The sequence below is a fragment of the Streptomyces sp. H27-C3 genome, assembly GCF_030063415.1.
Classification (GTDB): domain Bacteria; phylum Actinomycetota; class Actinomycetes; order Streptomycetales; family Streptomycetaceae; genus Streptomyces.
Map to the genome: position 1 here is coordinate 1 of NZ_JASITA010000007.1, position 57,671 is coordinate 57,671.

Genomic DNA, 57,671 nt, shown 5'->3' on the forward strand with positions numbered 1-57,671 from the left:
CCCCCGCCCGCACCCGCCCAACTCCGCCGCCCTGCACAAAATTCACCCTCCTTCCGCGCGCGGCAGTACCGCTTTCGGGTCCGGCTCGTTGAGCACTCCGGACGCCCCGGCTCCGGCCCGCACACGCAGGCGCGCCGGCCCCGCACGCACCCGAAGGACCCCGCATGAGTACGCCGCCGCCCCCCGGCACCGCCATCCCGCCCCTCGCAGGCGGCGTGGACGGGCCCACCGCCCTGCGGCCGCTGCTCGCCACCGTCCTCGACGCACTCCACGAAGGCGCCGTCGCCCGCGGCGGACCACTGCCCGCGGGCGGCCCCGACGCCGTCGCGAAACGACTGCGCGACGCCGTCGGGCCCGTCATCCCCGCCCACGGCAGCGGCGCGGAAGAGGCCCTGCACACCCTCGTCCGCGCCCTCGCGGAAGGCGCCGCCGACCCGGCCGACCCGCGGTGCGCAGCCCACCTGCACTGCCCGCCGCTCGCCGTCGCCACGGCCGCCGACCTCGCCGCGTCCGCGCTCAACCAGTCGATGGACTCCTGGGATCAGGCTCCCGCCGCCTCCGCGCTGGAGGCCGCCGTCACCCAGGCCGTTGCCGCCGAGGTCTACCCGGGGACAGCAGCCGCAACAGGCACCGCATCAGCCCCCACAACGGATTTCAACACCACCCTCACCGCACCCGCCACCCCCGACGCCCTCGTCACCACCGGCGGTACCGAGTCCAACCAGCTCGCCCTCCTCCTCGCCAGAGAGCGCCACGGCGCCGTACAGCTCATCTGCGGCGCCAACGCCCACCACTCCCTGCGCCGCGCCGCCTGGCTCCTCGGCCTCCCCGAACCCGTCACCGTCCCCGCCCCCTCCGGTGTGATCGACCTCGTCGCCCTCGATGAAGCCCTCACCGATCTGCACCACCCTCGGCTCGTGGCCGCTACCGCGGGCACCACCGACACGGGCCGCATCGACCCGATCCCCGAGATCGCCGACCTCTGCGCACGACACAACGCCGAGCTGCACATCGACGCCGCGTACGGCGGCCCTCTGCTCTTCAGCGACAGGCATCGCGGCGCCCTCGACGGTTTGGACCGCGCCCACTCAGTCACCCTGGACCTGCATAAACTCGGCTGGCAGCCGGTCGCCGCCGGGCTCCTCGTCGTACCCGACAGGCGCCTCATCGACGTACTGCGACACCAGGCCGACTATCTCAACGCCGAGGACGACACCGAAGCCGGCCTGCCCGACCTCCTCGGCCGGTCACTGCGCACGACCCGTCGCCCCGACATCCTCAAAGTCGCGGCGACCCTCAGAGCCCTGGGCCGCAGCGGTCTCGGCGACCTGGTCGACCGCACCCTCGCCGCCGCCCGGGAACTCGCCGACCTGGTCGAGAAGAGCCCGCACCTGGAACTCTACGAACGCCCCGCGCTCTCCACGGTGCTGTTCCGCCCGGCCCCCGATGCGGCCACGGCATCCCACACCGCCACCGCCGCTGCCGCCGCCGGCTCCGACGAGACCGTCGCCGACATCCGCCGCACCCTCCTCACCGAAGGCCGGGCCGTCCTCGGGCGGGCCCGCATCGACGGCCGCCTCTGGCTCAAAGCCACCCTGCTCAATCCCCACACCACAACCAGCGACCTCGAAGCACTCCTGAACCTCCTGGAAGGCCGTACTCACCGATGACCGTCCCCCAGTCCCCAGAGCCCGAACACCCCCACGACCTGGTGGGCATCGGCATCGGCCCGTTCAACCTCTCCCTCGCCGCGCTCGCGGACGGCATCCACGGCGGTATCACCTCCGCCTTCTACGAGCAGCGCCCCGCCTTCCACTGGCACCCCGGCCTGCTCATCGAAGGCGCCACCCTCCAAGTCCCCTTCCTGGCAGACCTGGTGACGCTCGCCGACCCCGCGAGTCCCTGGTCGTTCCTCAACTACCTGCGCACCCGCGAACGGCTCTTCCCCTTCTACTTCGCCGAGCGCTTCCACATCCAGCGCGCCGAATACGACGCGTACTGCCGCTGGGTCAGCACCAACCTGCCCGGACTCCACTTCGGCCATCAGGTCGACGCGGTCCGCTGGAACCCCGAACGTGCCGCCTTCGAAGTCGACTTCACCCAACTCGACGCCGACGGGGAAGCCGAAGCCCTCGGCCGCGCGTACGCCCGCAACATCGCCGTCGGCGTGGGCACCGAGCCGTACATCCCCGAACCGCTCAGGCCTCTCGCCGAGGCCCCGACCGTCCCGGTCATCCACTCCGGCGCATACCTGGACCACCGCGAACGCCTCCTCGGCGCCGAGCACATCACCGTCATCGGCTCCGGCCAGTCCGGCGCGGAGGTCTTCCTCGACCTGCTGCGCGCCCGCCCCGCAGGCCGCGAAAAGATCACCTGGCTCGCCCGCAGCGAGGCCTTCGCCCCCATGGAGTACTCCAAGCTCGGTTTGGAACACTTCACGCCCGACTACAGCCGCTACTTCCACGCGCTGCCCGAGCCCGTACGCGACGAGCTCGTGCCCCGTCAGTGGCAGCTGCACAAGGGCATCGACGCCGACACCATCACCGCCATCCACGACGAGCTCTACCGGCGCACGATCCACGGCGGCTGGCCCGACGCCGTCATGACCCCCGGCGTCTCCGTCCGTACGGCGGGCCGCGTCGCCACCACCAAGGTCGAACTCCACCTGGAACACATCCAGCAGGGCACCCGCTCCCGGCTCACCACCGACGCGGTCGTTCTCGCCACCGGCTACCGCGAGCGCCCCCTCGGGCAACTCCTCGCGGGCCTCGACCCGTACATCCGGCGCGACGCCCGGGAACGCCCTCGCGTCGACGAGCGCTTCCGGCTGATGCTCGACGCCTCCGTCACCGGGTCGGTGTACGTGCAGAACGCCGAGCAGTACACCCACGGCGTCGGCGCCCCCGACCTGGGACTGGCCGCCTGGCGCAGCGCGATCATCCTCAACTCGCTCACCGGCACGGAGGCCTACCCCATGCCGTGCCGGACGGCGTTCACCAGCTTCGGCCTGGAATCCCGGGAGGCGCCCAGGGTCCCGTCCCAGCAGCCGGAGCTGACACCGCTGGCGCAGGGGAACTGAGCGGGAGTGCGGGTGCGGATGCCTGCGGCGGGCTTGTTCCCCTCCCCGCCCCTTCCCGGCTGTGACCCTTCGCGGCTGTCGCCGCGTGGGGGCTCCGCCCCAGACCCCGGTCCTCAAACGCCGGACGGGCTGAGAGTTTCCGGATGCCGCGCACATTCGGCCCGTCCGGCGATCGAGGACACGCCCGAAGGACGTCCGGGGTCCGGGGCCTGCCCCGGCTTCGGGAAGGAGCGGGTCCGATCGCGTTCATGGACTGCGCCATCGGATGCACCGGACCGTGCTTCGCGGTGATCGGTTCGACCTTGGCGTAGTAGTACGACAGCTGGGTGCCCTGGATGGTGTCGCCCGCGTCGATCAGCAGAGTGTTGCGCCGGCCCTTGTCCTTGCGGACCTGCTCGACGAGCGTGGAGATCTTCGCGAGGCCCACATTGTTGTGGTCCTTGTCGTCGAACTCCTTGTCCGTGAAGTAGTCCCAGTTGAAGACATTGCCGTGCAGGTCGGTGGTGCCCATGACAGTGAAGGAGTACCGCTTCGGGGGACGCCCGTGCCCGTGCCCGTGCCCGTGGGCCTTGGCGGGGGCGACGGCGCTTCCCGCGACGGCCACACCGGCCCCGGCGGCGGCCGAGCGGCCCAGGAACGTCCTACGGTTCAGCGGCATGCTGCTGTCTCCTCGGTTCACTGAGAGACGTCCCATGAGACGTCGTTGCGCAACGCGCGTAGATTCTGACCCGGGAGCCACACAGGACAACACCCCCTAGGGGTTTCGATCTGATGACTGCCACTTGTCCGACCCGGGTGCGACAGTGGCTGAGTGACCGACGAACCGAACACCGCAGCCCCCTACGGCACCCCCGACGCACCCCGCCTCGCGGTGCAGGGCGAGGCGCGCCTCGAATTCGACCCGGAAATCGCCACTATCGGCATCACCGTCAGCGCTCGCGGTACAGACCGGCGCACCGCGCTCGAAGACCTGACCCGACGCAACACCCTGGTGCTCGACCTCATCAAAACCTACGGCGAAGTCGTGGAAAAGCTGGAGACCGGCTCCTTCTCCATCGGCCCCGAGCTGACCAAACACGGCCGCGGCGAGCGCGTCCGCGCCTACCACGGCCATGTCTACGTCACCGCGGTCCTCACCGACTTCACCGCGCTCGGCGAGCTCACCACCCGCGTCGCCGACCTCGAACTCACCCGGATCGACGGACCCTGGTGGAGCCTGCGCCTCGAATCGCCCGCATACGGCGAAGTCCGCCGCCAAGCAGTGAAGGAAGCCGTCAAACGTGCTCGCGAATATGCGGACGCGCTCGGCACTGATCTCGCCGCCCTGGTCGAACTGGCGGACCCGGGGGCGGAAGAAGCGCACCCCGTCCACGCCGACTTCAAGATGGGCTTCGCGGGCCGTTCACGCTCTGCGGCCGGCCCGGAAATGGCGGAGGACGCCCCCTCACTGGACCTCGAACCCCAACGTCAGGCCGTCCACGCCCTGGTGAACGCACGGTTCATCATGAACCGGCCCCAGCTCTGACCCGATGCCTCGCCACTCCAGCGGGGAACTCACGCGACGGCGCTCTGAATTGCTCATCAGAGCGCCCCCGCGCACAATTCAACACTTGTCAATAACCTTTCACTCAGAGGTTGTTGAGTAGTCATGCTCGGCCAATTCTCTACTCGTCGGTAAGGTTTAGGCTCGACTCATGCGCCGAGCAAAGATCGTCTGTACCCTGGGGCCCGCCACCGACACATACGACCAGATCAAGGCACTGGTCGAAGCCGGAATGGACGTCGCCCGGTTCAACCTCAGCCACGGCACCTACGCCGAGCACGAGGAGCGCTACGAGCACGTACGCCAAGCTTCCGAGGAGACCGGCCGCAGCGTCGGCGTGCTCGCCGACCTTCAAGGCCCGAAGATCCGCCTCGGACGCTTCCGCGAAGGCCCTGTACTGCTTGAACGGGGCGACGAGTTCACCATCACCGTCGAACCCATTGAAGGCGACCGCAACGCCTGCGGCACCACCTACGAGGGCCTCGCCGACGACGTCACCACCGGCGAACTCATCCTCATCGACGACGGCAAGGTCGCCCTCGAAGTCACCGCAGTGGAAGGCCCCCACGTCCGTACCACCGTGGTCGAGGGCGGCATGGTCTCCGACCACAAAGGACTCAACCTCCCCGGCGTCGCCGTCTCCGTTCCCGCCCTTTCCGGGAAGGACATCGACGACCTTCGCTGGGCCCTGCGGATCGGCGCGGACATCATCGCCCTCTCCTTCGTGCGCAGTGGACGCGACATCGAGGACGTCCACCGCATCATGAAGGAGGAGGGCCGCCGCCTCCCCGTCATCGCGAAGATCGAAAAGCCGCAGGCCGTCGAGAACATCGACGACATCGTCGCGGCCTTCGACGGCATCATGGTCGCCCGCGGCGACCTCGGCGTGGAAATGCCGCTGGAGCAGGTCCCGATCGTCCAGAAGCGCGCCATCAAACTCGCCAAGCGCAACGCCAAGCCGGTCATCGTCGCCACCCAGATGCTCGACTCGATGATCGAGAACTCCCGCCCCACCCGCGCCGAAGCCTCCGACGTCGCCAACGCCGTCATCGACGGCACCGACGCGGTGATGCTCTCCGGCGAGACCAGCGTCGGCAAGTACCCCGTAGAAACGGTCAGGACGATGGGCCGCATCGTCGAAGCCGCCGAGGAGGACATCCTCGCCAAGGGCCTCCCGCCCCTCACCGAACGCAGCAAGCCCCGCACCCAGGGCGGAGCCGTGGCCCGCGCCGCAGCGGAGATGGGCGACTTCCTGGGGGCCAAGTTCCTCGTCGCCTTCACCCAGTCCGGCGACACGGTCAAGCGCCTCTCCCGCTACCGCTCACCCATCCCGCTGCTCGCCTTCACCCCCGACCCGGCGACCCGCTCGCAGCTCAACCTCACCTGGGGAGTCGAGACCTTCCTCGGCCCGCACGTCGAATCCACCGACGCGATGGTCGCCCAGGTCGACGAACTGCTCCTGAAGATCGGCCGCTGCCAGAAGGGCGACGTCGTGGTCATCACCGCCGGTTCCCCGCCCGGGGTGGCCGGCTCGACCAACCTGGTCCGCATCCACCACATCGGCGAGGACGACGTTCCGAAGTAGGAGTCGCGTCAGTACTTCGGCCCGACGTGAGCGTCCATCAACGCGACGGACGCCCGTCGGGGCGACGGAGATGTTGTAGAGCTTCCCGTGCCGGGTGCAGTGCTTCCACTCGACGCCGAGCTTGTCGAGGGGGTCCGTGTAGAGCTGCCGGATGTCATCCGAGACATTGGTGAACCAGTACCGCGGGTACTCGTACCGCTTCCGCTCGCCGTCCACGACGCGGGTCGTCCAGTTCATGTTCCGACATCCGTCGGAGTGGATGAGCCCCCGGACGAACTCCCATGGGTGCGCGTCCACGATCTTCTGCTGCCAGGGTTCGAGCGCGATCTCCCGGTCGTGCTTCTTGCCGGGCCCGACCGGGGCATTCCCCACGCCTGGAACGGTCCATGTGTAACCAGTACGAGACGGTGCCAGCCGGTACGTTCAACTGCCGTGCGACGTCCGCGTTCTTTGAACCGGATCGGAGGAGAGCGAGCGCCTTGTGGCGTACCTCTATGGCATGGAAGTACATGCTGCAACTCTGCGTGACGCTTGCTTGCAGTGCGTGAAAAAAAGCGGATGTTCACGAGAACGTGAACATCCGCTTCTGCGATAAAAGTGCCCGGTGTGGGATTCGAACCCACATGCCCTAAGGGCACGGCATTTTGAGTGCCGCGAGTCTGACCAGTTCCTCCAACCGGGCAAGGTAGGGAGCTGTCGAGCAGTGTACCGGGTCACCACCTGCGGTTGCAGCTAGGTAGGCTCAGGGTGCAGCACCTGCCCTGTAACGAGGAGTCCCCGTGACCACCCCCGAGTCGCCCCAGCCCGTCGCCGACGACGACAAGTCGCACGTACCGCCGCTGACGACCCGTGTCGTCATCGCCGAGGACGAGGCCCTCATCCGCCTCGACCTCAAAGAGATGCTGGAGGAAGAGGGCTACTCGGTCGTCGGCGAGGCCGGAGACGGGCAGCGGGCCGTCGAGCTCGCTCGTGAGCACCGGCCCGACCTGGTCATCCTCGATGTGAAGATGCCCGTCCTGGACGGCATCTCCGCGGCCGAGCAGATCACCGCGGAGTCCATCGCTCCGGTGCTGATGCTGACCGCGTTCTCGCAGCGTGATCTTGTCGAGCGGGCGCGGGACGCGGGCGCGATGGCGTATCTGGTGAAGCCGTTCAGCAAGAGTGACGTCGTACCGGCCATCGAGATGGCGGTGTCGCGGTTCACGGAGCTGAAGGCGCTGGAGACCGAGGTCGCGGACCTGACGCTGCGGCTGGAGACGCGGAAGCTGGTGGACCGGGCCAAGTCGGTGCTGCAGACGCAGTACGGGCTGACCGAGCCGGCCGCGTTCCGGTGGATCCAGAAGACGTCGATGGACCGCAGGCTGTCGATGCAGCAGGTCGCGGAGGCGGTCATCGAGGACGCCGAGGAGAAGAAGGCCGCGAAGGGCTGACGGCCCTGGCCGGTACGAGACGTACGTACGGAGAGTGTCAGTCCTCGCCGAGGTACGCCTTGCGGACGGACTCGTCGTGCAGGAGGTGCCGGCCCGTGCCGGAGAGCACGATCTTGCCGATCTCCATGACATGGCCTTCATCGGCGAGCGACAGCGCGGCCTGGGCGTTCTGCTCGACGAGCAGGATCGTCGTGCCTTCGGCCTTGAGGCTGACGATGGTCTCCATGATCTTCTGCATCATGATCGGGGAGAGGCCCATGGAGGGCTCGTCGAGCATGAGCAGTTTCGGCCGGGACATCAGGGCGCGGCCCATGGCGAGCATTTGCTGTTCGCCGCCGGAGAGGGTGCCCGAAGCTTGCTTACGGCGCTCTCCCAGGATCGGGAAGAGGTCGTAGGCCCGCTGGATGTCCTTCTCGATGCCCGCCTTGTCGGTGCGGAGGAACGCGCCCAGTTGGAGGTTCTCCGCGATGGTGAGGCGGGGGAAGATGTGGCGTCCCTCGGGGGAGTGCGCGAGCCCGAGTGCCACGATCTTGTGGGCGGGCACGCCGTTGAGGGGCTTGCCCTCGAAGGTGATTTTCCCGCTGAGGGGCTTGAGGAGCCCCGAGAGGGTGCGCAGGGTGGTCGTCTTGCCGGCGCCGTTGGTGCCGATGAGCGTGACGACCTGGCCGGCTTCGACGCTGAAGGAGATTCCCTTGACGGCTTCGATCTTGCCGTAGGCGACCTTGAGGTCTTCGACCTCGAGAAGTGCGGTCACTTGGTCTCGTCTCCTTCCGTGCTGGTGGGGCTGGTAGTGCTGGTGGTGCTGTGCGCCTCGGCCGCTTCGACCTCGGCGATTTCGTCGGCACCGGGGGCGCCTTCGAAGGGGGTGCCGAGGTAGGCGGCGATGACGCGATCGTCGCCCTGCACGACTGCAGCGGTGCCTTCGACGAGCTTTTCGCCCTGCACGAGACAGGCGACGCGGTCGGAGAGGTTGAAGATGAAGCGCATGTCGTGCTCGATGACGAGTACGGCGATGCCCTGGTCCCGGATGGCGAAGACGAGTTCTTCGGTGGCGCGGGTTTCCTGGGGATTCATGCCGGCCGTGGGCTCGTCGAGGAGCAGGAGGCCGGGCTCGCTGGCGAGTGCGCGGGCGATTTCCAGCTTGCGCTGGTCACCGTAGGGCAGGTTGCGGGCGAGGTGGTCGGCCTTGTCCTGGAGGCCGATGAACTCCAGGAGTTCCATGGCGCGTGCGTGCGAAGTGGCTTCGGCCTTCTTGAAGCCGGGGCCGCGCAGCAGGGCCGACCAGAGGCCTTCCTTGGTCCTGGTGTGGCGTCCGACGAGGACGTTTTCCAGGACGGTCATGTTGGAGAAGAGCCGGATGTTCTGGAAGGTCCTGGCGATGCCTGCCTGGGTGACGAGGTGGGGCTTGGGCGGCAGGACAGTGCCCTTGTAGGTGACCTTGCCCTCGGTGGGCACGTAGAGCCCGGTGAGGCAGTTGAAGAACGTCGTCTTGCCGGCGCCGTTGGGCCCGATGAGGCCGACGATCTCGCCCGCGTTGACGGTCAGGTTGACGTTGCGTACGGCGGTGAGGCCGCCGAAGCGCATGGTCACGCCGCTGGCGTCGAGGACCGTGGTGGTCTCGGTGGTGGTCGTCATGTCGTTCACGCCCCCGCCTTCGTGACGCCGACGCCGGAGCCGGTCAAGCCCTTGTCCGGTACGTCGAGTTGGTCGGTCTCGTGGTACTCGAGCTGGGCGCGCCGGTTGGCGATGAGGCCTTCGGGGCGGAAGCGCATGAGCAGGATGAGCGCGATGCCGAAGCCGAGCAGCTGGTAGTCCTGAAGGAACTGCAGCTTGGCGGGGATCATGTAGAGGAGCGTCGCGCCGATGAGGGGTCCGCTGATGGTTCCCATGCCGCCGAGGATGACGGCGGCGAGGAGGAAGGCGGAGTTGGGCGGTACGGGGCCCGCGAAGACGTACATCTCGGGGACCACGGTGCTCTGCACGTGTGCCTGGACCGTGCCGGCCAGGCCGGCCAGGGTCGCACCGAGGGCGAAGGCGATGAGTTTGACGCGGAAGCCGTTGATGCCCATGGCGGTGGCGGCGGTCTCGTCCTCGCGGATGGCGACCCAGGCGCGTCCGATGCGGGAGCTGCCCGCGCGGCTGAAGACGAGGATCACGAGGATCATCGCGAGCAGCATGAGCAGGTAGTAGTTGGCGTACGAACCGAGTTCGAAGCCGCCGATGGTGTGGGATTCGCCGAAGTCGTATCCGAAGAAGACGAGGTCGGGGATGTTCGGCACGCCGTTGGGGCCGTTGGTGATCTGCGGGCCGGATACGCCGTCGAGGTTGCCGACGGTGATGCGGAAGATCTCACCGAAGCCGAGGGTGACGATGGCGAGATAGTCGCCGCGGAGCCGCAGGGTCGGGGCTCCGATGACGACGCCGAAGATCAGCGAGACGAGTCCGCCGGTGAGGACGGATGCCCAGAACGGGAACTGGACGTCGAAGGCGGATGCGGTGGTGCCTGAGACGAGGGCGGCGGTGTAGGCGCCGACGCCGAGGAAGGCGACGTATCCGAGGTCGAGGAGTCCGGCGAGGCCGACGACGATGTTCAGTCCGAGCGCGACGGTCGCGAAGATGAGGATGTTGACCGCGATGAGCGTGAACTGGTCGGTGTTCTGGGTGAAGGGGAAGGCCGCAGCGGCGACAAAGGCGGCCGTCACGGCGATGGGGCGGTACTTGGTGGTGAGCCCCGAGAGCCGTGCCATGAGGCCGGCCTTGAACAGAGCGGCGACGGCGAAGCCCGCGGTGATCATGTAGCCGGTGAAGAGTTCGGCGTACTCGGTGTCGATGCCGTACGTGATGACGAACAGGCCGATACCGAAGGCCACGACGATGATCAGGATCTCGGCCCAGGAGGGCAGTGCCTTGGGGCGTCGGGCCTTGCGTGTGTCGTCGGGGAGCTGGAATGCCGCGACGAGCGGGATGACGGAGGCCACCGCTGCGACGAAGCCGCCCGGTTCGAGGTTGACCACGCCGCCGAGTTCGACGGTGATGGCGACGACCGTGAACCAGGTGGTGCCGAAGGCGCCGAGGGCGAACAGCTGGAGGGCTTTGGTGGTGCCGGTGGGAGCCAGCCAGCGCAGCCCCTTGATGTCCAGCGAGGCCAGGGCGAACAGGGTGGTGAGGAGGCCCGCGACCAGGGTGAGGACCTGGAGGCCGCCGGGGTACCCGTAGACGGTGAGGTCGCCGGGGAACTCGTCGGTGTAGGTCCAGGACAGGAAGGTGCTGGCGATCGTGGCGAGTCCGCCGACGGCGGTGAGCCGACGGAAGAGCACCGTGCGGGGGTTGTTGCCGGCCGGTGCGGTCTCGGCTGTCTGCGTGGTGTCGGTTGTCATGGCTCTCACGCCCGATCCGCGACGCGCTCACCGAGCAGGCCTTGTGGCCTGACGAGGAGCACGACGATGAGAAGTACGAATGCCCAGACGTTGGCCCAAGCGCCGCCGCCGAGCTGCTGCATCCCGGGAATCTCTTCGATGTAGGCGATCGACAGAGATTCCGCGAGGCCCAGGACGACTCCGCCGACCATGGCTCCGTAGATGTTGCCGATGCCGCCGAGGACGGCGGCCGTGAAGGCCTTGAGTCCGAGGATGAAGCCCATCTCGAAGTTGATCTGGCCCTTGTCGAGGCCGTACGCGACGGCGGCGACGGCGGCGAACGCGGCACCGATGGCGAACGCCATCACGATGATGCGGTCCGTGTTGATGCCCATCAGCTTCGCGGTGTCGCGGTCCTGCGCGGTGGCCTGCATGGCGCGGCCGCTGCGGCTCTTGGCCACGAAGATGCCCAGGGCGAGCATGCACAGGGGGGCGAGGACAAGAACGAAGGCGTCGGCGCGCTGGAGGTACAGGTTGTCGAACAGCTTGAAGGACTCGCCCTGGAACTCGGGGAAGCTGCGTGGCTTCTTGGCGTCCGGGTAGAAGCCCCAGACAAGCTGCTGGAGAACGATCGAGAGGCCGATCGCGGTGATGAGCGGTGCCAGCCTGGGGGCGCCGCGCAGCGGCCGGTACGCGAAGCGTTCGGCGGCGGTGGCGACGGCGACGGAGGCGATGGCGCCGCCGACGATCATGAGCGGAATGGCCACGAGAAGTGACGTTCCGCTGGGGAGCGCGATGTAGGCGGTGAGGGCGCCGAAGCCCCCGATCATGAAGATCTCGCCATGGGCGAAGTTGATGAGCTGGACGATGCCGTACACCATGGTGTACCCGATGGCGATGAGGCCATAGAGCGCGCCGAGTGCGAGGCCGTTGGCCAGCTGTTGCGGCAGTTCGTGCACCGCAGGGCCTCCGATGAGCTTGTCGGATATGACTCCGCGCGAGGGCGCTGTTGCGCCCTCGCGCGGTGGGGATCAGGTCGTGAAGTGGAGCGGGGTGGTGCGGTGGATCAGTCCTTGAAGGTGGCGGACTTGACGTCCTTCCAGACCTTGCCCTCGACCTTGTAGACGGTGAGCTGCTTGTTCGTGGTGTCGCCGTACTTGTCGAAGGCGACCTTGCCGGTCACACCGTCGAAGGAGACCTTGGCCATGGCCTCGACGACCTTGGCGCGGGCGTCGTCGGGGAGCTTGCCGTCGTTGGCGGCGACCACGCTCTTGACGGCCTGGACGATGGCCCAGCCGGCGTCGTACGAGTAACCGCCGTATGCGGCGTACGGGTCCTTGTAGCCGGCTGCCGAGTAGTCGGCGATGAACTTCTTCGCCGTCGGGAGCTTCTCGACCGGGTAACCGATCGAGGTGGCGAAGTCACCGTCGTTGGCGACGCCGGAGGCGCTGATGAAGGCCGGGTCGTAGATGCCGTCTCCACCCATGGTGGGGATCTTGGCGCCGGTCTTCTTGATCTGGTCGGAGAGCAGGCCGCCCTCGGGGTACTGACCACCGAAGTAGACGGAGTCGGCGCCGGAGGACTTGACCTTGTCGGCGGTGCTGGAGAAGTCGGTCTCCTTCACCGTGACGTGGTCGGTGCCGGCGATGCTGCCGCCGAGGCGCTTGAATTCGGCGGAGAAGATGGCGGCGAGGCCGGCGCCGTAGGTCTGCTTGTCGTCGACGACGTAGACCTTCTTCTTCTTCGCGTCGTTGTACAGGTACTGCGCGGCGAACTTGCCCTGGACGACGTCCGTGGCGGCGGTCCTGAAGTACGTCTTGAACGGGCGGTCCAGCTTGCCCTTGCCCCAGTCGTCGCCCTGGCTCAGCGCCGGGTTGGTGTTGGCGGGGGAGACCTGGACGACGCCGGCCCTGTCGAAGTCACCCTGCATGGACTGGGCGACGCCGGAGTTCAGGGGGCCGACGGCTCCGATGACGTCCTTGTTGCCGACGAGCTTGGCGGCGTTGGCCTTGCCGGAGGCGGGCACAGCCTGGTCGTCGAGGGCTTCGATCTTGAACTCGACGCCGGGGACCTCGTTGTTCTTGTTCGCGGTCTTGGCCGCGAGGTCGACGGAGTTCTTGATGCCCTGGCCGAGTGCGGACAGCGATCCGGTCAGCGGTGCGTCGACGCCGATGACGATGGTGGTTTTCTTGCTGCTGTCGCTCTTCTTGTCGCCGTCGTCGCGCGACCCGCAGGCGGTGAGCGTGAGCGCTCCCGTGGTGACCACTGCGGTGAGAATGAACAAGGAACGGTGTCGCACGGTAAGTCCTTTCCCTGGCGCGGCCTCCTCTGCTGAGGTGCCGTTTCGTTCGCCGGGCCGTACTGGGGCGGAAGGGGCGGGCTGCAGACGCGCCCGGCGGCGCGGTGACTGGCCGTGACTCTAAGCGCAGGTGACGGGGTCGGGGAGCGGGCAGGGCAGGATGTGACTGTCTTGTTATGCCGGGGCCAATGCTCGGGGGGAACTTTGCCACCAAAGGGGACTTGTCGCCGCGTTGGTGAACTGCTCACATGCTGAGAAAGCCCAGTTCCGCTAAGGGGCTTGAGGCGATCTTGGTACTGACCCTGGGCAGAGTGTGCGAAGTGTGGAGGCGGCGTCGGCGCTGTGGCGGCCTTCGAGAGTGAAGCCTGGTTTCCTCGGGCGTTCTTATTACGGAGCGTTACGCCGAGGAGGATCGGCCGGACTCCGCGCGCTGTGCGGCGGCAGCCGCTGATGGTCACGCGGGGCGCTGCCGAAGAGGTGGAGGGCCGGGGGTGCGGACGTGTGCGGCTGCCGGCCCTTTCCGCTGAGGCCGTTGCCCCCTGGTGGCGGGGGTGGTGATCGGGAAGGCGCAGCCGTGGGGAGGCTGTCGGTCGGGCCGCTGCGTCAGCTGCGGGAACTGCGGGGGGCCAGGCCACGAGCAGGTCCGGTGGTCGGCCCGGCGCGGGCTTCGGGGGCACCGCGGCAGCGGAGGAGGGGATGCGGAGGCTGCCGCGATCGTCGCCGGGAACCAACAGGGCGCTCCAGTAGGGTGGTTGGCGTCGAAAGCCTGCGGGGTTCGGCGAGTGGGCTGTTGTCGGCGGTCCCGGTCGGGCCGGTATCGCTCGGGGCGGTTCACCTCGGCGGACGCCAGTTCTCCGAGCTGCCGGTGGCGCCCTTCGCGGCCTCGCAACGCGCCTGGCTTTCACGGCCGATCAGTGCCTCGGCGGCGGCGGCGCCGCGTTTCCGCTGCTCAGCGCGTGCTGCGGCCAGGATCTGCTCGTGGAGTTCGTACTGATCGTTCGAGAAGCCCTTCTGCTCCCAGTCGATCCCGGCCCATTTCCCGCCTCTGAGCGCCTCCTTGGCCCAGTACGAGACGAGCGAGGCGCACACTTCCGCCGGGGTGGTTCGCCGGGGCGCCGGGCTGTCACTCGGGGTGATCTCGGAAGTGCCGGTTCCGCCGCATCCGGTCAAGGCGACGAGCAGTGCGAGCGTGCACCCGATGCCCGCTCGGCGCGTCGATCTACCGACTGAACCCATCTTCGCAGCTTAGGGGTTGGCGGTTCAGTTGTCTTCGGCCGGTTGTGCGGCCGCTCGGTGTTCGCGGACACCGAGCGGCAGGTCGCTGTCCGCTGCGCCACCCGGCCGGGACGCGGTGGGGCGTTCGGGCCGGGTGAGCGGCGTGCCGCTGGCGCTCAGCCCGCGGCGGGCGGGGCCGCGGAGCTGTCGGCGTCGCGCAGCAGGCAGGTGAGGCGGGCCGTGCAGACCCGCTTGTCCTGGTCGTCGGTGATCACGATCTCGTAGGTGGCCGTGGAGCGTCCGCGGTGCACGGGGGTGGCGACGCCGGTGACCAGACCGCTGCGGGCCCCCCGGTGGTGGGTGCAGTTGAGGTCGACACCTACGGCGAGCTTGGAGATGCCGCCGTGCAGCATGGCCCCGATGGAGCCGAGCGTCTCGGCGAGCACCGCGGAGGCGCCACCGTGCAGCAGCCCGTACGGCTGAGTGTTGCCCTCCACCGGCATGGTCGCGACGACGCGCTCCGCGGAGGCCTCGATGATCTGCACGCCCATCCGGGTGCCGAGGTGGCCTGCGGAGAAGAGCGCGGGCAGGTCCACGCCCAGGGCGGCGTACTCGTCGATGACCTCTTGCGGGAACTTCACAGCTGTCTGCTCGCCCATGGGGCCCGGCTCCGATCCTTGTGCGGGTCGTCGTGCGGCGTCCTGCCGCCCACGTGCTTAAGCGAACGCTTAGGCGGGTGGTGATTGTTCCAGACGGACAATCACGGACTTGCTGGCGGGTGTGTTGCTGGTGTCGGCGGTCGAATCGAGGGGGACCAGCACATTGGTCTCCGGGTAGTACGCGGCGGCGCAGCCCCGCGCGGTTGGGTAGTGCACCACCCGGAAGCCCGGTGCGCGCCGCTCCACACCGTCGTTCCACTCGCTGACCAGGTCGGTGTACGAGCCGTCGGCCAGTCCCAGGTCGCGGGCGTCGTCGGGGTTGACGAGGACCACGCGACGGCCGCCCTTGATGCCGCGGTAGCGGTCGTCCAGGCCGTAGATCGTGGTGTTGTACTGGTCGTGGGAGCGCAAGGTCTGGAGCAGTAGCCGGCCTGCGGGCAGCGCCGGGTATTCGACCGGCGCCGCGGTGAAGTTGGCCTTGCCGGTGGCGGTGGGGAAGCGCCGCTCGTCGCGTGGGGCGTGCGGGAGGCTGAAGCCGCCGGGGTGGGCCACGCGCGCGTTGAAGTCCTCGAAGCCGGCGACGACGCGGGAGATCCGGTCGCGGATCGTCGCGTAGTCCTTCTCGAAGTCCTCCCAGGGTGTGAGGGACGCGGGGCCCAGGGCCGCGCGGGCGAGGCGGGCGACGATGGCCGGCTCGGACAGCAGGTGCGGTCCGGCGGGGGTGAGGTTGCCGCGGGAGGCATGCACCATGCCCATGGAGTCCTCGACGGTCACGAACTGCTTGCCCGCAGCCTGCACGTCCTTGTCGGTGCGGCCCAGGGTGGGCAGGATCAGGGCGCGGGTCCCGGTCACGACGTGCGAGCGGTTGAGCTTGGTCGAGACGTGGACGGTGAGATCGGCGCGGCGCATCGCGGCCTCGGTGACGTCGGTGTCGGGGGAGGCGGCGACGAAGTTGCCGCCCATCGCGAAGAAGACCTTCGCCCGGCCGTCGCGCAGCGCCTGGATGGCCCGCACGACGTCGAAGCCGTGATGGCGCGGCGAGGTGATCCCGAATTCCTTGTCGAGGGCGTCCAGGAAGGCGGGGGCGGGGCGCTCGAAGATGCCCATGGTGCGGTCGCCCTGCACATTGGAGTGCCCGCGCACGGGGCACACACCGGCGCCGGGGCGGCCGATGTTGCCGCGCAGCAGCAGGAAGTTGACGACTTCGCGGATCGTCGGCACCGCGTGCTTGTGCTGGGTGAGGCCCATCGCCCAGCACACGATGGTGCGCTGCGAGGCGAGGACCATGCGTAGGGCCTCCTCGATCTTCGCACGGTCCAGGCCGGTCGCGATGAGGGTCTCGTCCCAGTCGGCCCCGGCGGCCTTGGCCGCGAACTCTTCGTACCCATGGGTGTGTTCGCGCACGAACGCCTCGTCGACCGCGCCGTCGGTCCGCACGATCAGCTTGTTCAAGAGGCGGAAGAGAGCCTGGTCGCCGCCGAGGCGGATCTGCAGGAACAGGTCGGTGAGCGCGGCGCCCTTGATCATGCCCTGCGGTGTCTGCGGGTTCTTGAAGCGCTCCAGGCCCGCCTCGGGCAGCGGATTGACCGAGATGATCTTCGCCCCGGCGGCCTTGGCCTTCTCCAGCGCGGTGAGCATCCGCGGGTGGTTGGTGCCCGGGTTCTGCCCGGCGACGATGATCAGGTCGGCCTGGTGCAGGTCCTCCAGGGAGACGCTGCCCTTGCCGATGCCGATGGTCTCGTTCAGCGCCGAGCCGGACGACTCGTGGCACATGTTGGAACAGTCCGGCAGGTTGTTCGTGCCGAGCTCGCGGGCGAAGAGCTGGAGCAGGAAAGCCGCTTCGTTGCTGGTGCGGCCCGAGGTGTAGAAGACGGCCTCGTCGGGCGAGGCCAGCGCCTTGAGCTCGGCGCCGATGATCTCGAAGGCCCGCTCCCAGCTCACCGCCTCGTACCGCTCGGCGCCCTTCTCCAGGAGCATCGGCTGCGTGATGCGGCCCTGCTGTCCCAGCCAGTACCCGCTACGGCCGGTGAGGTCCGCTACTGGGTGCGCGGCGAAGAAGTCGGGGGCGACGCGGCGCAGAGTCGCCTCCTCGGCGACGGCCTTCGCGCCGTTCTCGCAGAACTCCGCGGTGTGCCGCTTGTCCTCCTCGGGCCAGGCGCAGCCGGGGCAGTCGAAGCCGTCCTTCTGGTTGACCTTCAGGAGGGTCTGCGCGGTGCGGCGCACCCCCATCTGCTGCTGCGCGATCCGCAGGGTGTGCCCGATGGCTGGCATCCCGGCCGCGGTGTGCTGCGGCGCCGTGACCTGCGGTGCGTCCTGGACCGGGTCGTCTGCGGGCGGCTTGGCGGCCATGGTGCTCCCCTTTGAGCTCTGAGCGTGCGCAGTGCGCTGCGTCGTTCTGCCGCGAGCGCAGTCCGTCCGCCGCGCCCACAGTTCCGTTACGTACACATCCGATCCTGTCACGCAGCGCTGACAGCGGGGCCGGGTGGGCCGGGAATGTCAGTGCGGCGGCCTAGGATCGGGTGCGTGGTAGAGACAGCATCGAAGAAGAGCGCAGAAATCCGTCCCCGCCTGCTCCTCATGGACGGGCACTCCCTGGCGTACCGGGCGTTCTTCGCGCTGCCCGCGGAGAACTTCACGACCGCGAGCGGCCAGCCGACGAATGCCATTTACGGCTTCGCGTCGATGCTGGCGAACACGCTGCGCGACGAAGCGCCCACGCATTTCGCGGTGGCCTTCGACGTGTCGCGCAAAACGTGGCGGTCGGACGAGTTCCCCGAGTACAAGGCGAATCGCTCCAAGACCCCCGACGAGTTCAAGGGGCAGGTCGAGCTGATCGGCGAGCTGCTCGACGCGATGCACGCGGACCGGTTCGCGATCGACGGGTTCGAGGCGGACGACGTCATCGCGACCCTGGCGACGCAGGCCGAGGCCGCCGGTTTCGACGTGCTGATCGTCACGGGCGACCGGGACTCCTTCCAGTTGATCAGCGAGCGCGTCACCGTGCTGTACCCGACCAAGGGCGTCTCGGAGCTGACCCGCTTCACGCCCGATAAGGTCGAGGAGAAGTACGGGCTCACCCCGCAGCAGTACCCGGACTTCGCTGCGCTGCGTGGCGACCCCTCGGACAACCTGCCGGGCATCCCGGGCGTCGGCGAGAAGACGGCCGCGAAGTGGATCAATCAGTTCGGTTCGTTCGCCGAGCTGGTGGAGCGCGCCGACGAGGTCAAGGGCAAGGCGGGGCAGAGCTTCCGCGACCACCTGGACGCCGTGAAGCTCAACCGCCGCCTCACCGAGATGGTGCGCGACGTGGAGCTGCCCAAGGGGCCCGCCGACCTTGAGCGCGCCCCGTACGACCGCGAGGCGATGCTGGGCGTCCTGGACGTCCTGGAGATTCGCAACCCGAGCCTGCGGGAGCGGCTGCTCGCCGTGGACCCGGGCGCCGTGGAGGAGGAGGCCGCGGCCCCCGCCGCCGGCATCGCCATCGACGGCACGGTCCTCGGCTCCGGTGAGCTCGCGCCCTGGCTGGCGGTCCACGGTGATCAGCCGCTCGGTGTCGCCACCGTCGACGCCTGGGCGCTGGGCACGGGCAGCGTCAGCGAGATCGCGCTCGCCGCGGCCGACGGCGCCGCCGCCTGGTTCGACACCACGCAGCTCGACGAGGGCGACGAGAAGTCCTTCGCCGCCTGGATCGCGGACCCCGCCAGGCCCAAGGTCATGCACAACGCCAAGGGCGTGATGCGGGTCTTCCCCGAGCACGGCTGGCAGGTCGACGGTGTCTCCATGGACACCGCGCTGGCCGCCTACCTGGTCAAGCCGGGGCGCCGCTCGTTCGCGCTGGACGCGCTGTCCGTGGAGTACCTCGGCCGTGAGCTGGCCCCGGCCGCGTCCGCCGACGGCCAGCTGGCCTTCGGCACCGACGAGCAGGCCGAGGCCGACGCCCTGATGACGCAGGCCCGCGCCGTCCTGGACCTGGGCGACGCCTTCACGGAGCGCCTGAAGGAAGTCGGCGCGACCGACCTGCTGCACGACATCGAGCTGCCCACCTCCATTCTGCTGGCCCGCCTGGAGCGGCACGGCATCGCCGCCGACCGCGCCCATCTCGACACCATGGAGCAGCAGTTCGCGGCCGCCGTGCAGCATGCGGTGGCGGAGGCGCACGACGCGGCGGGGCGCGAGTTCAACCTCGGCTCGCCCAAGCAGCTCCAGGAGATCCTCTTCGGCGAGCTGGCGCTGCCCAAGACGAAGAAGACCAAGACCGGTTACACCACGGACGCGGACGCCCTGGCGTGGCTGGCGGCGCAGACCGAGCACGAGCTGCCGGTCATCATGCTGCGCCACCGCGAGCAGGCCAAGCTGCGCGTCACCGTCGAGGGTCTCGTCAAGACCATCGCGTCGGACGGCCGGATCCACACCACGTACAACCAGACGGTGGCGGCCACCGGCCGGCTCTCCTCCACCGAGCCCAATCTGCAGAACATTCCGGTGCGTACGGACGAGGGCCGGGCCATCCGCCGTGGCTTCGTCGTCGGCGAGGGTTACGCATGCCTGATGACCGCCGACTACAGCCAGATCGAGCTTCGCGTGATGGCGCACCTGTCGGAGGACGCGGGACTCATCGAGGCGTTCGCCACCGGTGAGGACCTGCACACCACGGTCGCCTCCCAGGTGTTCGGCGTGGAGAAGTCCCAGGTCGACCCGGAGATGCGCCGCAAGATCAAGGCCATGTCGTACGGACTGGCCTACGGCCTCTCGGCCTTCGGCCTGTCCCAGCAGCTGAACATCGACGCGGGTGAGGCCCGCGGGCTGATGGACACCTTCTTCGAGCGGTTCGGCGGTGTACGGGACTATCTGCAGCGCGCTGTCGAGGAGGCCCGCGCCACCGGGTACACCGAGACGATGCTCGGCCGCCGCCGCTATCTGCCGGACCTCAACAGTGACAACCGCCAGCGCCGCGAGATGGCCGAGCGGATGGCGCTCAACGCCCCGATCCAGGGCACGGCTGCCGACATTGTCAAGGTCGCCATGCTCAGGGTCGACAAGGCCCTCGAAGAGGCCGGGCTGACCTCGCGGATGCTGCTCCAGGTGCACGACGAAATCGTGCTGGAGATCGCCAAGGGCGAGCGCGAGCGGGTCGAGGAGATCGTGCGCCGCGAGATGGCCGCCGCCGTCGAGCTGAACGCTCCGCTCGACGTGTCGGTGGGAGTGGGCACCGACTGGGAGTCCGCCGCGCACTGACCCGCAGGGCCGGCGGCCCGCTCACTCGTTCCGAGTCGGAGTACGACAAGGAATGGGCGAGCGGGCCTTCCCGCCCAAGGCGGAGTGCGTCAGCGCCCCCGGTCGGCGACCGTGGAACCGACCGCCGCCGCGTCCGGCGCCGCTTGGCCGGGACCGGCTGCGTCGCGGCCCCGGCCCCGCTGCCGCAGCCGTACTCCCGCCGCGTACAGCACCAGCCCCGCCGCCAGCCCCGCACCGGCCCCGAAGCACGCGGTCGGGACGAAGTCCAGCGGCTGCAACGGCACGGTGTCCATGGCGATCAGGCGCAGACACCGGTGTGCGACGCCCATCAGAACGCACACCCCCAGCAGAGCGGCGGCCGCCCACTGCCCCCGCGCGTCCAGCAGCGGTACGGAAGCGGGCGCCTCCCCGTCGGGACCGCGCCGCAGCGCGGTGACGGTGAACCACCCGATCACCACGAGGGCGAGCGCTGAACTGCCGTACTGCGCGTACGAGTACACCGGGAAGCCCGCGACCGACTCACCGAGCGCCGGCAGAGCTCGCACACCCCATCGGTCCAGGTGCGTGAAGCTGTCCCAGAGGACATGCGTGCACGCGCCGACGGTCGCCGACAGGACGAACCGCCAGGCCAGCGAGGAGAGTCGCATGCCGTGCCAGTCGCTGCCACGGACAAAACGGTGGAAGCGCGCCTGGCGGTGGCGCGGCACCAGCGCCAGCAGCGGCTCGCGCATCAGCAGCCATATCCCCACCAGGGCCGCCGTGATCAGCACGTCGACGGTGACGATGCCCGGCAGCGAGTGGGTGACGTCCCCGAAGGTCATCGCTGCCGGGATCGCGGTGGCGGCGAAGTACGTCATGTCCGGTGCGAAGGACCCGGCGACGAGCGCCGAGGCGAACAACGGGCCGCGCGCGGTCCCGTCGCGTCGCATGCCCGGCAGTACCGCCGCGGCATGACTGAGTGTGAACGGCAAGGACCCCCCTCGGACCGCTTCTGAGCGGCGTCGAACAGTGCCGATCAGTATGCGGGACGTTTACGGGCGAGTGTCCTGAGCCACCCGCCATGTGAAGAACCGGCAATAAAGGGGCAGGGATCGGTGCTCCGGCGCGGCGAGTTGTCGTAGTGTCGCGTGAGTCCTGACGCTGGGGAGCGCGGGCATCGACGGGGAGGGCCTTACGTATGACAGCGCAATTCGGTCGCAGGCTGCGCAAGGGGGCCACAGCCACCACAGTGGCGGCGCTCGCCGTGGCAGCGCTTTCGGCCTCGCAGGCGCCCGGCATCACGCACGCTCACGGCGACCAGCCGGCCGCGGGGGCGACCGATACTCCGGACACCCCGGTGACCGGTGACTCGCCGTACTACACCGATCTTCCGCCGCTGCGCACCCCCGACAAGCCGGGCACTTCGGTCGACCTCCCGGGCTCGCCCGGTTCGGCTGAAGCGGGCATACCGTCCTCGGTGCTGGCCGCGTACAAGCGGGCGGAGGCCGCCATCAAGGTCTCCGACCCCGGCTGCCGCCTCCCCTGGCAACTGCTCGCGGCGATAGGCAAGGTCGAGTCCGGACAGGCGAGTGGCGGCGCGGTCGACGACAACGGCACCACCCTGAAGCCGATTCTCGGCCCCAAGCTCGACGGCGTCGGGTTCGCCAACATCTCCGACACCGACAACGGCGCGTACGACGGCGACGTGACGCACGACCGCGCGGTCGGCCCGATGCAGTTCATCCCCTCGACCTGGGCGACCTGGGGCCAGGACGGCAACGGCGACGGCAAGAAGAACCCGAACAACATCTACGACGCGGCGCTCGGCGCGGGACGCTACCTCTGCGCCAACAACCGGGACGTGTCGGCCAAGGACGACCTCGACGCGGCGATCCTGGGCTACAACCGGTCGACGGAGTACCTGCGTACGGTCCTGTCCTGGTTCGAGTACTACAAGAGCGGCAGCCACGAGGTCCCGGACGGCGAGGGCGTCCTGCCCGGCAGCTCCCTGCCCGACATCAATCCCATCGGGGCAGGACAGCCCACCCCCGGTACGAGCCCCACGCCGGGGCCGAGCCCGTCAGGCCCGAGCGCGCCGGGGCCCACCGAGCCGGGCAAGCCGACGCCTCCTTCGACGACCCCGCCGACCGAGCCGACGCCGCCCACCACCCCGCCGACCAAGCCCACCCCGCCGGCCCCCGCGCCGCTCACCGCCCTGGAGCGCCTCGGCGCACGGACGGTCACCGCCACCGCCGGCGAGAACTTCGCCGACCGGCTGCGGGTGCGCGGCGAGACCGCCGCGGGCAAGGTGGTCAAGGGCGCCAAGGTCCAGTTCCAGATCGTCGGCGAAACCGGCGCCCGCTTCCCGGGCGGCGTGCTGCGCGTCACCGCCACCACCGGCGCCGACGGCATCGCCGCCGCCCCCGCCCTGAGCGCGGGGCAGCGGACCGGCACCTTCACCGTCCGCGCCAAGGCGCTCAGCACCACCGCGCCCACCACCGACTTCGGCGCGACCGTCAAGGCCAAGCCCGCACCGGACCCCAAGTCCGACGCGCTGGCTCGTACGTCCGACAAGGCACTCACGGCCCAGACCGGCGGTTCGTTCGCCGACCTCGTCGAGCTGAAGGCGACGTACAAGAGCAAGGCCGCCGCGGGCATCGGGGTGAGTGCCTCGCTGGTCACCGATGGTGATACGCCGGTGGAGAACGACAAGGGCCCGTACTTCAAGGACGCCGCGGACAAGGCGGTCCGCGCACTGACCGGCCTGAAGACCGACGCCAATGGTCTGGTGAAGCTCCCGAAGATCTACACCGACGGGAACGCGGGCACCTACAAGCTCCGCCTCACCACCGAGGACGGCGTGGTCCTGACCGTCGAGCTGACCGTCACCGCGGCGCCCACCACGCCGCCGACGGGCACTCCCCCCACGACCCCCACCACACCCGGCGCGTAGCCGCGCACAGCCGAACTGCCGCTGCCCCGACCGGACCTGCGCACCGGGCGGGGCAGCTGCATGTTCGCGCGAAGTGTCCGCGCACCGCCTTCTCATCTGGCCGACGCGTTGCTACGGTGCCCCCGCCCTGATGATGCATCAGATGCCGGGAGGTCGAGCATGCGTGCTCTCGTCGCCGCCGCCATCGGGCTGGCCGCCGCCCTCGCCCTCGTCCTGACCGTCACGGCCGCCGGCGCCCCACCGGGGGAGACCTCGCCCAAGCCGCTGCTGACCACCGTTCCCGGGCCGAAGAAGTAGTGGGGGCCGCACCGTGCGCCGTAAAGCCAGCCTGATCCTGCTCGCCTTCGCGGTCTTCTTCGCCGCCATGTCACCGTTGCTGCGCTGGTACGCGTTCCCGCGGCTCGCCAAGATCCCGCCCAGCCAGTACCAGGAGGCCGTGTTGGAGGCGAAGCCCGCGACCCTTCTCGACTACGGCACCATGAAGGCCGAAGAGGTCGAGAAGCTCACCATCGTGCAAACCCTCAAGGGCAACGTCGAGGAGTCCGAGAAGATCGAGCGCAGCGCGGGACGCGACGTCGTCGTCTGGGACGCCCTGTCGTACGTCGAGGGGCCCGACGGCAAAATGGTCTCGGCTCTCCCCGAGCGCTACATCTTCGACGCCCACAGCCAGGCACCGGTGCACGCCACCGGCGAGATGGTCGACGGTGACGCGGTCAGGCGCGAGGGCATCGAGTTCAAGTGGCCCTTCCTCACCGAGAAGCGCGACTACGAGTACTTCGACGCGCAGACCCGCACCGCCGCCCCGATCCATTACAAGGGGACCCAGGACTTCCGCGGGCTCGAGGTCTACTACTTCGAGCAGACCATCCCCTGGACCAAGGTCAAGTACCCGAAGAAGCTGCCCATGCCGGGCGTCGACGCGTCCAAGCTGGAGGAGCAGACGGGCACCACCCGCTGGTACACCACGAAGCGGATGTTCTGGGTCGAGCCCGTGACCGGCGCCCCGGTCAACGGTGAGGAGGTCCACAAGGAGGAGCTGCGCGGCGGGACCCTGCTGGGAGGCCGCGACAAGGTCACCGCCTTCTCCGGACATGTGAAGATGCGCGCCGACTACATCGACTCCACCGTCGACCTCGTCAAGTCCAACCGCCTCATGGTCCTGCTGCTCACGGCCTACCTCCCCTGGGGCTTCCTGGTGCCGGCCGTCGCCCTGCTGGCCCTCGCCCTGTTCCTGGAGGCCCGCAGCCGAAGGCCTGGCGACCCCGCGCGGGCGGGCACCGCGTCCCCGGCGCCCGAACCGGTCGGCAGCACCTGAGGCAGGTGAACCCCTGTCCGGATCACCGACTTTCCTGCTCAGCCCCGGCTGAGCCGCGCCTTCGTGTACCGCGTCGGCACGGCCCCCGCCGGGTCCTCCGGCCACGGGTGCTTCGGGTAGCGGCCGCGCAGATCCGCACGCACCGCGCGGTATCCGTCGCGCCAGAAGGACGCCAGATCGGCCGTGACGGCGGCCGGGTGCCCCGCGGGGGAGAGCAGGTGCACCAGCACCGGCACACCCGCCACCCGCGGCGTCTCGGGGAGCCCGAACATCTCCTGGAGCTTCACCGCGAGTACGGGCTGCTCCCCGCCGTACTCGACCCTCACCCGCGATCCGCTGGGCACCTCGATGCGCTCCGGCGCCAGCTCGTCCAGCCGGGCGGCCTCGCCCGACGCCCAGGGCAGCAGTCGGTTCAGCCCCTGGGCCGCACTGATCCGCCCCAGGTCGGACCGGCGCCGGGCGCGGGACAGCTCCGGCTCCAGCCATGCGTCGATACGGGCCGGGTCCGCCAGCGCGGCGTCCGACACATCGGGCCAGGGCGCGCCCCTGACCCGGTGCAGGAACGCCAGCCGGTCCCGCAGGGCCTGCGCGTCGCGCGACCACCGCAGCAGGCCCAGACCCTCCCGCCGCAGCCCGTCGAGCAGTGCGTTCCGTACGAGCGCCTTGTCCGGAGTCTTCAGCGGTCGTACGGCCAACTCGACCGCCCCGAGCCGCTCCACGTGCCGGGCCACGATGTCCCCGCCCTCCCAGCGGACCTCCTCGCCGCGGGCGAGAAGGTGTTCGGCGGCCATCCGCGCGGTGTCCTCGTCGATGACCGCGGCGAGCCGCACGCGCGCGGAGGGAGCGTGAACGGGACGGTCGGCGACGGCGATCGCCAGCCAGGGCGCACTGCGCAGCCGTGATCCGTCACCGAGCTCGGCCCCGGTGCCCGAGGCCATCAGGAAGGCCCCCTCGCCGCGGGCCCTGGCCACCCGTTCGGGAAACGCGAACGCGGCCACGAGCCCGGCGACGGCGTCATCGCTCGCGGAGGTGGACGCGGAGGTGGCTCCGGGCGCGGACGAGGCTCCGGTGGGGCCGCTCGCGGTGGTGCCCGCGCGGGACCCCGCGCCGCCCGCCGTTGCCAGACGCTTCGCCTCCTGGCGCCAGCGCGCCCCGTACGCGTCATTGCCCCGTTTGGCCGCTCGCCAGGCCGCCGCCAGGTCGTCCCCGTACTCCCTCGGAGGCTCCTCGCTGAGCAGCGCGACCACCTCCGCCGCCCGGCGTGCACCGACCTCCCGCGCGCCGTCGACGAGCGCCCGCGCGAGCCGGGGGTGCAGACCGAGGCGGGCCATCCGTACGCCGCGCTCCGTCGCACGGCCCGCGCCGTCCACCGCGCCGATGGCGGCCAGTACCTCGCGCGCCGCGGCCATCGCGCCGCCCGGCGGTCGGTCGAGCAGGGCCAGGCCGCTCGCTTCCGGATCGCCCCAGCAGGCCACTTGAAGGGCGAACGCCGTCAGGTCCGCGACCTTGATCTCGGGGGCGGGGTAGCTCGCAAGCCGCCCGTTCTCCGCCTCGGACCAACAGCGGTAGACCGCGCCCGGCGCCTCACGCCCGGCCCGCCCCGCGCGCTGCCTGGACGCCGCCAGGGAGGCCCGCACGGTCGCCAGGGCGCTCAGCCCCCGCGCATGGTCGGTACGGGGCTCACGGGCCAGCCCGGAGTCCACGACGATCCGCACTCCGGGGACCGTCAGGCTCGACTCGGCCACCGACGTCGCGAGCACCACCCGGCGCGCACCGGCGCCCGACCCCGCGAGCACCGCGTCCTGCACCGCGGCCGGCGCGCGCCCGTGCACCTGGAGCACCTCGACGTCCAGACCGCCCAGCTGTCCGGCCACCCGTGCGATTTCACCGACGCCCGGGAGGAAGCACAGCACGTCGCCGGCCCGTTCGGTGAGGGCCCTGCGCACCACGGACGCCACGTGCGTCAGCATCACCGGGTCGACCCGCATGCCGTGCGGCGGCCGTACCGGCCGCGCGGGCGGCGCCCACACGGTCTCGACGGGGTACGAGATCCCGCGCGCCTCCACCACGGGCGCGTCGTCGAGCAGCCGGGCCCAGCCTGCCGCGTCGGTGGTCGCGGACGCCGCGACGAGCCGCAGCTCGGGCCGCAGAGCCGCCCGTACGTCCAGCAGGAAGGCCGCGACGGTGTCCGCGTCGAGATGCCGCTCGTGGCACTCGTCGAGGACGACCACGTCGACCCCGGCCAACTCCTGGTCGCGCTGAAGGCGTTGCAGCAGGACACCGGTGGTCACGACCTCCACCACCGTCTCGCGCCCCACCACGCGCTCCCCGCGCACGGTGAACCCCACGCGCTCCCCGACGCTCTCGTCAAGGAGCCAGGCCATGCGCCTGGCTGCGGCGCGTGCGGCGATACGGCGGGGCTCCGCGACGACGACCCTGCGCACCGGGCGGCCCTCGTCGAGCAGCCCGGCCAGAACCAGCGGCACGAGCGTCGTCTTGCCCGTGCCGGGCGGGGCGCACAGGACGGCGGTGCCGTGCTCTTCCAGGGCGCGTTGCAGGTCGGGCAGAGCGGTGCGTACGGGGAGCTGGGCGAGGGCGTCGGTGCGAATCACGCCCCCAGTGTCGTGCCTGGGCGGTGCGGGGGGCGGGTGCGGGCCGGCCTGCGGCGCTGTTCCCCTACCCGCCCCTCCCCGAAGCCGGGGCAAGCCCCGGACCTCCGGACGCTCTGCGGGCGTGTCCTCAATCGCCGGACGGGCTGAGAGTTTTCCGGATGCTGCGCATCTTCAGCCCGTCCGGCGGTTGACGACCGGGGTCCGGGGCAGAGCCCCGGTTGTGGGGAGGGGCGGGTAGGGGACAAGGCCCCGCGCAGCGCCACGCCCCGAGCCTCCAGCCCCCTTTACGACCTCGGGGGCAATAGCGCGCGGGCTCCCGGCGTCATGCGACTCCGCCTCCGGCGTTGTCGTCGGTCGACGACGCTCCGCGTCGCCTCCCTCCTCCGCCTTGGACGCGAAGCCGCATGACGCCGCTCGCTGATCCACGCTCCATTGCCCCCGAGGTCGTTAGTCCCGTACACAGACGAAGATCGCCGTGCCCGGGATCAAGTTGCCGCGCAGGGGGGACCAGCCGCCCCACTCCTGCGTATTCCACGCCGGCCACTGCGGCTCGACCAGGTCGACCAGGGTGAAGCCGCCCGCCACCACGTCCCGGACCCGGTCGCCGACCGTCCTGTGGTGCTCGACATAGACCGCGCGGCCCTCGTCGTTCTGCTCGACGTACGGCGTCCGGTCGAAATAGGACGCGGAGACGGAGAGGCCCTCGGGGCCGGGCTCGTCCGGGAAGGCCCAGCGGACCGGGTGCGTGACGGAGAAGACCCAGCGGCCGCCGGGCCGCAGGACCCGTCGCACCTCGCGGAAGACCTCCACCGGGTCGGCGACGAAGGGCACCGCCCCATAGGCGGAGCACGCGAGATCGAAGGAGCCGTCCTGGAAGGGCAGCTTCACGGCGTCGGCCTGCACGAGCGGGATGTCGCCGCCGATCCGCAGCGCGTGCTGGAGCTGCCGGTGGGACAGGTCCAGCGCCACCGGGCGGGCCCCCTGCGCCGCGAGCCAGCGCGAGCACTGGGCCGCGCCCGCGCCGATCTCCAGGACGTCGAGCCCCTTGAGGGAATCCAGCGGCCCCAGCAGGCCGGCCTCCGTCTCGTCCAGCCCCTCGGGGCACCAGACGAAGCGGTCGTCGCCCAGGAAGGTGCCGTGCTCGATCTGGTAGTCGTCCGCGTTCCGGTCCCACCAGCCCCGGCTGGCCCGGCTGCTCTCGGCCTCGTCGGCGTCGCGCCGGGTGGCCTCGCTCTCGTCGGCGTCGTCCGCCGCGAAGGAGTCGAGAGCCTCGTAAGTGTCGTCCTCGTGGATCATTGCGCCCGTCTGTCTCGTCTGCGTAGGGTCGCTCGGACCTGGGGCTGCCGGGTGCGGTGCGGCCCATCTGGCCTGTGGAAGCCCCGTGAAAGCCCAGGTGTGCCGGGTATGAGGCGTTCCGCCCCGGGTGTGCGCCTTCGCGCATTGACCCTGCTCGGCTGCCCCCGTATGCTACAAGTTGCGCTGCGAGCCTGCGCACCTCAGACAGAGCAGGCTGCGCTTGCATCGGTTGTATGCCCCCTCGGTTGTCGAGGCGCTTCCGTTCCACACGGAATGTGCGCCTCCTAGGCTGCCCGGCTGCAGCTGATGTCGATACGGGCTCCCGGCGTAGCAGTACCTACGACTTACTGTCCGTACCGGAGCCCTTACCCACATGACGAGCAGCACCGAGACCACCGCCACCACTCCGCAGGTTGCGGTCAACGACATCGGTGACGAGGAAGCATTCCTCGCCGCGATCGACGAGACGATCAAGTACTTCAACGACGGCGACATCGTCGACGGCGTCATCGTGAAGGTGGACCGGGACGAGGTTCTCCTCGACATCGGTTACAAGACCGAAGGCGTCATTCCGTCCCGCGAGCTTTCCATCAAGCACGACGTCGACCCCAACGAGGTCGTCGCCGTGGGCGATGAGATCGAGGCTCTTGTTCTCCAGAAGGAGGACAAGGAAGGCCGTCTCATCCTGTCCAAGAAGCGCGCACAGTACGAGCGCGCCTGGGGCACGATCGAGAAGATCAAGGAAGAGGACGGAATCGTCACCGGCACCGTCATCGAGGTGGTCAAGGGTGGTCTCATCCTCGACATCGGCCTCCGTGGCTTCCTGCCGGCTTCCCTCGTCGAGATGCGCCGTGTCCGCGACCTCCAGCCCTACGTGGGCAAGGAGCTCGAAGCCAAGATCATCGAGCTGGACAAGAACCGCAACAATGTGGTCCTGTCCCGCCGTGCCTGGCTCGAGCAGACCCAGAGCGAGGTCCGTCAGACCTTCCTCACGACCCTGCAGAAGGGCCAGGTCCGCTCCGGCGTCGTTTCCTCGATCGTCAACTTCGGTGCGTTCGTGGACCTCGGTGGCGTCGACGGTCTCGTGCACGTCTCCGAGCTTTCCTGGAAGCACATCGACCACCCCTCCGAGGTTGTCGAGGTCGGCCAGGAAGTCACCGTCGAGGTTCTCGACGTCGACATGGACCGCGAGCGCGTCTCGCTGTCGCTCAAGGCGACGCAGGAAGACCCGTGGCAGCAGTTCGCCCGTACGCACCAGATCGGGCAGGTTGTTCCCGGTAAGGTCACGAAGCTCGTTCCGTTCGGCGCGTTCGTTCGCGTCGACGAGGGCATCGAGGGTCTGGTCCACATCTCCGAGCTGGCCGAGCGCCACGTGGAGATCCCGGAGCAGGTCGTCCAGGTCAACGACGAGATCTTCGTCAAGGTCATCGACATCGACCTCGAGCGTCGCCGCATCAGCCTCTCGCTGAAGCAGGCCAACGAGGCCTTCGGTGGCGACCCGGCGTCGGTCGAGTTCGACCCGACCCTGTACGGCATGGCCGCGTCGTACGACGACCAGGGGAACTACATCTACCCCGAGGGCTTCGACCCCGAGACCAACGACTGGCTCGAGGGCTTCGAGTCCCAGCGTGAGGTGTGGGAGACCCAGTACGCCGAGGCGCAGACGCGCTTCGAGCAGCACCAGGCTCAGGTCATCAAGTCCCGCGAGGCCGACGAGGCCGCTGCCGCCGAGGGCGCTGCCGCCCCCGCCGGTGGCACCCCGGCAGCCTCCAGCGGTGCTGGTGGCGGCAGCAGCAGTGCCGGTTCGTACTCCTCGGAGTCGGCGGACAACTCCGGCGCCCTGGCGTCGGACGAGGCCCTGGCGGCGCTCCGCGAGAAGCTGGCCGGCGGCCAGAGCTGAATCGCTGAGCAGCGCGTCGGCGTAAAGCCGAGTAGCTGACAAGTAAGGCCCGCTCTCCAGGAGAGCGGGCCTTACTTCGTTTTCCGTCACTCCTGCCCCGGTGTTCGGCAGGTGACCGGCGTGTTCAGGGAATGCCCGCCTCGCACAGCACGTTCTCCAGTAGGAACACGAGGAGGAGCGGTAATCGTGCTTGAACCGCAGGATCTGTACGCATGGGAGCCGAAGGGCCTGGCCGTCGTCGACATGGCGCTGGCCCAGGAATCGGCCGGACTGGTCATGCTCTACCACTTCGACGGCTACATCGATGCGGGTGAGACCGGCGAGCAGATCGTCGAGAAGCTGCTGGACACACTGCCCAACCAGGTGGTGGCCCGCTTCGATCACGACAGGCTGGTGGACTATCGAGCCCGCCGCCCTCTCCTGACCTTCCGGCGCGACAAATGGGCGGAGTACGAGACCCCGGCGATCGACGTCCGCCTGGTGCAAGACGCGACAGGTGCGCCTTTTCTGCTGCTCTCCGGCCCCGAGCCGGACGTGGAGTGGGAGCGGTTCTCGCTCGCCGTGCGCCAGGTCGTCGAGCGCCTCGGTGTGCGCCTCTCGGTGAACTTTCACGGCATCCCGATGGGCGTCCCGCACACCCGCCCGGTCGGCATCACCCCGCACGGCAACCGCACCGACCTCATGCCTGGGCACCGCAGCCCCTTTGACGAGGCGCAGGTGCCCGGCAGCGCGGAGTCGCTCGTGGAGTACCGCCTGTCGGAGGCCGGACACGACGTGCTCGGTGTCGCGGCGCACGTGCCGCACTACGTCTCGCGTTCGTCGTACCCCGACGCCGCGTTGACCACCCTGGAGGCGATCACGGCGGCGACCGGGCTCGTGCTGCCCGGGGTCGCGCACTCGCTGCGCACGGAGGCCCGCCTGACGCAGGACGAGATCTCCCGGCAGATCGGCGAGGGAGACGAGGAGCTCATCTCGCTCGTGCAGGGGCTTGAGCACCAGTACGACGCGGTGGCGGGCGCGGAGACGCGGGGCAATCTGGTGGCGGAGGCGGTCGATCTGCCGTCGGCGGACGAGATCGGCCTTGAATTCGAGCGCTTTCTCGCCGAGCGGGAGGGCGAGGGCTAGGCATGGCCCGGCCCCCGGACGGGCTGGATGCCGCCGCCACTTGCGGCAGTGTCCAGCCCGTCGGGCGTTCCAGGACCGGGGCCAGGATGCCGGGACCAAGGCCGGGTCCGGGACGGAGCCCCAGTGGTGGGAAGGGGCGGGGAGCGTAAAGCCCCGCAGGTTCCCCTTAACGACCTCACCCGCGATTGACAGTGGGAGAAGGAGCGACGTCTGGGGCTTTCGAATCCAAGGCGGAGGAGGGAGTGATGGCGGAGCCATCGCGACTGACGACAACGCCGGAGGCGGAGGTCCCAGGCGCCGCGACGCCGCTGCCAATCGTGGGTGAGGTCGTAAGCTTTCGCGCATGCTGAAAGTGGGCCTGACCGGCGGTATCGGTGCCGGCAAGAGCGAAGTGTCGCGCATGCTCGTCTCGTACGGGGCGGTGCTGATCGACGCCGACAAGATCGCCCGGGAGGTCGTCGAGCCGGGAACCCCCGGACTCGCGGCCGTAGTAGAGGCCTTCGGCCAGGACATCCTCGCCGCCGACGGGAGACTGGACCGCCCGAAGCTCGGCTCGATCGTCTTCGCCGACCCTGCCCGTCTGGCGACGCTGAACATGATCGTTCACCCCCTGGTCGGTGCCCGCTCGGCGGAGCTGGAGGACGGCGCGGACACGGACGCCGTCGTCATCCACGACGTACCGCTGCTCACGGAGAACGCACTGGCCCCCCTGTACGACCTGGTGGTCGTCGTGGACGCGTCCACGACGACCCAGTTGGAGCGGCTCGTGCGGATGCGCGGCATGACCGAGGGCGAGGCCCGCAGCCGGATGGCCGCGCAGGCGAGCCGCGAGCAGCGCCTGGAGATCGCCGACCTGGTCATCGACAACGACGGGCCGCTGGAGGCGCTCGAGCCACAGGTCCGCAAGGTCTGGGCCGAGCTGACCGGGCGCGCCGGGCGGATCGACGCCACGGGGAGCTAGATCGGGTCGCGGCCGGCCGGCCGGCCGAAAGCCCAGGTACGTCCAGTACGAGGACTTCCGGCCGGCGCGCCGAGAGCACGCACCGGACGCCGCTCCTTGACGGGCAAACGTTGCCTGCCGCGGCACTGGATCGGGTCGCGGGCGGCCCACGGAATACGGCATGCCGTGCCGACCGTTGAAAGTGTGAGGCGAGGGGAAGGATGTCAGCGTGTCCGAACGCAGCCCGGAAACCCACATCATCGACTACCGCGCGGCGGAGCAGTTGCTCGCGGCGCGCGATCCGCGGGGCGCCGTCAAGCTCCTCGACTCCGTGATAGCGGTCCACCCGGAAAACACGGCAGCCCGCCTTCTGCGTGCCCGCTCCTTTTTCGCGGCAGCCCAACTCCGGCTGGCCGAGCTTGAGTTCCAGCTCGTCCTGGAGCGTGAACCGGACAACGCCTTCGCCCACTTCGCCCTGGCGCGGACGTACGAGCGGGTGGCCCGCCCGGATCAGGCCAAGCGCCACTTCCGGCTGGCCGCCGCGCTCGACCCGAAGCCGGAGTACCTGGCGGCGGCGCGGTTCGACTCCGACGCGCAATGACAGGGCCGACTCGACAACACCTCCGACGCGCAATCAACCGTGTGCAGGCTCGCGTGATGACTCGCGTGATGACTCACGACCTGGTGTGAACGAGCGGCCGCTCGCGGTGAGCGCCCGCGCGGTGTTCCGCGCCGGTGCCCACCACGTCGACAGCCGCGGTCGAGGGCCTGATCAGTCGTTGATCAGTCGTCGATACGGTCCATGACCTTGCCGAGGTCCACGAACTTGAAGTCCGTCGACTCCCGGCCGCCGTCACCGTCCGCCGATGTGTTGTGGCCGTCCTGTACGACGAGGAGGCCGCGCGGGTACTTGCTGCCGAGCGGAGCGTTCAGCACCGCCGCGCCGTCGCACTCCTCCGACCCGTCGAGGGTCTTGGACGCCGCGGTGACGCGGAAGCCGCCCTCGTGCTCATTGTTGTCCTTGAGCTCACGGTCGTACAGGGCGAACGTGTTGTCGCCCTGGCTCGACGAGAGAAGGTATCCGTCACCGTCGGACTCGGTCAGCAGCGTCAGCCCCTCGACGTCGGACGAGATCCGGGACCCGCCGAAGCCGGGATCGGCCCCGGGAGTGCACTCCTCGGTCTCCTCGTCGTAGAGGCCCGGAACGCCGTACTCACGGACCTTGTCGACGAGTTGCGGTGCGCTCGTGAGGTCGGCGCGCAGCCGCCAGATGCCCACGTCCTCCTGGCCCGCGTACAGCATGCCGTTGGCAGGGTCGACAACCATGCCCTCGATCTGGGGGAGTTCACCCGGCTCGGCGCAGGGGGACCAGGTGGCGCCGTTCGGCAGCCGGAAGGCGGACGGCAGGTCGAGCGTGCGGACCTTGCGGTAGCCGACCTTGCCGCCCGCGCCGGCGGTGAGCTCCAGCAGGGCGATGCCGGTGCGCTCACGCCGGCTGACCAACGCGTAGGTGCGCCCGGACTTGCGGTCGGTCCAGGTGGCCAGACCGTACGCCGTCCGCTGGTCGTTGACCTCGCCCTGGCTGCCGGAGAAGACCGGCGAGGCGGCCGGGTCGGTGATGTCGGTGAGCGGGCCGCCGGGGCGGTCGCGGTCGATGCGGTAGAACCGCAGCCGGTCGTTGCCGCGGTCACTGGTCACGGCGACATCGGCGCGCCCCGAGGGCAGGCGGAGGCCCGCCACGAGGTCGACGTTGTTGAACCGCCCCGGAGCGTCGCCCGCAACACCCGTCGAGGGGGCCGGAATCGCCTGCACCTGGCGCGCGTCCAGGTCGTACACCCGCAGGCCCGCCTCCTTGGCGGTGGCGATGACCAGGCTGCGGTCGGGATTGCTCGTATTGCGCCAGATCGCCGGGTCGTCCGCGTCGGCGTTGCCCCCGGCCTCGTCGTCGTGGAGCGCTGGGGTCTCGGCCCGGGGAGTGACGGCGGGCAGCGGATCGGCCGCGGGCCCGCGCGCCTCGGCCGGCGCGGCAAGGGCGAGCGTCGCCAGCGCGGTGCTCAGGGCGAGAGCGGTCGAGCGGAGCGTTCGGTGTCGGGGCACGGAGAGCCTCTCGATGTCGGGAGCATGGCAAGTGCAGCGTGAGCATCGAATGGTCGTCTGGCCTGCGGGACATGAACAGGGAGCATCAAGGTGTGCGGGACGTGAACAGGCCGCCCCGCCGTGGGGTGGTCGGCCGACCGAACGAGCCGGCGATCAGGAAAAGGCCGCTCGGGCCGATGAGTTCTGTGGGTCCGCCGGGTCTGTATCTGTGAAAAGCGCGCACCGCACTGTTTCACAGAGGGAGACCACGATGTCCGAGGCCGCAGTTACCACTGCCCCTGCTTCCGCCCCTGCTTCCGCCCCTGCTTCAGCTTCCACTTCAGCTTCTACGGTCGCCTCCACCTCCACCGTCACTTCTGCTGGCGCGTCGGCACCGGCCGGGACGGGCCGCCGGTTGAACATCGCCGTACGTGTGCTCCAGTTCGTACTCGCCCTGTTCTTCGCCGTCCCCAGCGCGCTGCCCAAGCTGATCGCGCACCCCTCGGCCGCCGAGAGCTTCGACAGGATCGGCTTCGGCGACTGGTTCATGTACCTGATGGGAGGGCTGGAACTGGCCGGTGCGATCGCCCTGGTGATACCGATTCTGTCCGGAGTCTCGGCGCTTGCCCTGAGTGGGCTGATGGTCGGGGCGTTCATCACGCAGATCACGGCCTTCGACGGGCAGAACGCGGCGACGCCGCTGATCGTGATGGCGCTGCTCCTCGTCATCGCCTGGGTCCGCCGCCACCACAACGCGGACCTCATCGCGCTGGTAAGCCATCGCGCGTAGCCGCCCGCCCGTTGCGTTCATGGCCCCGCGCGCGCTGCCGGAACCACTGCCCGGCGCGGCGCGCGGGGCCATGAGCCGTTCCGAAGTGAGCTCTCGCCCCCGTGCCCTCCCGAGTCCGCCCCGCCTAACCCCGCCCGGCCGCGCGGCTGGAGCGCCGTGCCGCTGCCCCTACCTGTGCCGCATCGCGAAGACCGGCTGTCAGACCCCGCCCGTACACTCGCACGTGTACAGGGACACAAGCACACGAGTGGGGCGGGGGAGTCGACGTGGACAGCGCGCAGCAGCCATCGGGGGCCCCGCGCGCGCCCGCTTTCCTCGCTTCGGCCCGGCGTGCTGCCGCCGTCTTCCTGCCCGCCGAGCTGCCGCGTGACGGCAAGGTCGCCTTCTGGGACCCGGAGGGCGACGCGCTGCCCGGCGCGACCGCCGAGATCACGGTCGTCCGCCGCCACGGCACCACCGTCCGCCGCCGTGCCGTTCCCGCCGTGCTCATGTCCCTCACCGAAGCGCTGCCGCTGCTGGCCCGCGCCCGGCAGGACCCGGCGGCCCACCCCGCCGCCCGCTGCTGGGGCGCCGCCTCGCTGCACGCGCTGCACCTGACCGCGCGGGCCCGGCTGTTGCCCGGTCTGACCGTGGGCGACCACGACGCCTGGCGGGCCGGGCCACTCGATGCCGACGACATCGCGCAGGTGCGGGCCATCGCGGCGGCCATGCCCGCCGAGGCGCACGCGGTGCCGCTCCCCGGCCGTGCGCCGCTCCAGCTCCCCGAGCCCGAGGCGCTGGTGAAGGCGTTCCTCGACGCGGTCGCGGACACGCTGCCCCGGACCCCTTCGGCGGCGTTCGCGGTGGGCGCGCCCTTCGCGGCGCGCGCCGCCCAGCATCTGCCGGGCCTGCGGGAGTGGGCGGCGGAGGTCGCGTCCGGGATGGACGCGGGGGTGCGCGTATCGCTGCGTCTGGACCTGTCCCAGTTCGAGCTCTTCGACGGGGGTGCGGACGACGCGGACACGGCAGCCGGTCATGATGCGGCCGGTCAGGACTCGAGTGGGTTCGACGCGGACAGAGAGGTCGCCGATGCCGCCGTGAAGCGCCGCGCCGGCACCGCCCTGGTCCAGGTGCACAGCCTGGCCGACCCCACCCATGTCATCGACGCCGCCGCGCTGTGGGCGGGCGGGGGAAGCGACGGCTTCGGCCCGCGGTCCAGGATCGACGCGGTGCTGGCGCTGCGCCGGGCGGCGCGTGTCTGGCCGCCGCTCGGGCGGCTCCTGGAGCGCTCCGTTCCCGACGTACTGCCTCTGTCGGAGGACGAGCTGTACGAGCTGCTCGGTCCGGCGGCGGCCAGGCTCGCCGAGGCGGGCGTATCCGTCCACTGGCCCAGGGAGCTGGCCCGTACGCTCACGGCGACCGCGGTGGTGCGCGCCGCCCCCGGCTCGGCGACCGACGGCACGTCCTTCTTCGACGCGCAGGAGCTGTTCGCCTTCAGCTGGCAGTTGGCGCTCGGTGGCGAGGAGCTCAGCGAGTCCGACATGGACACGCTCGCCGAGGCGCACCGCCCGATCGTGCGGCTTCGCGACCAGTGGGTGGTGGTCGACCCGGCGCTCGTACGCAAGGCGCGCAAGCGGGAGTTGGGCCTGCTGGCCCCGGTCGACGCGCTCGTCGTGGCTCTCACCGGCAGTGCGGAGGTGGACGGCGAGCAGGTCGACGCGATCCCCGTCGGCACCCTGGCCGCAGTCCGTAACCGCCTGATCGCCGAAGCCGGTGACCCGGCGGCCGGCGCCCTGCCGATCGCCCAGCCCGTCGGCCTCCACGCCACCTTGCGCGACTACCAGCTGCACGGTCTCGCCTGGCTGGACCAGATGACCTCGCTCGGCCTGGGCGGCTGTCTCGCCGACGACATGGGCCTGGGCAAGACGATCACGGTCATCGCGCTGCATCTGCGCCGTGCCCGCCCCGAGCCCACCCTCGTGGTCTGCCCCGCCTCCCTCCTGGGCAACTGGCAGCGCGAGATCACCCGCTTCGCGCCCGGCGTCCCGGTCCGCCGCTTCCACGGCACGACGCGCACCCTCGACGACCTCGACCCTCTCGACGGCGGCTTCGTCCTCACGACGTACGGGACGATGCGTACGAGCGCACCCGAGCTCGCCACTCAGGCCTGGGGGATGGTCGTCGCCGACGAGGCGCAGCACGTCAAGAACCCGTACTCGTCCACTGCCAAGGCACTGCGCACCATCCCCGCCCCCGCCCGTATCGCCCTGACGGGCACCCCTGTGGAGAACAACCTCTCCGAGCTGTGGGCCCTCCTCGACTGGACCACCCCGGGGCTGCTCGGCCCGCTCAAGTCCTTCCGCGCCCGGCACGCGCGTCTGGTCGAGAGCGGCGAGGACCAGGATGCCTCCGAGCGTCTTGCCCGCCTGGTCCGCCCGTTCCTCCTGCGCCGCAAGAAGTCCGACCCGGGCATCGTGCCCGAGCTGCCGCCGAAGACGGAGACCGACCACGCCGTCTCGCTCACCCGCGAGCAGGCCTCGCTCTATGAAGCGGCCGTCCGTGAATCCATGGCGGTCATCGAGGCATCGGAAGGCATCGCGCGCCGCGGCCTCGTCATGAAACTCCTGTCCTCCCTCAAACAGATCTGCAACCACCCGGCGCAGTATCTGAAGGAGGACACCAGGCGCCTCGCCGACCGCTCCGGGAAGCTCGAACTGCTCGACGAGCTCCTCGACACGATCCTGTCGGAGGGCGGCTCCGTCCTGATCTTCACCCAGTACGTGACGATGGCCCGCATCCTCGCCGACCACCTGGCGGCCCGAGCCGTCGGCGCCCAACTCCTGCACGGTGGAACGCCCATCGCGCAGCGCGAGGAAATGGTGGACCGCTTCCAGTCGGCCGAGGTTCCCGTCTTCCTGCTCTCGCTCAAAGCAGCGGGCACCGGCCTGAACCTCACCAGGGCCGCCCATGTCATCCACTACGACCGCTGGTGGAACCCGGCCGTGGAGGATCAGGCCACCGACCGTGCCTATCGCATCGGCCAGACCCAGCCGGTGCAGGTGCACCGCTTGATCGCGGAAGGCACGGTGGAGGACCGCATCGCCGAACTGATCGCCTCCAAGCGGGCGTTGGCGGACGCGGTTCTCGGCGGCAGCGGAGAGGCCGCCCTCACCGAGCTCACCGACCGCGAGCTGGCGGACCTGGTCTCCCTGCGGAGGCCCGCATGAGCACGGGAGCGGCCTCAAGCGTCGGTGGAAGGGGAAGCGGGAGTGGAAGGGGAAAGGGAAGCGGGCGTGGGAGTGGGAGCATGAGCGTCAGCTGGTGGGGCGGTGCCTGGATCGAGGCCCTCGAAGCGCTCTCCCTGGACCCGGCCCGCCTGGCCCGCGGCCGCAGTTACGCCAGCGAGGGCAACGTGGGCGCGATCAGTGTCGCGCCGGGTCGGATCATCACCTACGTACGCGGCAGCAGACCCCGCCCGTACCGTACGGAGATTCGCCTCCGCGCACTGTCCGACGACGACTGGGACCGCTTCCTGACCACGGCGGCGGCCGACCCAGGCCACATGGCGGCGCTCCTCGACAAGGACATGCCGCACTCCCTGGTGGAGTCGGCGGCCGAGGCAGGCGTGGACCTGCTGCCCGTCCCGGGAGATCTGGCCCCGTCCTGCTCCTGCCCGGACCACGGCCACCCCTGCAAGCACGCCGCCGCCCTCTGCTACGAGACCGCCCGCCTCCTGGACAGCGACCCGTTCGTCCTGTTGCTGATGCGCGGCCGGGCCGAGCGCGACCTCCTCGACGACCTCGCCCGCCGCAACGCGGCCCACTCGGCCCGCGAAAAGCCCGCACCGCCGCCCTTCCCCGGAGTCCCGGCTGCCACCGCCCTGACCCCGCGCACGCTCCCGGCGCTCCCGGGTCCGCTGCCGGTGCCCGTGCACCCCGGCCACGCCTCGGCGGCGTACCCCGGTTCGCGGGGCGCCCCGGACCCGCTCGCCCTGGACCTCCTGGTGACGGACGCCGCGGCCCGCGCCCACACCCTGCTCACCACGGGTGAGGACCCCATTGCCCCGCTCAGCCCGTGGCAGGACGCGGTCCGGCTGGCCGCCGCTCAGCCCGGCTCGGGCCTCACCGCCGCCACCCGCAGCCTGTACGCCGCCCTCGCGTCCGCGACCGGCCGCACCCCCACCGACCTGGCCCGCGCGGTAGCGGCCTGGCAGCAGGGAGGCCGCCAGGGTCTGGCGGTCCTGGAAGTGCCCTGGGACCCCCCGGCGGGCCCTTTCGACCGGGCCGGGCCTGCCCTGGCCGCCGCGCGCCTCCCCCGCCTGCGCCCCCACCGCAACCGCCTCAGCGACGCGGAGCGAGGCATCCAGCTCCGGCTCGGCCACGACGACCGCTGGTACCCGTACGAATCGGACCCGGGCACGGACGACTGGTGGCCGACGGGCATTCCGGACGCGGACCCGGTGGGCGCGCTCAGCGCACTGTTGGACGACTGAGGGACGGCGTACGAGCAGAGGCGTACGAGACGTAGGAGACGTACGCGATGCAAGAGACTTAGGGGGAAGTGCGGGGGACCGGGACCTGGCCTGAGGTCAGGCCGAGACGCCGACCGTGGCAGTGCCTCGGCTGCGCTGAGTCGTTCGCTTCTCCCCCTGTGCTTGTGCTTGTGCCACCACCTGTGTGACCACGCTCGAGTAGAAACGGTCGACAGCGGAATCCACACTGCGGATGAACCCCGACTCCGCGTTGCCCCGCGTGCTGCCGATCCCCTTGGAGAGCGACAGGCGGAAGCCGGTGATCTGGCTGCTGTCCTTCGGCAGGAGATCGCCGGGTTCGGGTCGCAGCTTCTCCAGCGTGCTGCGTGGCCCGGTCCCGTCGCCCTCGACGAGTGTCTGGACGTGCAGATCCGCCGGCGCTTCACCCAACTGCTTCACCAGCCGTTTAACCCAGGTGAGGGGGTATCCCAGCTCCGGAGCGGGGATCTCGATGGAGGTCCGGAGCCTGCTCAACCGGAGGTCGGCCGTGATCAACAGAATGCCCGGTGCCCCCTCGATCCGGACCTCCGCGTGCAGCAGCCCGTCCTCGCAGAGACGGTCCGCGAGTGCGATCCGGCGCGAGCGGGGGTCCGTGCCGCGCCTGGCGCGCTGGACGGGAACGACCTTCTCACCGATCTCACCACCGAGCCGCAGGCACACCTGCCGAATCAGCCGCTCCCAGCTCTCCACGACGAGAACAGTGCGGGCGTCCCCGGTGCACAGGGTCTCCTCGTCGATCCCCCTGCGTACGGGGACCCACGCCGGGCCCATGTTCTGGAAGCCGTGGCACCCGGAGTTGTCGTGCTGGAGGTAGTGGAGGAGCTCGCGCAGGAGCCAGGCCTGCGACTCGTGGCGGACGCCTTCGTGGTTGATCAACATCTGGGCCTGGTGGGTGACTTCGGCCCAGGACAGGTGCCAGAGGGCGACCTTGTGCTTGCGGCGGCCGTCGATCCTGACATCGACCAGTGGGCTGCCCTCCAGAGCCACATCGTTGGAGAGCGTGATGACGGCTTCGTATCCGCGCCGGGCCGCTATGTCCATGTAGGCCTGGATCTGCTCGGCCTTGAGAGGGTTGCCGTTGGTCTTGGTTTCCACCAGGGCGGTCCACAGTTTGCCCGCACGTTCGACCCGGATGACGCCGTCCGGGCGCCTCGGGGAGTCCCCGTTCGGCAGGGAGACCTCGGTGAAGGTTTCCATGCGGCCGGCGGGTGCGCCGAAACCGGCGGTGAGGCGATGCCCGAACTTGGGGACCTGGGCCATGATGGACAGCAGGATGGAGGTCGCCCGCACCTCGCGTTCGTGGTCGCTCTTCAGTGAGGACGCGGGGAACAGCCGTGCGCTGTGCCAGGAGTCGTTCTCGGCGAGCGAGGGCTTAGCGACTTTGGGCGGGACGATCCTCTTCTTCGCGGTGCGCAGACGCTTCGCGGGGGCCGGGGCCGGAACCGGCTCCGGTACGGACCGAGCTACGGGTTGGGCCGGGACGGTGGCCGACGGCACCACGCCTGCCGGGGCGCCGACGATCGGCCCAGCATGTGCGGGTTCCGAACGGGTTGGTTCCATACGGGTGGCTTCCGCGCGCACGGGTTCCGCACGCACCGCTTCCGCCGTCGAAGCGGTCTCAGCACCCGACTGCACCGCGGTTTCGGTGCCTTGAGCCTCGGTGTCCTGCGCTTCGGCGTCCTGAGTCTGGGTGTCCTGATCGTCGTCCTCGTCGATCTCGATGCCGTAGTCGGTCGCCAGCCCCGCGAGCCCGGTTTCGTACCCCTGCCCCACGGCGCGAAACTTCCACGCGTCGTTGCGCCGGTACACCTCACCGAACACGAAAGCGCTCTCCACGCTCGCATCCATGATGGAGAAGCCGAGGACACCCTCACCGCTGCCGTCGGTGAGTACGAGCCGGATGTTCTCCAACTCGCCGAATGCCGCTCGCTGATGGCGGCTCGCGGCGATGACGACACGGTCGATATCGGCGGGCAGGACGGAGAGATCGAGTCTGATCCGGTCCTCAGTGCCGTTCTCCGTGGGCGTGAGCCCCAGGAGTTGCACGCTGCCGTCCGACGCGGCGGGATTGTTGTAGAAGAAGAAGTCTTCGTTGTGGCGAACTTTGCCGTTCCCGCCGAGCAGCAGCACAGAGACATCGGCATCACCTTCGCCACTCGGGCTGCTCCAGCTCAGACTGATGATGACGGAGTCGGCGTTGTCGCTGAGTGTGCCGACGCCGACGTTGGAACCCTTGACCATTTCGTGCACGGAAGACCCCCCACAGGCCGGAGCGCAAGGCTGGACGGCAGGCCGTGTGCCCTCCCTCGAACGATGAGATGAGGCTCCCCCTCAGGAGCGTGAGGTGGAGCCTATCCAGGCACGGAAGGCCATTCCGCCCGTATCGGTAAATGGCACTCGGGGGGTATCTGGTGAGGCTGTTGGGTTGCGGCTGCGCAAGCCCGGCGGCGGGCAGCGGAAAGAAGACGGCGGCGGGTCGCGGGAAAGGGAAAACCCGCCGCGACAAGGGGAGGGGGACCGGACTTGGCCGGCCCCTTGTCGCGACGGGTGCCCGTGGGGGGTGCTCGCAGGGTCTTTCATCAGGCGGTCAGGCGGTCAGACGGTCGGGCCGTTAGGTCGTGTGTAACCTCAGGCGCTGTGTACCTCAGGCCGTGTGCAGTCTCAGGCCGTACCGGCCGAGGATCTCGTTGATCGGCTGGTGCCAGGTCTCGCCGCCGCTGCTGCAGTTGCCCCAGCCGCCGGAGGTCACCCCCTGTGCCTGGTCCCCGCTGATGAAGGAGCCGCCCGAGTCGCCACCCTGGGCGCAGACGCTGGTCTTGGTCATCTGATGGACGGCGCCCTGGCTGTAGTTGACGGTCTCGTTCTTGGCCAGGACCCTGCCGCAGTGCCAGTGCGTCGTGGAGCCGGACCGGCAGACCGAGGCGCCGATGGGGGCCTCGGCGGAGCCGCGGACCAGTTGGTCGGGGACCGCGCCCCAGCCGAGGACCACCGGGACGGTCCACCAGCCGCTGCCGACGCTCACCCAGGCGTAGTCGTTGCCCGGGAAGGACGAGCCCTGGAAGTTGCCGATGGCCGAGTTGTCCCACCCGCGCACGGAGGCCCCCGCCGACCCGCAGTGTCCGGCCGTGACGAAGCCGCCGTGCACGGAGAAGCCGATGGAGCAACGGACGTTCCCCGTGTAGTACGGGTCACCGCCCACGGTCCCGGCGGCGAAGGTGGTCGGGGCCTGGGAGGTCTTCTCGACCTTCACAGGTCCGGCCTTTCGGGCCCGCTCGACGAACTTCTGGACACCGTTGTCGTCCTGCGCCGAGGCGACGATGTTCAGCACGACCCGACCGGCCTTGGGGTCCACATGCCAACTGCTCACCCCGGCCGGCGCGGAGAGCGAGTCGATCCGCTTCTTGACGGCGTCGAGCTCCTTCGCGCTGTGTGTGACGAGTCGGACGGCGGCGCCTGTAGCCCGTACGTCGTCGGCCCTTTCCGCGCTGTTGACGGCGACGGTCAGCCTTCCGCTGTCCGCGTCGAACCAGGATCCGCCGTACGACGCTCCCGCGGCGCGCCGCGCGTCGCCTTCAAGAGCGGTTGCCGTCTTCTCCGCCTTCAGCGTTGCCTTGGCCTGGCTCTGCGTCAGACCCAAGTCCTTCTGCATGGCGGTGAGTAGACCGGTGGAAGCCTGGGGGGTGGCGGTCGGTTCCGGTACTGCGGCAGTGGCCGGGACGAGCCCGGCGGTTGCCCAGGTACCGAGGAGGAGGATCACGGACAGACCGGTGCGTATGGCTGTGGTGCGTCTCAAGGCATTGGCCCTTCTGTCGTTCCAGCAGCGTGGGGCGGAACAGCAGGCGGATGAGAGCGATCAGGCGGATGAGAGCGCTCTCATTTTCCACCCGGGCCGGAGCGTAGCCGAGTGAGCCGAGCAGGTCCATGCCAATGACGGCAGGCCCCATGGTGGAGGCTGAATCACGTACCGATGAGGGCCTGTTCAGGGTCCCGTTTTTTGATCCTGTCTGGGGTAGGACCCTGAACAGGGTGAACTGAGGAGGCGCTGGATGCCCGCCGACCTTGTTGTTGCAGGCTGTATTGCCATGTTGCCCGGCGCGGGCGAGGGCGGCCGGTTCGACTTCGTCGCGGACTCCGCCGTCGTCGTACGTGACGGAGTCATCCAGGCCATTACGTCCGCCCGGGACGCTGTCGGTCTGCCGTCCGCCGAGCGGATCGACGCGCGATGGCAGCTCGCCATGCCCGGGTTCATCAACTGTCATACCCACACGCCGATGGTGGCGCTGCGGGGCATCGCGGAGGACATGGCGGCCGAGGAGTGGTTCAACGACTGGATCTGGCCCATCGAGAGCAACCTCACCGACCCCGTGGTCGAACTGGGTGCGGTGCTGGCCTGCGCCGAGGTGATCCGTGGTGGTGTCACCTCCTTCGCCGACCACTACTTCGCCATGGACCGGGTCGCCGCCGCGGTCACCGCGAGTGGGCTGCGGGCCAACCTCGGCTCCGCCTACTTCTCCAGCCAGGGAGCCGAAGGGCGTGAGCGGTCACTGGACTTCGCGCTGCGGCTGCGGGGCGCGGCCGGTGGGCGGATCACCACTTCGCTGACTCCCCATGCGCCGTACACCGTCGACGACTCCGATCTGGCGGCCACCGCCGAACTCGCTCGCGAGCACAGGCTTCTCGTCCATATTCATGCCGCCGAGAACCAGGCGCAGACGGACAGCAGTCTTGAGCGCTACGGGGTCTCTCCCATCCAAGTGCTCGCACGTGCAGGGCTGTTGGATGTGGGCCTGCTCGTCGCGCACGGCACCGGCATCAGGCGCGAGGACCTGGCGATGCTGCAAGGCAGCAGCGGGCGCATTGCCGTCGCCACTGCTCCCAAGGGGTACCTGAAGTTCGGCTGGGGCACCACGCCCATCCGCGCGCTGCGCTCCATCGGGATCCCGGTCGGTCTGGCGACCGACGGCGCCGCCTCGAGCAACACCCTTGACGTATGGGAGAGCATGACCCTCATCGCGCTGGTGCAGAAGTCCGTCGAGGCCGATCCGACCTGGATGACCGCCCGGCAGGCACTTGACCACGCGACTCGTCAGAGCGCCCGCGCCATTGGGCTGGAGGGTGTAGTGGGGGCGCTCACGCCCGGGCGCCGGGCCGATCTGATCCTGGTGGACCTCACCGGGCCCCACACCCAGCCACTGCACGACATCGCCGCACCCCTGGTGCCCAAAGCGCGCTCCAGCGATGTGCTGACCACCATCGTCGACGGGCGCGTTCTCATGAGGGACCGGCGGCTGCCCACTCTCGATGTGCCCGCGATTGTTGGTGAACTGGCTGGAAGAATAACTGAGTTGGTCAAGCGTCGCGCCGACCGGAGTATCCAGGACTACCGCGCGGAGGGTTACGACCTCACCCGCCACCCGCCCCCGCGCCTCGTTGCGTCGTTCGCCGCTCATCAACAGCGCGTCGTACGCCGTGTCGTCGTGCCGTACGGCCGCCCGCACCGCGGCTGTCACCGCGCCCTCGTCCAGTGAGCGGCCCGCCGCGCTGCGGCCCACGCGGCCGCTGCCCCGGAGGGAGGTGTGCGCGCCGACCGCCTCGGCCCGGACCGGCGGGCAGGACGGGAACAGACGCAGGATCTCCGCGGTGAGGGCGGCGGTGAAGTGGACGTCCTCGGCCGCGCGGCGTGCCGCGTCCCGTTCGCGGCGGCGGGCGCGGGCATCGGCGTCCGCCAGGCAGGCGGCCTCCGCCCGGAGCAGTGCCTGCTCCTCGACGAGGATGCCCTGGCGTTCGTAACGCGTACGACGGCTGTTGTGGCGCAGGACGACCGCCCACAGTGAACTGGCCTCCCGGGCGCGGCGCGTGAGGGCCGCGTTGCCGCGCGGGAGGTAGCTGAGGTGGCCGAGATCCGCGCAGTCCAGGCAGTGCGGGGCGTTGCACTCCAGGACGAGGAAGGGGAGCGGGCCGTGGTGGCATTCGGTGCAGTGCAGGCGGGGTTCGCGTGGTTGGACGACGACGACCGGTGGCTCGGTGCCGGCCATGTCAGCGCACCCCTGGCGCCGCCGCCTCGATGAACGCGCGCACCGCCTCGCGCGCGTTCCTCGAGCGCGTCGCGCGCTCCGTCTCGTCCGTCGCGTCGTGCATGCAGTTCGTCGCCTCGAATACCGAGGATGCCAGCCGTACGGCCGCACCGTCGTCGCACACCAACTGGACCCGAAACAAAGCCTGATGGGCGGACGAGCGTAATCGGTACGATTCCATGCGGCTCGTTTCCGCCTGCTCGCTGCCGGGCGCCTCGGTCTTGCGGTGCCAGCGATCGTTCTGGCCGCGCCGGTAGTCGACGACCGCCCCCGCGAACGCGCTGTACGCGGAGATCCGCTCCTGGCGGAGCTGCTCGACGCGGGCGAGAGTGGCGGCTCGTTCCGCCGTCTGACGTTGGAATAAGTGCGTCGCGAGCGAGCCGAGAAGAGTACCTAAGACTGCGACGAGTGCTGTTCCCATCGTGCCTACTCCCAGGAGGCGTTGAGGTGCGGACGCGCGAAAATCGGTGCAAATGGGTTGAGGTGGGTGGAGGCGTGGTCAGAAGGTCCGGCTGATCGAATTAATCGTTCGGAACATGCGGGCGATCTTGCTAGCGTCATGGTTGTGGCGAAACTTAATCAGATCATCGCGGTGGAGAAAGGCGTCAAGTCCAAGGCGCAGCAGGACCTGACGGCGGCCCATCACGGGCTCCAGAAGCCGGCGCTGCTCGCGGGCATCTCGCGTACGTATCAGCCGAAGGACGAAGAGGGCGAGCAGCTTCCGCCCGAGTCCACGCGGGTCCAGGTCAAGGCCGAGGACGTGCTGCGCGAAACCGCGAAGACGCTGACCAGGCTCTTCGACGTGACCGCCACCAAGGACTGGGCCAACTGCGAGGCCCGCGCCGATGTGACCGTCGACGGTCGGGTGCTTGTGAGCGCGGTGCCTGTGTCCTATCTGCTGTTTCTGGAGAAGCAGTTGACGGACATCTACGCCTTCGTGCGGAAGCTTCCCCTGCTCGACGCCTCCGAGGCGTGGACGCTCGACCCGTCGACCGACGACTGGAAGACGGACGCGGTACGGACCCTTCGTACGAAGAAGGTGCCGCGCAACCATGTGAAGGCCGAGGCGACCGAGAAGCACCCGGCGCAGGTCGAGGTGTACTACGAGGACATTCCGGTCGGGTACTGGACGACCGTCAAGTTCTCCGGTGCGCTGACGGCCCGGCGCGTGAACGACGTGCTGGAGCGGGTGGAGAAGCTCCAGCAGGCCGTTAAGTTCGCCCGCGAGGAGGCGAACGGCGCCGAGGTCACCGACCAGCGGGTGGGCGACGCTGTCTTCGGCTACCTGTTCGGGTAGCCTCATCAACTCCCCTGCCGCCATCGCGCGGTGGGGGTGCGCGAAGAGCGCAAGCTGAAACTGAAGTTCGTCGTGACTGCGTGGTACCGGCTTCGGGCCGCGTTCAATCTCAGACTCTTGCTCCAGACTCAGCATTCGCCGCCGATCGCCGTACCAACCGGGCCCGGGCCCATGCGCGTCGAGATGCCGGTTCAATTCCGGCCCGCGGAGCTTCGATCCGCGGTGGTCCAAAGGCAGGACGCGGCGACATTACGACTGATCCGGTCCCTTCAACGGGCGGCGCATCAACCAGGTGGCATCAACAGGGCTCGGGGGCCGGCTACGCCCCCGGGCCCGCTTCCTTTGTGACGTGTGCGGTGTGTTTCCGCGGACCGGCGAGGGAGACCCCTCGGCCCGCGAAGAAGCGCTCGAAGGCGCCGAGGGGGAGATTTGCCGCCCGTGAGTCGGGGGTTGTGCCCGACGGCTTGTGGAAGTGGACACCCTCGCTGTCCGGCGTACGGGCCGTGATCAGCACCAGATGGCCGCGCCTGCCCGGCGCCGGGCAGTCCGGGTTGCGGACCTCGTAGTGGACGGATGCCATCACCGTCCGTCGCTCGTCGAGGTGTTCAAGGATCTCGGCCGGGGCGAGGTGGCGGTGGACGGTGGTGGGAAGAGCGTGAGCCTCTTCGGCGTACGTTGCCAGCGGGGCGTAAATCATGCCGTGGATCGCCCCGTCCGCGTCCTCCGTGCATGCCCCGTACTTCAGCGCACCGTCACGCAGCTCGAAGAGCGAGGGGGCGGGGGGCGGCCTGGGACGCCCTGCCGAGCCCCATCCACAGGCACGTCAGGCCGCACAGATGACCGCACCACCGGCCGTAGTCCTCGACGGTCGCCGCGCCCGAGGGCTCCCATGCCGGGTCGGCAGCCGGGTCCAGGCGGTCGTACACGATCTGCTCGATCAGATGCGGGGAGGCGAACTGGGGGTGGATGGGGATGTTGCAGATGGAACACATGGGGTCTGTGTTGCTGATGAGGTAGTTGGTACTGGTGAGGTCGGCCATTCGCGATATCCACTCAGAAACGATCGATACGACTGATCGCCGCATCCAGATCGTCAGGGTACGGTGAGGCGATTTCGGCGGCAGTGGTAGCGGGGGACGGTAGTCGCGGCAGCAGGGGGAGTGATCCGGGATCCCCTGCCCGCGCCGGGAGTTGAGGGGAATTCCGATGAGGTTCAAGGAATTTGTGGGACAGGGCGGTCGGCAGGGGCCGATGCGCCGGGTCATGGTCCTGATCGGGTGCGCGGCCGCGCTCGGCATGGTGCCGTCAGCCGCACTCGCGACACCCGGCAGCGGAGTGACCGGCATGGTCCTCGCCACCGGTACCTCCGCCGAGACGCTGAAGGTGAAGACCAAGGGCCCTGTCGATGTGGTCGTACGCACGATCACCATCGCGCCGGGCGGATCCACCGGCTGGCACCATCACACCGGGCAGCTGATCGCCGTCGTACAGCAGGGCACGCTCACCCGGACACTCCAGAACTGCTCCGTCGAGCGGACCACCGCGGGCCAGTCCTTCATCGAGCCCTCCGGCGCCGAGCACCGGCACATCGGCCGCAACCTGGGCAGCACTCCGGTCGTGTTGTACGTGACCTACATGCTGCCCGCCGGCAGCCCGCTCTCCGTCGACTCGGACGCACCGGCTTGCGCGGCGGGGAAGTAGGCGCGAAGCAGGCGCCAAGGGCTCGAAGGGCGTGAAGCAGGTAGGGCGGCACGTGGGACGTGGGTGCGTCCGACGTGGGTGACGTGTGTGAGCCGGTGGCGCGCCCGAGGTGGGTGCCTCGGACGTGGGTGCCTCGGACGTGAGCGCCCCGGACGAGGGCGTGCCAGACGTGGGTGACGTGTGTGAGGCGGGTGGCGAGGTCAAGCGGTCCCGGGGGCTCCGACTAGGGTCGGCTCCATGACTTCCGACCTCTGGGCCGCACTGCCCGCCGCCGTACGCGAGAACGTCGACGAACTCGTCGTCCAGGGGCGATCGGTCCAGGCCGTCTTCGCCATCCGCTCCTCCGGGGTTGAACCAAGGCCCGGTCTCCGCGGCTGCCAGGCCCTCGTTGCCGAGCGCAGCGCCGCACTCGCCGACCGTATCGGCCCCCCGCCGCTGCGCGACGTGGACACGCTCGCAACCGAGGTCGCCGCGCTGCCGGCGCCCGCGGTGGCCGTCGAGGCGGACTGGCACAGTGACGACCAGGGCTGGTTCGTGCGGCTGTTCGCGGTCATGGCCGACCCGGCGGACACGCACTGCCTGGCGCGTGTCCGGCACGACCTGGGGACCGAGCAGGCGGACGTGACTGCGGCCGGGCAGGCACTCGCACAGCGGCTCGGGGTGCCATTCCGCTTCGTGGGAGCCCCTGAATGACCGCGTTGCCCCAGGTGATCCGGGCGATCCGGATGACCCGGGCGATGTAGCCGTGCGGTTCGAAGCGATCACCTGGGATCGCCTGACCGACACCCTCGCCGACCACCTCGCCGCACTGAAACCGGCCGACGGCTGCCCGTGGCTCAAGGCCGCCTTCGACGGCGCGCCCGCCGCCCGCACAGCAGAGGTGGCCGAGCACCTCGCCGAGGCCCTGCGGCTGCGCGGTCACACGGTCCTCGTGGTCGGTACGGAGGGCTTCCTGCGGCCCGCCTCGCTGCGTCTGGAGTACGGCAAGCAGAACCCGGACGCCTATTACAGCGGCTGGTTCGACACCGGCGCCCTGTGGCGTGAGGTCTTCGCGCCGCTCGAACCGGACGGCAGCGGGCGGGTCCTTCCCGACCTCTGGGACCCGGCCACCGACCGGGCCACGCGCAGTCCGTACGTACAGTTGCCGCCCGGCGGTGTGCTGTTGCTGCACGGACCGCTGCTCCTCGGGCACTGGTTCCCGTTCGACCTGACCGTGCACGTACGGCTGTCGCCCGGCGCCCTGGCGCGGCGCAGCGACGAGAGCGAGCGCTGGACCCTGCCGGCATTCGCCCGCTACGAGGAGGAAGTGGGCCCCTCGGAAGCAGCCGACGTCCTGCACCGTCACCCCGTGTTCCCGAGCCTCCCGCAGGGCGAGGCGAGCCGTCGCCCGGCTCATATCGGAGAAGAAGAGATACCCGGAGAGGTGGAGGTGGGCGACGCCGTCGAGAAGGGACGGAGACCAGTCGGCGGGGGAGAGGCGCAGGGCCGCGCCGTTGTCGGAGAGGAACGTGCGCTCGGCGCCGGCGTCGACGAGGGAGATCACGGTGCCGGTCGGCGCCTCCGCGTCGAGGACGAGATGGGGTCGCACGCCCGCGTGCCGGAGCTGCTCCTCGTGCCAGGCCGCAGAGTCCGCGCCGACCCGCGCGAGGATCCGTACGTCCGAGAGGCCCGAATGCGCGGCCCAGCAAGCGGCGTTGGCACCGGCTCCACCCGGCAGCGTCCTGATCTCGGCCGCCGTGTCGGTCGCGGGCGCCAGAGGCCCACGATGGCGGGCGACGACATCGGTCACCACATCGCCGACCACCAACAGGCCGCCTCCCACCGCATCGTCGTCCGCGCCTCCGCGCCCCATTCCCTGGCCCTCCATGCCGCCGCCCTCCAGATTGTCGCTGTCCACGCCGTCGTCCTTCGCTCCGCCGCCCTTCATGTGGGGGGTCTCGTCGCCACTCACGCAGGCGCCCAAGCGACCGCGATCTCCGCCGCCAGCCGTACGTTGCCCCGCACCGCCGCCAAGTTGGCCTCCAGCGAGGCACCTTCGCTGTGCCGAGCCAGGTAATCCAGCAGGAAGGGTGTGACGCCCTGCCCCGCGATACCGCGTTCACCGCACTCGGTCAGCGCGTCCGCCAGGACCCGGTCGTGCAGCGCCGGATCCAGTTGCTCGCACTCCGCCACGGGGTTGGCGACAAGGAGCGCCGCCTCCGGGCCGCCGAGTGCGTCCTGGGCCCGCATCACCGCCACCACCTCGTCGGGCGTACGCACCGTCCAGTCCACCGGCTCGCCCGAACTGCTCAGGTAAAATCCCGGAAAGTACTCCGTGCCGTATCCGAGGATGCCGACCCCGAGCGTTTCCAGCCGCTGCAACGTCGCCGGGACATCGAGGATCGACTTCACCCCCGCGCACACCACCGTGATCCGTGTCCGCGCGAGGAGCCCCAGATCCGCCGACTCGTCCTGCGTAGTGGTCCATTCGCGGTGTACGCCCCCGAGCCCGCCCGTCGCGAAGATCCGCAGCCCCGTCCGTGCGGCCAGCAACGCTGTCGCCGACACGGTCGTCGCCCCGCTCGCGCCCGCCGCCAGGGCCGGTGCGAGATCGCGGTGCCCCAGCTTGCGCACCGAGTCGTCGTTCGCCACCCGCTCCAGCTGGGACTTGTCCAGCCCGACAAGTGCCCTCCCGTCGAGAACGGCGATAGTGGCAGGAACAGCGCCTGCGGTACGGACCACCTCCTCCAGCTCTTCCGCGACGCGCAGATTGCGCGGGCTCGGCAGTCCGTGCGCGATGATCGTCGATTCCAGGGCGACCACGGGACGGCGCCGGTCCAGCGCCTCCCGTACCTCCTCGGACAGCAGCAGCGTGGTGTCAGACATGCTCCATCCCTGGCGCACACGGGCCACGAGCAAACCTCGCCCCCAGAGCCTCAGCAGACTGCCGTCAAACAACAATGCGCAGAACAGAGGCAGTTGGTGAGGGGTGGTTGTCCGCCCGCCCTACACCAGGCGCTTTATCTCGCCCCGCACCCGGTAGAAGCCGCCCTGCGACGTGTGCAGCGCGTCGACGACGTAACGTGTGCCGAGCTGACGCATGGAGCGGGGGAACTGGACGTTCCACGACGGCTCATATCCCTCGGACACCACGTGGACCCGCATCCGGCCACCCTCCTGGACGCATTCGACGACGACTCCGGCCCCCGGCGCGGGCACCGCACTGACCGTCGCGACGGCCGCCGTCGGCAAATAGGTGGGCAGTGCTGCCGCCTGCTTGATGTCCATGGCGACCGGCACGGAGCCGGATTGGGCGGCGGAGATCGCTGCCTCGCTCGCGTCGATGCAGGCCAGCGAGCCGTCGGTGGTGACTATGTAGAGCTTCTCGTCGCGGTACTGCATGGACAGGGCCGAACCACCGCCCGTACCGAGCTTCCACAGCAGGGTGCCGTCGGAGTTGAAGCAGTACACGGACGAGGACGAGTCACCCGCGAAGACGTAGCGGCCGCCGGGGGAGGTGGCGCAGGAGTACACCGATGAGTCGCACTGGTACCTGGCCTCGATACGACCGGAGACCTTGGACAGCCGCTCGACGACCCGGCGACCGGTGCCCGCGTACACCGCGGTGTCCTCCTGCCAGCCGAACAGCACGTTCCCCGTGGTGGCTGTGTGCCACAACTCGCCGCTGCCGTCGGTCGCGTAGGCCGTGACCCCGCGCGTGTGCCCGTGGTAGACGGCTTCCTCGTCCGCCCGCACCATCCAGGCGCTGCCGCCCGTCGAGCGGCGCGACCACTGGAACTCGTCCTCGTGGTCGATCACGGTCAGTCCGCCGTTGCGGTCCGCGACGTTCAGCACGCCCTCGTGGATGTCCAGCCAGAAGATGTCGACGTCTTCGGCGATCTCGTACGCCGCGAACGGCAGCTTCGACGAAAGGTCGTACACCCTGCCGTCGTCACAGCCCGCATAGATCCAGAAATCGTCCGCGACCAGGCACTTCACCCCGTCGGGCAGCTGATACCTGGCCAGCACCTCGCCGTCGTGACCCAGGGTGTAGACATCGCCGTTCTGATTGCCCACCCAGCACCGGTCCTCCTCGATGTGGATGCCGAGGGCCGTCGCGCCGGTGCGGAACCGCCACAGCACCGGGGCCGTCGCACGGGCCGTGGACGGCGCCGAGGTCACCTGGCGGCGCGACACGGCACGGGCGGCCCGCTGCCCCTGCACCGCCGGTGCGTAGCCCTTGCGCACCTTCTCGCCGACCTTCTTCGCCGCTGCGGCCTTCGCCTTCTCCACGCTCGGGAACGTCGAGGTCTGCAACTGGCCGTCCGCGCCGATCCTTCCGTAACGCACCGATACCGTCAGCCCGTTGACGGTCACTTCGTAGAACTTGTGCGCCCCACCGTCGTCCTGCGACAGCTCCAGATAGGTTGTCTCCCGCGAAACCCGCGTCCTGGCAGCAGACATGGCACACCCCTCCCCAAGGACCGGCCGGTGCAGCCGATCTCGACTGATCCCAAAGTAGAGCCAGCCACTGACAATGGGTCCTGGGGCCGGCCGGAACCGGTCGGGGCGGGTGTGCGCCGGCCAGGCGGGGCGCCGCGTCTGCCCACGAACGACGGGGTGTTGAGCGCATTGGGGGAAGTTCGCAGGGCGTTGAGGATCCAGCAGGAGCTTTCTCTAGCCGTGGCGGCTGCGGCTTCGGCTTCACCCGGTCCAGTACGGCCACAGCGATCGCCGCGAGGCCGATCTGGATCAGCCACTCGACCCAGTCGACGCCGTCCGTGTCGGACACGTCGAAGCCCTGGGCGATCGCCGTGCCGAGCAGTGCGGCGGCGATTCCCACCAGAATCGTCCACAGGACGCCGACGTGCTGACGGCCGGGCAGGACGAGCCGGCCCAGGACGCCGATGACGATGCCGATCACGATCGCGCTGAAGATGCCCGAGATCTCCATGCTTCTTTCCTCGCAGAGGCGTGTGCCGATCCGGAGGCCCCGTGTCGCGCGAAGTATGCCTCGCTGCTGAGCGTCCGGCGGCGTCCGGCTAAGGTGTCGCGCCATGACGACAATTGATCAAGTTCCCCCATCCTTCGCCGTGCACATTCCGGACGCCGAACTGGAGCCGGAGCCGCTCGACCCGGAGCAGATCGTCTCCGGTGAACCGGTGGTGACGGGCAAGTCGCTGTGGGAGTCACCCGATGGCAAGCAGCTTCGCGGCATCTGGCAGATCACGCCCGGCGTGGTCACCGACATCGAGGCCAACGAGCTCTTCGTGGTGGTCAGCGGGCGCGCCACCGTGCAGGTGGAGGGCGGCGCGACCTTGGAGGTCGGTGCGGGTGACGCCTGTGTGCTGCGCGAGGGGGACCGTACGACGTGGACCGTGCACGAGACGCTACGCAAGGCCTACCACATCAGTCTTTGACCTCAGTCTTGATCTCGGCCTTGATCTCGGCCTTGGCGGGACTCCTCGTCGAGCGGCGGGCGGCGAGCAGAGCGAGCGTGGCCATCGGCAGGAGCAGACAGGCGCCGATCGCGTTGAGCCACCCGTAGCCCGCCTGCGAGACGATGAGGCCCGCGGCCGCGCCACCGATGCCCGCCGCCGTGTTCATCGTCAGGTCCGACAGCCCCTGGACCGCGGCGCGGGCCTGCTGCGGCACCGAGTCGGTGAGCAGCGCGGATCCCGAGACCAGGCCCGCGGACCAGCCGAGACCCAGCACGAACAGACCGGCCGCGGTCTGCGCATGGCTCGGACCCGCCGTGCCGGCCAGCAACGCGGCGAAAGAGAGCAGCCCGACCGCGAGCCCGATGACCGCGAGGCGTCCGACCCGGTCGGACAGCCAGCCCATGACCGGTGAGAACGCGTACATACCGGCGATGTGACCGCTGATGACGAGGCCGACCAGTTCGAGGTCGGCCCCGTGGTGCCCCAGGTCGACGGGGGTCATCACCATGATCGAAACCATGACGGTGTGTGTAGCGGCCACGGTGATCAGGGCGAGCCTCGCGTGCGGGGAGGCCTTGACCGCCGCGATACCCGCGCGCAGTGAGCGGCCTTCCACGGACTGCGACTCCGGCGGGGCCAGGGCCCGCGCGGTGAGGAGGGGATCGGGGCGCAGCAGCACCGCGACCACCAGGCCCGTGATCAGGAAGATGCCGGCAGCCCACAGGAACGGCCCCGCCGTCTGGGGGATGGACGTTCCGGCGAAGCCCCGGCCCGCGGGCGCCGCGATGTTGGGGCCGAGGACGGCGCCGATCGTTGTCGCCCAGACGACCGTGGAGATGGCGCGGGCGCGCCGGTCCGGCGGGGCCAGGTCGGCGGCGGCGAACCGGGCCTGAAGGTTGGCCGAGGACGCGGCGCCGAAGCCGGCCATGCCGAGCAGCAGCAGCGGAAAGTTCTCGATGACGGCGGCGAGCACCACGAGCCCCGCGCCCAGCGCACCGATCAGATAGGCCAGGACGAGCCCCGGGCGTCGGCCGCGTGAGGTCATCAGGGCGGCCAGAGGTATCGAAAGCAGTGCCGTACCGGCCACGGATGCGGTCGGCGCCAGCCCGGACAGAGCCTCGGTGCCGCTGACCTCCGTCGCCAGGACGGGGGCGAGAGCGATGCCGATGGGCACGCCCAGGCCGCCCAGGATCTGGCTCACGATGAGCACGGCGGTGGTACGCCGCTGAAGCGTCCGCACAGCCTCGGGCCCGAGCGCGGTCGCCGCCGAGCTTTTCTTGCCGGCGGAGCCGCCGGTCGCCTTGTCGGTCGTAGTCACCGCCGAAGTGTGCCAGCCCGTACGTATGCACGAAACCGGATATGGCTCGGGACTCGGAACAGAGATCCCTCAGGTCGGAACAGCGGAATTTTCAGGACTGCGGCTTCCTCGGAACAGCATCCTCTCGGAACAGCATCTTCCTCGGGACAGCGGATTTTTCAGAACAGCGGGCGGGGCAGTACCCCTTCCAGAGCCAGTAGCACCCGCTTGGTCTCCAGGCCGCCCCCGAACCCGCCGAGACCGCCGTCGCTCTCCACCACCCGGTGGCAGGGCACCACCACCGGCAGCGGGTTCGAACCCATCGCCGCTCCCACGGCCTGCGCCGCGCCGGGCTGCCCCACGCGCCTCGCCAGCTCTCCGTAACCGACCACCGCGCCGTACGGAACGCCGGTTGCCAGCTCCCGCAGCACCTGCCGGTTGAACCCGGAGCTCAGCGACCAGTCGAGCGGCAGATCGAAGTCGCGCAGCTCGCCCGCGAAGTACGCCGCGAGCTGCCGTATGGGCTCGGCCAGTCGGGCCGAGCCGGGTGCCTCGGCCGGCTCGGCGCCCAACTGTGCCCGCATCTGCGCGAGAGCCTTCCGCCGCACGGCGGGATCCGCATGGAAGACCACGCTCACCAGCCCCTCACTGGTGGCGGCGAGCAGCAGCGAACCGATGTCGGTGTCGCCACTGCCGATGACGGCCCACTCCACGAACTGCCCGCCCTGCTCGTCGCTGCTCATGCGAACCACCGTACGACCGGGCACTGACAGCCGGGCACTGAAAGCCGACCGGTGACAGTCGGCCGGTGACGGCAGGCCGACCGCTACGAACAGATCGCCTCCCGCACGACGTCCGGGGTGTTGGTGATGATCCCGTCGACCCGTGTCGATAAAATGCCGCAAAAACATGTTCGGATCATGCGGATCGGCTTACTCTCGCCCCCAACCAGGGCCTCCGCACCATTGATCGGGCCTCTCACCCAGCGGGCACGGTCGAAGGGGCGGTAAGGGTATGCAGGGCACTGTCGACGGGTTCAGTTACGGTCTCGTCACCCCGGTGACGGCGTACATCATGGCGTGTCTCGGTGGCGCACTCGGGCTGCGCTGCACCACCAGGTCGTTGATGAATGAACGCGGCTGGAAGGCGGGCTGGCTCGCCCTGGGGTCGACCGCCATCGGGTCGGGCATCTGGACCATGCACTTCATCGCGATGATGGGCTTCACCGTCAAGGAGACGTCGCTCAACTACGCCCCCTCCCTGACCTTCGCCAGTCTCGGCGTCGCCATCGTCATGGTCGGTGTCGGCATCTTCATCGTCGGATACCGCGGCGTCACCCCCATGGCCCTGGTCACCGGCGGTACGATCACCGGCCTTGGCGTCGCCTCCATGCACTACCTCGGCATGGCCGGAGTGCGACTGCGTGGTCAGCTCCAGTACGAGACCCTCACCGTCGCGCTCTCGGTGGTGATCGCGGTCGTGGCCGCGACCGCCGCGCTCTGGGCGGCCGTATCGATCCGTGGCTTCCTGGCCAGCCTGGGCGCCAGCCTCGTCATGGGCGTAGCGGTGAGTGGCATGCACTACACGGGCATGGCCGCGCTCAGCGTCCATCTGCACGGGGCCGCGAGCGCCTCCGGCGGGGAGTCGCCGGCCATGCTCCTCGCACCGCTGCTGATCGGCCCCATCGTCTTCCTGTTCATCGCGGGCGTGGTGGTGATGTTCGATCCGCTGCTGGTGATGGGCCAGCCGGACTGGCGGAGTCCGCGCAGAGCCGAGGTCCCGAGACCGGCCCTGAGACCCACGCAGCGCCGGTGACCCGAGCGATCACCACGTGAGTGTCAGTGGCGAGTCGTACGGTTGGTGCATGCGGCCCGTTTCCAAGATCGAACGTACGGTGGCGCCCTTCGAGGTCGTCAGTTCCTACCAGCCCAGCGGTGACCAGCCGGCGGCCATCGCCGAGCTGGAGCGGCGCATTCGCGCAGGTG

General features: G+C 69.7%; 45 protein-coding genes, 1 tRNA gene and 6 pseudogenes (1 of these 52 running past the window's edge). 25 read left to right on the top strand and 27 right to left on the bottom strand.

The annotated features are described in order from the left end of the window. The first annotated feature begins 164 nt into the window (after window positions 1–164). Window positions 165–1,670 (top strand): pyridoxal phosphate-dependent decarboxylase family protein, encoded by a 1,506-nt coding sequence (locus tag QMK30_RS08515; RefSeq protein ID WP_283516583.1) that lies wholly within the window; start codon window positions 165–167, stop codon window positions 1,668–1,670. Beyond that, window positions 1,667–3,079 carry a lysine N(6)-hydroxylase/L-ornithine N(5)-oxygenase family protein gene (locus tag QMK30_RS08520; RefSeq protein WP_283516584.1) on the top strand — a complete coding sequence of 471 codons (1,413 nt, stop codon included), beginning with the start codon at window positions 1,667–1,669 and terminating at the stop codon, window positions 3,077–3,079. Before QMK30_RS08515 ends, QMK30_RS08520 begins: the two co-directional genes overlap by 4 nt. Before the next feature lie 235 nt (window positions 3,080–3,314). Here the strand turns inward: QMK30_RS08520 and QMK30_RS08525 are convergent. Continuing rightward, window positions 3,315–3,737: pseudogene (locus QMK30_RS08525) on the bottom strand (twin-arginine translocation signal domain-containing protein); the annotation flags it as partial. A 153-nt stretch (window positions 3,738–3,890) separates the two neighbouring features. Between QMK30_RS08525 and QMK30_RS08530 the strand changes: the two are divergent. After that, the gene (locus QMK30_RS08530) at window positions 3,891–4,604 is read left to right on the top strand and encodes an SIMPL domain-containing protein (protein WP_283516585.1); all 714 of its coding nucleotides are present in this window, start codon (window positions 3,891–3,893) and stop codon (window positions 4,602–4,604) included. 169 nt (window positions 4,605–4,773) lie between these two features. Then, window positions 4,774–6,207 carry a pyruvate kinase gene (gene pyk / locus QMK30_RS08535; RefSeq protein WP_283516586.1) on the top strand — a complete coding sequence of 478 codons (1,434 nt, stop codon included), beginning with the start codon at window positions 4,774–4,776 and terminating at the stop codon, window positions 6,205–6,207. Between the two features lie 8 nt (window positions 6,208–6,215). On the opposite strand, the pseudogene QMK30_RS08540 reads toward pyk, so the two are convergent. Further along, window positions 6,216–6,718 (bottom strand): annotated as a pseudogene (locus QMK30_RS08540) (hypothetical protein). 87 nt (window positions 6,719–6,805) lie between these two features. Further along, window positions 6,806–6,889: transfer RNA gene (locus tag QMK30_RS08545), tRNA-Leu, on the bottom strand. A 97-nt stretch (window positions 6,890–6,986) separates the two neighbouring features. On the opposite strand from QMK30_RS08545, the gene QMK30_RS08550 reads away from it, so the two are divergent. Further along, window positions 6,987–7,637 (top strand): ANTAR domain-containing response regulator, encoded by a 651-nt coding sequence (locus QMK30_RS08550; protein WP_283516587.1) that lies wholly within the window; start codon window positions 6,987–6,989, stop codon window positions 7,635–7,637. 37 nt (window positions 7,638–7,674) lie between these two features. On the opposite strand, the gene QMK30_RS08555 is transcribed toward QMK30_RS08550, so the two are convergent. The 8 genes from QMK30_RS08555 to QMK30_RS08590 form a co-directional block, all read right to left on the bottom strand. Further along, window positions 7,675–8,391, bottom strand: a complete 717-nt coding sequence (locus tag QMK30_RS08555; protein WP_283516588.1) for an ABC transporter ATP-binding protein — start codon at window positions 8,389–8,391, stop codon at window positions 7,675–7,677. Beyond that, complete coding sequence (locus QMK30_RS08560) at window positions 8,388–9,272, bottom strand: ABC transporter ATP-binding protein (RefSeq protein WP_283516787.1); 885 nt, start codon at window positions 9,270–9,272, stop codon at window positions 8,388–8,390. The genes QMK30_RS08555 and QMK30_RS08560 overlap by 4 nt, the downstream gene beginning before the upstream one ends. Window positions 9,273–9,277: 5 nt before the next feature. Further along, on the bottom strand, window positions 9,278–11,014 hold the full coding sequence (locus tag QMK30_RS08565) for a branched-chain amino acid ABC transporter permease (RefSeq protein ID WP_283516589.1): 1,737 nt from the start codon (window positions 11,012–11,014) through the stop codon (window positions 9,278–9,280). Between the two features lie 5 nt (window positions 11,015–11,019). Next, window positions 11,020–11,952: a branched-chain amino acid ABC transporter permease gene (locus tag QMK30_RS08570; RefSeq protein WP_283516590.1), complete on the bottom strand. Its 933-nt coding sequence runs from the start codon at window positions 11,950–11,952 to the stop codon at window positions 11,020–11,022. Window positions 11,953–12,059: 107 nt separating this feature from the next. Further along, entirely contained in the window at window positions 12,060–13,292 is a 1,233-nt protein-coding gene (locus QMK30_RS08575; RefSeq protein ID WP_283516591.1) for a branched-chain amino acid ABC transporter substrate-binding protein, read from the bottom strand. An 831-nt stretch (window positions 13,293–14,123) separates the two neighbouring features. After that, window positions 14,124–14,528 (bottom strand): hypothetical protein, encoded by a 405-nt coding sequence (locus QMK30_RS08580; RefSeq protein WP_283516592.1) that lies wholly within the window; start codon window positions 14,526–14,528, stop codon window positions 14,124–14,126. A 155-nt stretch (window positions 14,529–14,683) separates the two neighbouring features. Continuing rightward, window positions 14,684–15,166 carry a PaaI family thioesterase gene (locus tag QMK30_RS08585; RefSeq protein ID WP_283516593.1) on the bottom strand — a complete coding sequence of 161 codons (483 nt, stop codon included), beginning with the start codon at window positions 15,164–15,166 and terminating at the stop codon, window positions 14,684–14,686. Window positions 15,167–15,235: 69 nt separating this feature from the next. After that, a complete protein-coding gene (locus tag QMK30_RS08590) occupies window positions 15,236–17,515 on the bottom strand; it encodes an FdhF/YdeP family oxidoreductase (protein WP_283516594.1) in 2,280 nt (759 codons plus the stop codon). A gap of 174 nt (window positions 17,516–17,689) precedes the next feature. Here QMK30_RS08590 and polA point away from each other — a divergent pair, with 174 nt between their 5' ends. Beyond that, window positions 17,690–20,401, top strand: a complete 2,712-nt coding sequence (polA, locus tag QMK30_RS08595) for a DNA polymerase I (protein WP_283516595.1) — start codon at window positions 17,690–17,692, stop codon at window positions 20,399–20,401. Window positions 20,402–20,490: 89 nt separating this feature from the next. On the opposite strand, the gene QMK30_RS08600 is transcribed toward polA, so the two are convergent. Then, the gene (locus QMK30_RS08600; RefSeq protein WP_283516596.1) at window positions 20,491–21,372 is read right to left on the bottom strand and encodes a DUF4184 family protein; all 882 of its coding nucleotides are present in this window, start codon (window positions 21,370–21,372) and stop codon (window positions 20,491–20,493) included. Between the two features lie 206 nt (window positions 21,373–21,578). Between QMK30_RS08600 and QMK30_RS08605 the strand changes: the two genes are divergently transcribed. From QMK30_RS08605 to pgfA, 3 genes are all read left to right on the top strand, one after another. Continuing rightward, window positions 21,579–23,333, top strand: coding sequence for a lytic transglycosylase domain-containing protein (locus tag QMK30_RS08605; protein WP_283516597.1), 1,755 nt, complete (start codon window positions 21,579–21,581; stop codon window positions 23,331–23,333). Between the two features lie 159 nt (window positions 23,334–23,492). Further along, window positions 23,493–23,630, top strand: a complete 138-nt coding sequence (locus QMK30_RS08610) for an SPW_0924 family protein (protein ID WP_283516598.1) — start codon at window positions 23,493–23,495, stop codon at window positions 23,628–23,630. A gap of 13 nt (window positions 23,631–23,643) precedes the next feature. Then, window positions 23,644–24,648, top strand: coding sequence for a cell envelope lipid trafficking protein PgfA (gene pgfA / locus QMK30_RS08615; RefSeq protein WP_283516599.1), 1,005 nt, complete (start codon window positions 23,644–23,646; stop codon window positions 24,646–24,648). 38 nt (window positions 24,649–24,686) lie between these two features. Here pgfA and hrpB read toward each other — a convergent pair whose 3' ends face one another. Together hrpB and QMK30_RS08625 are read right to left on the bottom strand one after the other, a co-directional pair. Further along, the gene (gene hrpB / locus QMK30_RS08620; RefSeq protein WP_283516600.1) at window positions 24,687–27,260 is read right to left on the bottom strand and encodes an ATP-dependent helicase HrpB; all 2,574 of its coding nucleotides are present in this window, start codon (window positions 27,258–27,260) and stop codon (window positions 24,687–24,689) included. A gap of 447 nt (window positions 27,261–27,707) precedes the next feature. Next, window positions 27,708–28,556, bottom strand: a complete 849-nt coding sequence (locus tag QMK30_RS08625) for a class I SAM-dependent methyltransferase (protein WP_283516601.1) — start codon at window positions 28,554–28,556, stop codon at window positions 27,708–27,710. A 373-nt stretch (window positions 28,557–28,929) separates the two neighbouring features. On the opposite strand from QMK30_RS08625, the gene rpsA reads away from it, so the two are divergent. The 4 genes from rpsA to QMK30_RS08645 all read left to right on the top strand — a co-directional run bounded on the left by rpsA (window position 28,930) and on the right by QMK30_RS08645 (window position 33,122). Then, entirely contained in the window at window positions 28,930–30,456 is a 1,527-nt protein-coding gene (gene rpsA, locus QMK30_RS08630) for a 30S ribosomal protein S1 (RefSeq protein ID WP_283516602.1), read from the top strand. Between the two features lie 186 nt (window positions 30,457–30,642). Continuing rightward, window positions 30,643–31,581, top strand: coding sequence for a PAC2 family protein (locus QMK30_RS08635; protein WP_283516603.1), 939 nt, complete (start codon window positions 30,643–30,645; stop codon window positions 31,579–31,581). A gap of 343 nt (window positions 31,582–31,924) precedes the next feature. After that, window positions 31,925–32,542, top strand: coding sequence for a dephospho-CoA kinase (coaE, locus tag QMK30_RS08640; RefSeq protein WP_283516604.1), 618 nt, complete (start codon window positions 31,925–31,927; stop codon window positions 32,540–32,542). Between the two features lie 208 nt (window positions 32,543–32,750). Beyond that, window positions 32,751–33,122, top strand: coding sequence for a tetratricopeptide repeat protein (locus tag QMK30_RS08645; protein ID WP_283516605.1), 372 nt, complete (start codon window positions 32,751–32,753; stop codon window positions 33,120–33,122). A 182-nt stretch (window positions 33,123–33,304) separates the two neighbouring features. On the opposite strand, the gene QMK30_RS08650 is transcribed toward QMK30_RS08645, so the two are convergent. Further along, entirely contained in the window at window positions 33,305–34,618 is a 1,314-nt protein-coding gene (locus QMK30_RS08650) for a phytase (protein WP_283516606.1), read from the bottom strand. Window positions 34,619–35,012: 394 nt separating this feature from the next. Here QMK30_RS08650 and QMK30_RS08655 point away from each other — a divergent pair, with 394 nt between their 5' ends. The 3 genes from QMK30_RS08655 to QMK30_RS08665 all read left to right on the top strand — a co-directional run bounded on the left by QMK30_RS08655 (window position 35,013) and on the right by QMK30_RS08665 (window position 39,858). Next, the gene (locus QMK30_RS08655) at window positions 35,013–35,387 is read left to right on the top strand and encodes a DoxX family protein (RefSeq protein ID WP_349362054.1); all 375 of its coding nucleotides are present in this window, start codon (window positions 35,013–35,015) and stop codon (window positions 35,385–35,387) included. 266 nt (window positions 35,388–35,653) lie between these two features. After that, window positions 35,654–38,593, top strand: a complete 2,940-nt coding sequence (locus QMK30_RS08660; RefSeq protein ID WP_502963095.1) for an SCO1167/SCO6262 family helicase — start codon at window positions 35,654–35,656, stop codon at window positions 38,591–38,593. Between the two features lie 80 nt (window positions 38,594–38,673). Then, window positions 38,674–39,858, top strand: coding sequence for an SWIM zinc finger family protein (locus QMK30_RS08665; RefSeq protein WP_283516608.1), 1,185 nt, complete (start codon window positions 38,674–38,676; stop codon window positions 39,856–39,858). A gap of 96 nt (window positions 39,859–39,954) precedes the next feature. On the opposite strand, the gene QMK30_RS08670 is transcribed toward QMK30_RS08665, so the two are convergent. Both QMK30_RS08670 and QMK30_RS08675 read right to left on the bottom strand, forming a co-directional pair. Then, window positions 39,955–42,138, bottom strand: coding sequence for a TerD family protein (locus tag QMK30_RS08670; RefSeq protein ID WP_283516789.1), 2,184 nt, complete (start codon window positions 42,136–42,138; stop codon window positions 39,955–39,957). A 403-nt stretch (window positions 42,139–42,541) separates the two neighbouring features. Next, on the bottom strand, window positions 42,542–43,690 hold the full coding sequence (locus tag QMK30_RS08675) for a S1 family peptidase (protein WP_283516609.1): 1,149 nt from the start codon (window positions 43,688–43,690) through the stop codon (window positions 42,542–42,544). A 253-nt stretch (window positions 43,691–43,943) separates the two neighbouring features. Here QMK30_RS08675 and QMK30_RS08680 point away from each other — a divergent pair, with 253 nt between their 5' ends. Next, window positions 43,944–45,425: an amidohydrolase gene (locus QMK30_RS08680; protein WP_283516610.1), complete on the top strand. Its 1,482-nt coding sequence runs from the start codon at window positions 43,944–43,946 to the stop codon at window positions 45,423–45,425. Here QMK30_RS08680 and QMK30_RS38750 read toward each other — a convergent pair. Next, a pseudogene (locus QMK30_RS38750) lies at window positions 45,351–45,530 on the bottom strand (DUF2293 domain-containing protein); the annotation flags it as partial. The gene QMK30_RS08680 and the pseudogene QMK30_RS38750 overlap by 75 nt on opposite strands. On the opposite strand from QMK30_RS38750, the gene QMK30_RS38755 reads away from it, so the two are divergent. Further along, window positions 45,474–45,731: a hypothetical protein gene (locus QMK30_RS38755; protein ID WP_502963096.1), complete on the top strand. Its 258-nt coding sequence runs from the start codon at window positions 45,474–45,476 to the stop codon at window positions 45,729–45,731. The pseudogene QMK30_RS38750 and the gene QMK30_RS38755 overlap by 57 nt on opposite strands. Window positions 45,732–45,933: 202 nt before the next feature. On the opposite strand, the gene kilB is transcribed toward QMK30_RS38755, so the two are convergent. Next, window positions 45,934–46,392 (bottom strand): plasmid transfer protein KilB, encoded by a 459-nt coding sequence (gene kilB, locus QMK30_RS08690; RefSeq protein WP_283516611.1) that lies wholly within the window; start codon window positions 46,390–46,392, stop codon window positions 45,934–45,936. A gap of 144 nt (window positions 46,393–46,536) precedes the next feature. On the opposite strand from kilB, the gene QMK30_RS08695 reads away from it, so the two are divergent. Beyond that, the gene (locus QMK30_RS08695) at window positions 46,537–47,268 is read left to right on the top strand and encodes a DUF7873 family protein (protein ID WP_283516612.1); all 732 of its coding nucleotides are present in this window, start codon (window positions 46,537–46,539) and stop codon (window positions 47,266–47,268) included. A gap of 319 nt (window positions 47,269–47,587) precedes the next feature. Here QMK30_RS08695 and QMK30_RS08700 read toward each other — a convergent pair whose 3' ends face one another. Next, window positions 47,588–47,965, bottom strand: coding sequence for a hypothetical protein (locus QMK30_RS08700; protein WP_283516613.1), 378 nt, complete (start codon window positions 47,963–47,965; stop codon window positions 47,588–47,590). 55 nt (window positions 47,966–48,020) lie between these two features. Continuing rightward, entirely contained in the window at window positions 48,021–48,308 is a 288-nt protein-coding gene (locus QMK30_RS08705) for a hypothetical protein (RefSeq protein ID WP_283516614.1), read from the bottom strand. Window positions 48,309–48,474: 166 nt separating this feature from the next. Here QMK30_RS08705 and QMK30_RS08710 point away from each other — a divergent pair, with 166 nt between their 5' ends. The 3 genes and pseudogenes from QMK30_RS08710 to QMK30_RS08720 form a co-directional block, all read left to right on the top strand. Then, entirely contained in the window at window positions 48,475–48,969 is a 495-nt protein-coding gene (locus QMK30_RS08710) for a cupin domain-containing protein (protein ID WP_283516615.1), read from the top strand. 237 nt (window positions 48,970–49,206) lie between these two features. Beyond that, entirely contained in the window at window positions 49,207–49,662 is a 456-nt protein-coding gene (locus tag QMK30_RS08715; protein WP_283516616.1) for a hypothetical protein, read from the top strand. Window positions 49,663–49,714: 52 nt separating this feature from the next. Continuing rightward, window positions 49,715–50,323: pseudogene (locus QMK30_RS08720) on the top strand (nucleoside/nucleotide kinase family protein); the annotation flags it as partial. Here the strand turns inward: QMK30_RS08720 and QMK30_RS08725 are convergent. The 4 genes and pseudogenes from QMK30_RS08725 to QMK30_RS08740 all read right to left on the bottom strand — a co-directional run. After that, window positions 50,306–50,836: pseudogene (locus QMK30_RS08725) on the bottom strand (carbohydrate kinase family protein); the annotation flags it as partial. The pseudogenes QMK30_RS08720 and QMK30_RS08725 overlap by 18 nt on opposite strands. 80 nt (window positions 50,837–50,916) lie before the next feature. Next, window positions 50,917–51,834, bottom strand: coding sequence for a pseudouridine-5'-phosphate glycosidase (locus QMK30_RS08730; RefSeq protein WP_283516617.1), 918 nt, complete (start codon window positions 51,832–51,834; stop codon window positions 50,917–50,919). Window positions 51,835–51,954: 120 nt separating this feature from the next. Continuing rightward, entirely contained in the window at window positions 51,955–53,412 is a 1,458-nt protein-coding gene (locus tag QMK30_RS08735) for a WGR domain-containing protein (RefSeq protein WP_283516618.1), read from the bottom strand. 232 nt (window positions 53,413–53,644) lie between these two features. Further along, a pseudogene (locus tag QMK30_RS08740) lies at window positions 53,645–53,902 on the bottom strand (GlsB/YeaQ/YmgE family stress response membrane protein); the annotation flags it as partial. Window positions 53,903–54,005: 103 nt separating this feature from the next. Between QMK30_RS08740 and QMK30_RS08745 the strand changes: the two are divergent. Then, a complete protein-coding gene (locus tag QMK30_RS08745; protein ID WP_283516619.1) occupies window positions 54,006–54,368 on the top strand; it encodes a cupin domain-containing protein in 363 nt (120 codons plus the stop codon). On the opposite strand, the gene QMK30_RS08750 is transcribed toward QMK30_RS08745, so the two are convergent. Both QMK30_RS08750 and QMK30_RS08755 read right to left on the bottom strand, forming a co-directional pair. Beyond that, window positions 54,358–55,629 (bottom strand): MFS transporter, encoded by a 1,272-nt coding sequence (locus QMK30_RS08750; protein WP_283516790.1) that lies wholly within the window; start codon window positions 55,627–55,629, stop codon window positions 54,358–54,360. The genes QMK30_RS08745 and QMK30_RS08750 overlap by 11 nt on opposite strands. 236 nt (window positions 55,630–55,865) lie before the next feature. Beyond that, window positions 55,866–56,429 (bottom strand): methylated-DNA--[protein]-cysteine S-methyltransferase, encoded by a 564-nt coding sequence (locus tag QMK30_RS08755; protein ID WP_283516620.1) that lies wholly within the window; start codon window positions 56,427–56,429, stop codon window positions 55,866–55,868. A gap of 271 nt (window positions 56,430–56,700) precedes the next feature. Between QMK30_RS08755 and QMK30_RS08760 the strand changes: the two genes are divergently transcribed. Further along, complete coding sequence (locus QMK30_RS08760) at window positions 56,701–57,501, top strand: MHYT domain-containing protein (protein ID WP_283516621.1); 801 nt, start codon at window positions 56,701–56,703, stop codon at window positions 57,499–57,501. Between the two features lie 49 nt (window positions 57,502–57,550). Beyond that, window positions 57,551–57,671, top strand: partial view of an excinuclease ABC subunit UvrB gene (gene uvrB, locus QMK30_RS08765; RefSeq protein ID WP_283516622.1) — the 5' portion only. It continues 2,009 nt past the right edge of the window; 121 of the gene's 2,130 nt are visible here — the first part of the coding sequence; it begins with the start codon at window positions 57,551–57,553; its stop codon lies beyond the right edge, outside the window.

What these genes read in the sequence shown, in the direction of transcription:
- QMK30_RS08515 (WP_283516583.1), top strand. Translation starts at nt 165, where the DNA reads ATGAGTACGCCGCCGCCCCCCGGCACCGCCATCCCGCCCCTCGCAGGC.
- QMK30_RS08520 (WP_283516584.1), top strand. Translation starts at nt 1,667, where the DNA reads ATGACCGTCCCCCAGTCCCCAGAGCCCGAACACCCCCACGACCTGGTG.
- pyk (WP_283516586.1), top strand. Translation starts at nt 4,774, where the DNA reads ATGCGCCGAGCAAAGATCGTCTGTACCCTGGGGCCCGCCACCGACACA.
- QMK30_RS08560 (WP_283516787.1), bottom strand. Translation starts at nt 9,272, where the DNA reads ATGACGACCACCACCGAGACCACCACGGTCCTCGACGCCAGCGGCGTG.
- QMK30_RS08565 (WP_283516589.1), bottom strand. Translation starts at nt 11,014, where the DNA reads ATGACAACCGACACCACGCAGACAGCCGAGACCGCACCGGCCGGCAAC.
- QMK30_RS08580 (WP_283516592.1), bottom strand. Translation starts at nt 14,528, where the DNA reads ATGGGTTCAGTCGGTAGATCGACGCGCCGAGCGGGCATCGGGTGCACG.
- QMK30_RS08585 (WP_283516593.1), bottom strand. Translation starts at nt 15,166, where the DNA reads ATGGGCGAGCAGACAGCTGTGAAGTTCCCGCAAGAGGTCATCGACGAG.
- QMK30_RS08590 (WP_283516594.1), bottom strand. Translation starts at nt 17,515, where the DNA reads ATGGCCGCCAAGCCGCCCGCAGACGACCCGGTCCAGGACGCACCGCAG.
- QMK30_RS08605 (WP_283516597.1), top strand. Translation starts at nt 21,579, where the DNA reads ATGACAGCGCAATTCGGTCGCAGGCTGCGCAAGGGGGCCACAGCCACC.
- QMK30_RS08610 (WP_283516598.1), top strand. Translation starts at nt 23,493, where the DNA reads ATGCGTGCTCTCGTCGCCGCCGCCATCGGGCTGGCCGCCGCCCTCGCC.
- QMK30_RS08625 (WP_283516601.1), bottom strand. Translation starts at nt 28,556, where the DNA reads ATGATCCACGAGGACGACACTTACGAGGCTCTCGACTCCTTCGCGGCG.
- rpsA (WP_283516602.1), top strand. Translation starts at nt 28,930, where the DNA reads ATGACGAGCAGCACCGAGACCACCGCCACCACTCCGCAGGTTGCGGTC.
- coaE (WP_283516604.1), top strand. Translation starts at nt 31,925, where the DNA reads ATGCTGAAAGTGGGCCTGACCGGCGGTATCGGTGCCGGCAAGAGCGAA.
- QMK30_RS08665 (WP_283516608.1), top strand. Translation starts at nt 38,674, where the DNA reads ATGAGCGTCAGCTGGTGGGGCGGTGCCTGGATCGAGGCCCTCGAAGCG.
- QMK30_RS08670 (WP_283516789.1), bottom strand. Translation starts at nt 42,138, where the DNA reads ATGGTCAAGGGTTCCAACGTCGGCGTCGGCACACTCAGCGACAACGCC.
- QMK30_RS08680 (WP_283516610.1), top strand. Translation starts at nt 43,944, where the DNA reads ATGCCCGCCGACCTTGTTGTTGCAGGCTGTATTGCCATGTTGCCCGGC.
- kilB (WP_283516611.1), bottom strand. Translation starts at nt 46,392, where the DNA reads ATGGGAACAGCACTCGTCGCAGTCTTAGGTACTCTTCTCGGCTCGCTC.
- QMK30_RS08700 (WP_283516613.1), bottom strand. Translation starts at nt 47,965, where the DNA reads ATGATTTACGCCCCGCTGGCAACGTACGCCGAAGAGGCTCACGCTCTT.
- QMK30_RS08705 (WP_283516614.1), bottom strand. Translation starts at nt 48,308, where the DNA reads ATGGCCGACCTCACCAGTACCAACTACCTCATCAGCAACACAGACCCC.
- QMK30_RS08710 (WP_283516615.1), top strand. Translation starts at nt 48,475, where the DNA reads ATGAGGTTCAAGGAATTTGTGGGACAGGGCGGTCGGCAGGGGCCGATG.
- QMK30_RS08715 (WP_283516616.1), top strand. Translation starts at nt 49,207, where the DNA reads ATGACTTCCGACCTCTGGGCCGCACTGCCCGCCGCCGTACGCGAGAAC.
- QMK30_RS08730 (WP_283516617.1), bottom strand. Translation starts at nt 51,834, where the DNA reads ATGTCTGACACCACGCTGCTGCTGTCCGAGGAGGTACGGGAGGCGCTG.
- QMK30_RS08735 (WP_283516618.1), bottom strand. Translation starts at nt 53,412, where the DNA reads ATGTCTGCTGCCAGGACGCGGGTTTCGCGGGAGACAACCTATCTGGAG.
- QMK30_RS08745 (WP_283516619.1), top strand. Translation starts at nt 54,006, where the DNA reads ATGACGACAATTGATCAAGTTCCCCCATCCTTCGCCGTGCACATTCCG.
- QMK30_RS08755 (WP_283516620.1), bottom strand. Translation starts at nt 56,429, where the DNA reads ATGAGCAGCGACGAGCAGGGCGGGCAGTTCGTGGAGTGGGCCGTCATC.
- QMK30_RS08760 (WP_283516621.1), top strand. Translation starts at nt 56,701, where the DNA reads ATGCAGGGCACTGTCGACGGGTTCAGTTACGGTCTCGTCACCCCGGTG.